This is a genomic window from Polynucleobacter sp. MG-28-Ekke-A2, assembly GCF_035012985.1.
Lineage (GTDB): Bacteria > Pseudomonadota > Gammaproteobacteria > Burkholderiales > Burkholderiaceae > Polynucleobacter.
Genome location: NZ_JAYGQU010000007.1, coordinates 57151 through 114821, shown reverse-complemented (window position 1 = coordinate 114821; position 57671 = coordinate 57151). Strand labels below are relative to the sequence as shown.

At 46.5% G+C, this 57671-nt stretch carries 48 protein-coding genes (2 of these 48 only partly in view); 29 read left to right on the top strand and 19 right to left on the bottom strand.

Features of this window, described 5'->3' with window-relative positions; all coding sequences use genetic code 11:
* On the top strand, positions 1 to 1500 hold the 3' portion of the coding sequence (locus tag VC188_RS06340) for an ATP-binding cassette domain-containing protein (protein WP_323483399.1). It extends 441 nt beyond the left edge of the window; 1500 of the gene's 1941 nt are visible here — the last part of the coding sequence; the start codon falls outside the window, past its left edge; the stop codon is at positions 1498 to 1500.
* Positions 1501 to 1509: 9 nt separating this feature from the next.
* Here VC188_RS06340 and VC188_RS06335 read toward each other — a convergent pair whose 3' ends face one another.
* The 4 genes from VC188_RS06335 to VC188_RS06320 all read right to left on the bottom strand — a co-directional run bounded on the left by VC188_RS06335 (position 1510) and on the right by VC188_RS06320 (position 5402).
* Positions 1510 to 1818 (bottom strand): chaperone modulator CbpM, encoded by a 309-nt coding sequence (locus tag VC188_RS06335; protein WP_072583879.1) that lies wholly within the window; start codon positions 1816 to 1818, stop codon positions 1510 to 1512.
* A gap of 5 nt (positions 1819 to 1823) precedes the next feature.
* Entirely contained in the window at positions 1824 to 2804 is a 981-nt protein-coding gene (locus tag VC188_RS06330) for a DnaJ C-terminal domain-containing protein (RefSeq protein WP_323483398.1), read from the bottom strand.
* Positions 2805 to 2865: 61 nt separating this feature from the next.
* Positions 2866 to 4413 carry an altronate dehydratase family protein gene (locus tag VC188_RS06325; RefSeq protein ID WP_323483397.1) on the bottom strand — a complete coding sequence of 516 codons (1548 nt, stop codon included), beginning with the start codon at positions 4411 to 4413 and terminating at the stop codon, positions 2866 to 2868.
* 26 nt (positions 4414 to 4439) lie between these two features.
* Positions 4440 to 5402 (bottom strand): tripartite tricarboxylate transporter substrate binding protein, encoded by a 963-nt coding sequence (locus VC188_RS06320; RefSeq protein WP_323483396.1) that lies wholly within the window; start codon positions 5400 to 5402, stop codon positions 4440 to 4442.
* 54 nt (positions 5403 to 5456) lie between these two features.
* On the opposite strand from VC188_RS06320, the gene VC188_RS06315 reads away from it, so the two are divergent.
* On the top strand, positions 5457 to 6602 hold the full coding sequence (locus tag VC188_RS06315) for a mandelate racemase/muconate lactonizing enzyme family protein (RefSeq protein ID WP_323483395.1): 1146 nt from the start codon (positions 5457 to 5459) through the stop codon (positions 6600 to 6602).
* Here the strand turns inward: VC188_RS06315 and VC188_RS06310 are convergent.
* Positions 6589 to 7524: a 3-hydroxyacyl-CoA dehydrogenase family protein gene (locus VC188_RS06310; RefSeq protein WP_323483394.1), complete on the bottom strand. Its 936-nt coding sequence runs from the start codon at positions 7522 to 7524 to the stop codon at positions 6589 to 6591. The genes VC188_RS06315 and VC188_RS06310 overlap by 14 nt on opposite strands.
* A gap of 143 nt (positions 7525 to 7667) precedes the next feature.
* Here VC188_RS06310 and VC188_RS06305 point away from each other — a divergent pair, with 143 nt between their 5' ends.
* Genes VC188_RS06305 through VC188_RS06290 form a run of 4 tightly spaced genes read left to right on the top strand, consistent with a single transcriptional unit; the run spans position 7668 to position 11404 of the window.
* Positions 7668 to 8600, top strand: coding sequence for an SMP-30/gluconolactonase/LRE family protein (locus VC188_RS06305; RefSeq protein ID WP_072583457.1), 933 nt, complete (start codon positions 7668 to 7670; stop codon positions 8598 to 8600).
* A gap of 1 nt (position 8601) precedes the next feature.
* On the top strand, positions 8602 to 9336 hold the full coding sequence (locus tag VC188_RS06300; protein WP_215320167.1) for a GntR family transcriptional regulator: 735 nt from the start codon (positions 8602 to 8604) through the stop codon (positions 9334 to 9336).
* Positions 9337 to 9342: 6 nt separating this feature from the next.
* Positions 9343 to 10392 carry an Ldh family oxidoreductase gene (locus tag VC188_RS06295; RefSeq protein WP_323483393.1) on the top strand — a complete coding sequence of 350 codons (1050 nt, stop codon included), beginning with the start codon at positions 9343 to 9345 and terminating at the stop codon, positions 10390 to 10392.
* 28 nt (positions 10393 to 10420) lie between these two features.
* Positions 10421 to 11404, top strand: coding sequence for a tripartite tricarboxylate transporter substrate binding protein (locus tag VC188_RS06290; RefSeq protein WP_323483392.1), 984 nt, complete (start codon positions 10421 to 10423; stop codon positions 11402 to 11404).
* Between the two features lie 21 nt (positions 11405 to 11425).
* Here VC188_RS06290 and VC188_RS06285 read toward each other — a convergent pair whose 3' ends face one another.
* The gene (locus VC188_RS06285; protein WP_323483391.1) at positions 11426 to 12127 is read right to left on the bottom strand and encodes a pirin family protein; all 702 of its coding nucleotides are present in this window, start codon (positions 12125 to 12127) and stop codon (positions 11426 to 11428) included.
* Between the two features lie 86 nt (positions 12128 to 12213).
* Here VC188_RS06285 and VC188_RS06280 point away from each other — a divergent pair, with 86 nt between their 5' ends.
* Positions 12214 to 13623: a TAXI family TRAP transporter solute-binding subunit gene (locus tag VC188_RS06280; RefSeq protein ID WP_323483390.1), complete on the top strand. Its 1410-nt coding sequence runs from the start codon at positions 12214 to 12216 to the stop codon at positions 13621 to 13623.
* Between the two features lie 4 nt (positions 13624 to 13627).
* Here VC188_RS06280 and VC188_RS06275 read toward each other — a convergent pair whose 3' ends face one another.
* The 3 genes from VC188_RS06275 to VC188_RS06265 all read right to left on the bottom strand — a co-directional run bounded on the left by VC188_RS06275 (position 13628) and on the right by VC188_RS06265 (position 15816).
* Entirely contained in the window at positions 13628 to 14086 is a 459-nt protein-coding gene (locus VC188_RS06275) for a phosphate-starvation-inducible protein PsiE (RefSeq protein WP_323483389.1), read from the bottom strand.
* Between the two features lie 108 nt (positions 14087 to 14194).
* The gene (locus tag VC188_RS06270; protein ID WP_323483388.1) at positions 14195 to 15469 is read right to left on the bottom strand and encodes an NAD(P)/FAD-dependent oxidoreductase; all 1275 of its coding nucleotides are present in this window, start codon (positions 15467 to 15469) and stop codon (positions 14195 to 14197) included.
* 14 nt (positions 15470 to 15483) lie between these two features.
* Positions 15484 to 15816 (bottom strand): c-type cytochrome, encoded by a 333-nt coding sequence (locus tag VC188_RS06265; RefSeq protein ID WP_251368445.1) that lies wholly within the window; start codon positions 15814 to 15816, stop codon positions 15484 to 15486.
* Between the two features lie 180 nt (positions 15817 to 15996).
* Between VC188_RS06265 and VC188_RS06260 the strand changes: the two genes are divergently transcribed.
* The 5 genes from VC188_RS06260 to VC188_RS06240 all read left to right on the top strand — a co-directional run bounded on the left by VC188_RS06260 (position 15997) and on the right by VC188_RS06240 (position 21241).
* On the top strand, positions 15997 to 17718 hold the full coding sequence (locus tag VC188_RS06260) for a glycosyl transferase (RefSeq protein ID WP_323483387.1): 1722 nt from the start codon (positions 15997 to 15999) through the stop codon (positions 17716 to 17718).
* Entirely contained in the window at positions 17715 to 18953 is a 1239-nt protein-coding gene (locus VC188_RS06255; protein ID WP_323483386.1) for a sialidase family protein, read from the top strand. The genes VC188_RS06260 and VC188_RS06255 overlap by 4 nt, the downstream gene beginning before the upstream one ends.
* A gap of 8 nt (positions 18954 to 18961) precedes the next feature.
* Complete coding sequence (locus tag VC188_RS06250; RefSeq protein ID WP_323483385.1) at positions 18962 to 19564, top strand: hypothetical protein; 603 nt, start codon at positions 18962 to 18964, stop codon at positions 19562 to 19564.
* Between the two features lie 75 nt (positions 19565 to 19639).
* Positions 19640 to 20851, top strand: coding sequence for a DUF3300 domain-containing protein (locus VC188_RS06245; RefSeq protein WP_323483384.1), 1212 nt, complete (start codon positions 19640 to 19642; stop codon positions 20849 to 20851).
* A gap of 21 nt (positions 20852 to 20872) precedes the next feature.
* Complete coding sequence (locus tag VC188_RS06240) at positions 20873 to 21241, top strand: Rap1a/Tai family immunity protein (RefSeq protein WP_216191884.1); 369 nt, start codon at positions 20873 to 20875, stop codon at positions 21239 to 21241.
* A gap of 60 nt (positions 21242 to 21301) precedes the next feature.
* On the opposite strand, the gene VC188_RS06235 is transcribed toward VC188_RS06240, so the two are convergent.
* The 6 genes from VC188_RS06235 to fabI form a co-directional block, all read right to left on the bottom strand.
* A complete protein-coding gene (locus VC188_RS06235) occupies positions 21302 to 22291 on the bottom strand; it encodes a tripartite tricarboxylate transporter substrate binding protein BugD (RefSeq protein WP_215320145.1) in 990 nt (329 codons plus the stop codon).
* A gap of 94 nt (positions 22292 to 22385) precedes the next feature.
* Entirely contained in the window at positions 22386 to 23231 is an 846-nt protein-coding gene (locus tag VC188_RS06230; protein ID WP_215320143.1) for an HpcH/HpaI aldolase/citrate lyase family protein, read from the bottom strand.
* Positions 23232 to 23270: 39 nt separating this feature from the next.
* The gene (locus VC188_RS06225; protein WP_323483383.1) at positions 23271 to 24647 is read right to left on the bottom strand and encodes an MmgE/PrpD family protein; all 1377 of its coding nucleotides are present in this window, start codon (positions 24645 to 24647) and stop codon (positions 23271 to 23273) included.
* Positions 24648 to 24665: 18 nt separating this feature from the next.
* Positions 24666 to 25550 (bottom strand): FAS1-like dehydratase domain-containing protein, encoded by an 885-nt coding sequence (locus VC188_RS06220; RefSeq protein WP_323483382.1) that lies wholly within the window; start codon positions 25548 to 25550, stop codon positions 24666 to 24668.
* Between the two features lie 22 nt (positions 25551 to 25572).
* Positions 25573 to 26901 (bottom strand): chromate efflux transporter, encoded by a 1329-nt coding sequence (gene chrA / locus VC188_RS06215; RefSeq protein ID WP_323483381.1) that lies wholly within the window; start codon positions 26899 to 26901, stop codon positions 25573 to 25575.
* Positions 26898 to 27683 carry an enoyl-ACP reductase FabI gene (fabI, locus tag VC188_RS06210; protein ID WP_072583474.1) on the bottom strand — a complete coding sequence of 262 codons (786 nt, stop codon included), beginning with the start codon at positions 27681 to 27683 and terminating at the stop codon, positions 26898 to 26900. The genes chrA and fabI overlap by 4 nt, the downstream gene beginning before the upstream one ends.
* A 50-nt stretch (positions 27684 to 27733) precedes the next feature.
* Between fabI and VC188_RS06205 the strand changes: the two genes are divergently transcribed.
* From VC188_RS06205 to VC188_RS06185, 5 genes are all read left to right on the top strand, one after another.
* Positions 27734 to 29602 (top strand): extracellular solute-binding protein, encoded by a 1869-nt coding sequence (locus tag VC188_RS06205; RefSeq protein ID WP_216154925.1) that lies wholly within the window; start codon positions 27734 to 27736, stop codon positions 29600 to 29602.
* 11 nt (positions 29603 to 29613) lie between these two features.
* Positions 29614 to 30678 (top strand): microcin C ABC transporter permease YejB, encoded by a 1065-nt coding sequence (locus VC188_RS06200; RefSeq protein WP_215322324.1) that lies wholly within the window; start codon positions 29614 to 29616, stop codon positions 30676 to 30678.
* Positions 30675 to 31700 carry an ABC transporter permease gene (locus VC188_RS06195; RefSeq protein WP_215320132.1) on the top strand — a complete coding sequence of 342 codons (1026 nt, stop codon included), beginning with the start codon at positions 30675 to 30677 and terminating at the stop codon, positions 31698 to 31700. Before VC188_RS06200 ends, VC188_RS06195 begins: the two co-directional genes overlap by 4 nt.
* Positions 31697 to 33334, top strand: coding sequence for a dipeptide ABC transporter ATP-binding protein (locus VC188_RS06190; protein WP_323483380.1), 1638 nt, complete (start codon positions 31697 to 31699; stop codon positions 33332 to 33334). The genes VC188_RS06195 and VC188_RS06190 overlap by 4 nt, the downstream gene beginning before the upstream one ends.
* Before the next feature lie 137 nt (positions 33335 to 33471).
* Positions 33472 to 34119, top strand: a complete 648-nt coding sequence (locus VC188_RS06185; RefSeq protein WP_215320128.1) for a C40 family peptidase — start codon at positions 33472 to 33474, stop codon at positions 34117 to 34119.
* 26 nt (positions 34120 to 34145) lie between these two features.
* Here VC188_RS06185 and VC188_RS06180 read toward each other — a convergent pair whose 3' ends face one another.
* Positions 34146 to 35069: a patatin-like phospholipase family protein gene (locus tag VC188_RS06180; RefSeq protein WP_215320126.1), complete on the bottom strand. Its 924-nt coding sequence runs from the start codon at positions 35067 to 35069 to the stop codon at positions 34146 to 34148.
* A 186-nt stretch (positions 35070 to 35255) separates the two neighbouring features.
* On the opposite strand from VC188_RS06180, the gene scpB reads away from it, so the two are divergent.
* From scpB to VC188_RS06130, 10 genes are all read left to right on the top strand, one after another.
* Positions 35256 to 35984 (top strand): SMC-Scp complex subunit ScpB, encoded by a 729-nt coding sequence (scpB, locus tag VC188_RS06175; RefSeq protein WP_216191901.1) that lies wholly within the window; start codon positions 35256 to 35258, stop codon positions 35982 to 35984.
* 6 nt (positions 35985 to 35990) lie between these two features.
* A complete protein-coding gene (locus VC188_RS06170; protein ID WP_215320122.1) occupies positions 35991 to 37787 on the top strand; it encodes a pseudouridine synthase in 1797 nt (598 codons plus the stop codon).
* 173 nt (positions 37788 to 37960) lie between these two features.
* Positions 37961 to 38452 carry a ribosome maturation factor RimP gene (rimP, locus tag VC188_RS06165; protein ID WP_215320120.1) on the top strand — a complete coding sequence of 164 codons (492 nt, stop codon included), beginning with the start codon at positions 37961 to 37963 and terminating at the stop codon, positions 38450 to 38452.
* On the top strand, positions 38449 to 39930 hold the full coding sequence (gene nusA / locus VC188_RS06160) for a transcription termination factor NusA (protein WP_215320118.1): 1482 nt from the start codon (positions 38449 to 38451) through the stop codon (positions 39928 to 39930). The genes rimP and nusA overlap by 4 nt, the downstream gene beginning before the upstream one ends.
* Positions 39931 to 39943: 13 nt before the next feature.
* Positions 39944 to 42703, top strand: a complete 2760-nt coding sequence (infB, locus tag VC188_RS06155; RefSeq protein ID WP_323483379.1) for a translation initiation factor IF-2 — start codon at positions 39944 to 39946, stop codon at positions 42701 to 42703.
* A gap of 5 nt (positions 42704 to 42708) precedes the next feature.
* A complete protein-coding gene (rbfA, locus tag VC188_RS06150; protein WP_072583486.1) occupies positions 42709 to 43089 on the top strand; it encodes a 30S ribosome-binding factor RbfA in 381 nt (126 codons plus the stop codon).
* Positions 43090 to 43092: 3 nt separating this feature from the next.
* Complete coding sequence (gene truB, locus VC188_RS06145) at positions 43093 to 44004, top strand: tRNA pseudouridine(55) synthase TruB (protein WP_323483378.1); 912 nt, start codon at positions 43093 to 43095, stop codon at positions 44002 to 44004.
* A 51-nt stretch (positions 44005 to 44055) separates the two neighbouring features.
* Positions 44056 to 45873 carry a translational GTPase TypA gene (gene typA / locus VC188_RS06140; RefSeq protein WP_072583488.1) on the top strand — a complete coding sequence of 606 codons (1818 nt, stop codon included), beginning with the start codon at positions 44056 to 44058 and terminating at the stop codon, positions 45871 to 45873.
* Positions 45874 to 45983: 110 nt separating this feature from the next.
* Positions 45984 to 48335 carry a Tex family protein gene (locus tag VC188_RS06135; RefSeq protein WP_323483377.1) on the top strand — a complete coding sequence of 784 codons (2352 nt, stop codon included), beginning with the start codon at positions 45984 to 45986 and terminating at the stop codon, positions 48333 to 48335.
* A gap of 94 nt (positions 48336 to 48429) precedes the next feature.
* The gene (locus VC188_RS06130) at positions 48430 to 49416 is read left to right on the top strand and encodes a tripartite tricarboxylate transporter substrate-binding protein (protein WP_215320106.1); all 987 of its coding nucleotides are present in this window, start codon (positions 48430 to 48432) and stop codon (positions 49414 to 49416) included.
* Between the two features lie 75 nt (positions 49417 to 49491).
* Here the strand turns inward: VC188_RS06130 and VC188_RS06125 are convergent, their stop codons facing one another.
* The 3 genes from VC188_RS06125 to VC188_RS06115 are packed head-to-tail and all read right to left on the bottom strand — an operon-like array spanning position 49492 to position 56442.
* Positions 49492 to 50445, bottom strand: coding sequence for a transglutaminase family protein (locus VC188_RS06125; RefSeq protein ID WP_251368444.1), 954 nt, complete (start codon positions 50443 to 50445; stop codon positions 49492 to 49494).
* Positions 50423 to 53035 (bottom strand): circularly permuted type 2 ATP-grasp protein, encoded by a 2613-nt coding sequence (locus tag VC188_RS06120; RefSeq protein WP_323483376.1) that lies wholly within the window; start codon positions 53033 to 53035, stop codon positions 50423 to 50425. Before VC188_RS06120 ends, VC188_RS06125 begins: the two co-directional genes overlap by 23 nt.
* Before the next feature lie 11 nt (positions 53036 to 53046).
* A complete protein-coding gene (locus VC188_RS06115) occupies positions 53047 to 56442 on the bottom strand; it encodes a transglutaminase family protein (RefSeq protein ID WP_323483375.1) in 3396 nt (1131 codons plus the stop codon).
* A gap of 173 nt (positions 56443 to 56615) precedes the next feature.
* On the opposite strand from VC188_RS06115, the gene VC188_RS06110 reads away from it, so the two are divergent.
* On the top strand, positions 56616 to 57275 hold the full coding sequence (locus VC188_RS06110) for a glutathione S-transferase family protein (RefSeq protein WP_323483374.1): 660 nt from the start codon (positions 56616 to 56618) through the stop codon (positions 57273 to 57275).
* A 2-nt stretch (positions 57276 to 57277) separates the two neighbouring features.
* On the top strand, positions 57278 to 57671 hold the 5' portion of the coding sequence (locus VC188_RS06105; protein WP_323483373.1) for a cupin domain-containing protein. 44 nt of this gene lie beyond the right edge of the window; 394 of the gene's 438 nt are visible here — the first part of the coding sequence; it begins with the start codon at positions 57278 to 57280; its stop codon lies off the right edge, out of view.

Sequence of the window (57671 nt, the reverse complement as noted above, 5' to 3'; positions counted from 1 at the left end):
GATCTCAAAATCAATACACTTTCTGGCGGTACTAAGAAACGGGTTGCCTTAGCGCGTGCTTTAGTTGAGATGCCTGACGTGCTACTACTTGATGAGCCAACCAACCATTTGGATTTGGATTCGATTGCGTGGTTGGAAGAACTTCTTAAGGAGTATCAGGGTTCAGTAATTTTGATTACCCATGATCGCGCCTTCTTGGATAACGTCTGCACCCAGATTGTTGAGCTCGATCGCGGCATTCTGCGCAGTTACCCAGGTAACTTTACTCAATATGAAGTATTAAAAGAGCAAGAGCTCAACTCTGAATCCTTAGCTAATGCTCGTGCCGATAAATTATTGGCGCAAGAAGAGGTCTGGATTCGTAAAGGGGTTGAGGCTCGCCGTACTCGAAGCGTTGCCCGAATTGCCCGTTTAGAAAAATTACGGAGTAGCCGTGCCGAACGCAGAGATGCGATGGGGCAGGTGAAGTTGGCTGTTTCTGCAGGAGATCGAAGCGGCAAGATTGTGGCTGATCTTCAAAACGTCAGCAAAACCTACGACCGTCCAATCGTGAAAGATTTCACGGCAACGATTTTGCGCGGCGATAAGGTTGGTTTACTGGGTCCTAATGGCGCAGGTAAAACAACTTTGCTGAAATTAATTTTGGGAACTATTGTGCCAGACTCCGGCACTGCAACTATGGGTACACGTATTGAGGTGGCTTACTTCGACCAAATGCGCGAAGGTTTAGATCTGAATGCTTCGCTGGAAGATTACATTAGCCCAGGGAGTGAGTGGATTGAAATCAATGGAAATAAAAAGCACGTTAAGAGTTACCTGAGCGATTTCTTATTTGCTCCAGAGAGAACCAATTCCCCGGTAAGTACTTTGTCGGGCGGTGAGCGTAATCGTTTATTGCTAGCACGTCTATTTGCGCGGCCTGCAAACGTCTTGGTCTTGGATGAACCAACAAATGACTTGGATATTGATACTTTGGATTTGCTTGAGCAACTCCTGCAAGACTATAAGGGCACGGTCTTCTTGGTCAGTCATGACCGTTACTTCCTAGATAACGTCGTCACCAGCATTATTGCCAACGAAGGTGATGGCTTCTGGCGTGAGTACGAGGGGGGTTATGAGGATTGGAAAATCCAGAAAGCGCGCTCAGACAAAATTCGTGCAGCGAATGGAAATGCCAATGCCAACTCGAAAGCTGTAGAAAAAGTTGAAGCCAAAGCAGAGGCAAAGGTAGAAGTTAAGGCGGAAGTTAAGCCTATAGCTAAAAGTGGGGTTCAGAAACTCAATGGTAAAGAGCGCCAAGAACTGGAAGTTTTGCCATTACAGATTGAGACATTGGAAACTGAGCAGACCGATATTGGTATTGCTATGAGCAATCCCGATCTCTATAAAAATGAACCTGAGTTGGCAGCGAGCATGCAAGCGCGCTTGAGTGAAATCACTGCTGACTTAGATCAAAAGCTGCAACGCTGGGAGCAGCTATTGAGTCTTTCAGAGTCTTAGTGCTATAGCCTAGTCGCGCGGTAAACGAGCGCGCAACTGGGCGATTTCATCAAGCAGGTCTAGCGCCAAGGCAACCCCAGGCACATTTAATTCAAGATCATGGGTAAGGTGTGCTGCGGTTTTTGCTCTTCGCAAAGAGTCGCCACTGAAGCGCCAATCCTGAGGTGAAGAGCCAGCTGGACTTAAAACACCTTCGGACACCCAAGTCATGATGAGATCTTCTGGTGTGCGGGATGCATGGGAGAGCTCCACAATGGTCATGTGCACCTCATTCTCTACAACAGCGCCTTCAATCCAAGTGATATTAGTTTGTGTCATATCAATCATCCCTTCAGGTGTGTTCTAGGATTGAAATCAAAAGCCTTCTCAAAGGCTTGATAAGCTTCTTTTTGTGATTCAGTATCAGCAGGAGGTAAGGCGATAGAAGGTACCGCATATAAATCACCTGGCTCTGAACTTGGTATGCCTTTACCTTTAAGGCGCATCTTTCGACCAGCAACAGTTCCTGCGGGGATCTTCAATTCTAAAGTGCTGCCTGCAGGAGTGGGGACGTTGACGGTAGTACCGAGTGCCGCTTCCCACGGTGCCAAAGGAATATCGATGAAGACATCTTTGCCTTCTACGCGATAAATAGCGTTAGGATGAAATTCAATTTCGAGATAGAGGTCACCAGCAGGGCCCTCGCCAACACCAGGACCACCTTGTCCGGAGAGTCGCAAATTTTGTCCGGCCTTAATGCCTTTAGGAATACTGACATCTAACTTGCGTTCTTGGGTGCTGACGTGGCCACTCGCATCTTGCACGGGCATATGCAATGCAATAGTGCGCTTAGCTCCGTTATATGCATCAGCGAGATCAATCAAAATTTTGGCGTGATGATCTTGGCCTTTGAAATTCATACCCTGGCGAGGATTGCCACCACGACCACCTTGGCGATGTTTGCCGCGACCAAACAGAGATTCAAAGAACTCACTTTGATCACCTTCAAAGCCACCACCATAACCTGGATGACCACCACCAAAACTGTCATCAGAATAGTCAAAGCCTTCATTCCAATTTGGGGGAGGGGTAAAGTCTTGACCGTTTTTCCAGTTCTCACCAAAGCGATCGTAGGCTGCACGTTTCTCAGTGTCCTTTAATACGGCATAAGCTTCGCCGATTTGCTTGAATTGTTCTTCAGCACCAGGCTCTTTATTAACATCCGGATGGAACTTGCGCGCCATCTTGCGATAGGCTGATTTAATCTCAGCTTCAGTGGCGCCACGAGCTACGCCAAGAGTTTCGTAGTAATCCCTAAATTTCATAAGCCTGTTTCAGTTCGGTTTCTGCCTGGGTTAAGCTAATAGGATTGATTCTACAGTTCTCTTAGCTCATTACACCAATTTGCCATGGAACAAATTCATAGTCTCCCAGGCCAAGAAGTTCGCTTTTGGAGGCCTCCCCGGAGGCGGTACGCAGAAATAACTCAAATATCCGTTGTCCCATTTCCTGGACGGATACCGTGCCGTCCAAAATCTCACCGCAATTGATATCCATGTCTTCAGTGAGGCGCTGATACATTGGGGTATTGGTGGCTAGTTTGATACAGGGCGCAGGCTTAGAGCCAAACATAGACCCGCGGCCGGTAGTAAAGGCAATCAGGTTGGCGCCTCCAGCAATCTGGCCGGTGGCCGATACAGGATCAAACCCCGGAGTATCCATAAATACGAAGCCTTTGGTGCTCACTGGCTCTGCATACTTATAGACTTCCATTAGAGGACCAGTGCCGCCTTTCATGGAGGATCCTAGAGATTTCTCAAAAATATTAGCGAGACCACCAATTTGATTGCCAGGGCTTACTTGTCCGTTAATTTGCACATCTCTACCAACAGAGTATTCATCTTTCCACCAGCGAATTCGTTTAATGAGCTTTTCACCCACTTCTTTGCTAACAGCGCGGCGGGTAAGGGTATGTTCCACGCCATAGATCTCTGGTGTTTCTGAAAGAATTCCAGTGCCACCATGGCGGGACAAAATATCAATCGCGGCACCTAGTGCGGGATTGGCTGTAATTGAAGAGAAGCCATCGGAACCGCCACACTGTAAGCCAACCGTCAGGTGACTTGCCGACACTGTTTGCCGTTTTGCTTGATTGGCTGCAGGCAAAAGTGCTTTGACAGCTTCGATACCTGCCTCAATGGTTTTGCGCGTGCCGCCCGATTCTTGCATGATAAAGGTATGCAGAGTATTTCCTTCGGCCAGGTCTTCTTGCTCCATCAAGCCTTTTAGTTGATTACGCTCACAACCGAGACCCACAATTAGAGCGGCTGCTAGGTTGGGGTGACGAGCATACCCAGCCATAGTACGGCGAAGCAATTGCATTGGCTCACCACTCATTTCCATGCCGCAGCCTATGTCATGACTAAACGCCACAACGCCGTCTACATTGGGAAAATCTTTCAATCTTTCGGGGGTAAACCAATCTGCAATTTTGTTCACAACGGTTGCTGAACAGTTTACTGTCGATAGGATGCCGATGAAATTACGTGTTCCTACTTTTCCATTGGGCCTGACATAACCCTGAAAAGTAGCGCGTTGATCTTCAGGCAGTAATTGGGTCGGCTTATATTCGCTTGCGTAAGCATAGTCACGATCAAACTCGCGAAACTCGGTATTGTGACTATGTACCATCGTGCCGGGTTCAATGTCAGTATTCGCAAAACCTACCATGACGTTGTATTTCAGAATGGGCTCGCCTTTGAGGATCTTTTTGGTGGCAATCTTGTAGCCAGCAGGCACTTGGCTGCGACTTGTAAAATTCTCGCTAGGAACTTCAGCACCAATTCCAACATCAACCCTTGCGACCACAATATTGTCATTAGGATGCAGGCGAATAATAGGGCCAGCCAGTTTTTTTTCAGAGATTTCAATCATAGGTTTCTTTCGATTCAATAGTTTATTTATTCAGCAGTTGCGCCAGATTTCTTAACAATAGGGGCCCACTTAGCCACTTCGGACTTAATGTAGTCACCCAAATAGTTTGGGGTGCTGGTGACCACTTCAAAGCCCTTGCCATTGATTTGCGCTTTGATTTCTGGATTGTTAAGCACGCTGATTAATTGTGCATTCAGTTTGTCGACAATCACTTTTGGTGTCTTTGCTGGTGCGACGATTGCGTATACAAGCTCAACTTCAAATTTAGGGATGTACTCTGAGATCGCCGGAATTTCAGGGGCGCTTGGAGAGCGTTTAAGACTGGTAATGCCTAGTGGGATCAATTTACCAGAACGCACATAGGGTAAAGCTGCTGGCGTTCCGACGAGCGCAGTTTCAATTTGACCACCAAGTACATCAGTTAATGCTGGTGCGGCCCCCTTATAAGGCACATGCAGAATATCAGTTCCCGCTTGCGTATTAAACAGTTCACCACCTAGGTGAAGTGGGGTCCCAGCACCTGATGAGGCAAAACTCACTTTATTAGGGTTAGCTTTTGCGTAGGCAATGAGTTCTGGAATTGTTTTGAAAGGTGCCGATGGGTTAGCCACAAATAATAGCGATGAAGATGCTACCAAGCTGACAGGAGCAAAATCTTTAACGAGGTTGTAATTCAGTTTTTTGTAAAGCGTTTCGTTAATGGCTTGGGTGCCTACCATCATTAGAAAAAGGGTGTAGCCATCTGGTTTGGAATTGGCTACATACTCAGCAGCAAGATTAGCGCCTGCACCCGGCTTGTTTTCAATAATGATTGGTTGACCAAGGTTTTCGCCAAGCTTGGGAGTAAAACCTCTCGCCAAAACATCAGAAGGCCCACCCGCAGCAAACGGAACGATTAGCTTGATGGGTTGAGTGGGATAGCTCTGCGCCTGTATGCTATTGGTAAAGCCAATGCTAACTAGCGATAATGCTATAAAGATTTTTCTCATGTAATGTTCTCCGTATTCTTATTGTTTATTCTTATTTAAATGTTGTGTAAAAAAATGAAAATCACTCAGGCAACCATCTTCCCGCTTTCAATTCCACTCATTGAGCCAATCAAGATGGCTAAAGAAGTGATTGTGGATGCCAAAACTGTATTGCTTTGCCTCACCGATGAAGAGGGTCGCCAAGGTTGGGGTGAGGCATCTGTTGCACCCCTCATGACTGGTGAGACTCTCGAGAGCCTATTAGCGAGCGTAAAGTATTTGGTAGAAAAAGCACGTGCAATTGAGTGGGGTGATCCTAAGGATTTTTCTAAACTGTTTGATGCAATTTTGTATGGCAATCCATCAGCTAAATCTTGTTTGGAGATGGCATTACTTGATCTGTATACACAGAAAAATTCGATCGCGTTATGGAAATATTTGCGCTCATTTGCCGTAGGCGTTGCTTCACCGGAAGTGGCCGGGATTCCCTTGCTGCGCATGCTTGGCGGTTCATTAGAAAAAGAAATCACTGACGCTAAATCATTTCGTGAAGCAGGATTTAAACATTGGAAAATAAAGATTGGTTCTTTATCGGTTGAAGAGGATTTACGTCGAGTCAAGGCGCTCTCAGATCTGCTAGAGGGTGACGTCATTTCAGTGGATGCTAACGGCGCAATGTCATTAGAAGGGGCTATCCAGTTTTGCACCTCAAAGCAGGCGTGCAAACTGTCATTTGCTGAGCAGCTGATTAACGCAGATTCTGCAATGGCTGATTTCGTCTTGCTCAAGCAGCAATCCCCAATTCCAATTGGCTTGGATGAATCTATCCATGGCACAGATGAGATAGAGGAATTTGTGAAAGCTAAGGCCCTTGATGGCGCCAGTTTAAAACCCATTAAAACGGGTGGAGTACTGGCGGCCTGCAAAAGCGCACAAACCTTGCGAGCAAATAATCTAAAGCTCAACTTAGCTTGCAAAGTAGCAGAAACATCTCTAGCGGGGGCTGCAACAGCAGCCATCGGTTTTGCAATAGGGGATGTGCCTTGGGGATTTAGCATGTCAAATCAATATCTACGCTTTGATATCTGCGATCGTCCATTAACGGCAACGCGTGGCCATCTTGATATCGCTCAATTGAGCTCTATTGGTATCGGGATTACTCCCAACCTCGATCGTGTGAAAGATGCTGTAGCTCAAGGTTACTCAATCATTCAATATTGAGAACGTCAAAAGCCGCCTTCAGCCTACGAGAGTAGGAGTCGGAAACAGTTTTGATTTCTTCTGGGGTCCACTTTCTAAATCCTTCCCCAGCTTTCATACCTGTTTTCCCATCGGCCATAAGTTGAACTACTTTTGGAGGCAGGGCAGTGATATTGGAGAGTGAAGGATAAATTTCCTTAGCGGCATTCGCCATTCCATCCCAGCCTGAAATTTCTTTTTGTGTCATTGGGCCTACAGCCGCGTAACGGAAGCCAAAGCTATATCTCACGGCATCATCAATATCGGCTGGCGTAGCAATTCCTTCTTGCACGAGCGAGAGTGCCTCCCTCATCAAGGCATGTTGAATACGGTTCGCTAAAAATCCAGGAATATCCTTCTTCACCAGGACAGGCTTCTTGTCGATAGCCCGATACAGTTCGCAAGCTTGCTCCGCATATTTAAGTTCTGTTTTTTGTCCCATGACAATTTCAACGAGAGGAACAACTTCTGCAGGCATGAAATAGTGCGCACCCATCATACGGTTTGCAGTTTTGAGGCCTTCTGCAATTTTGCTAATGGGGAAGCCTGAGCTATTACTGCCAATAGGAGTATCTAGTGGCACCACTTGATCAAGGTGTTGGAAAATTTTTTGCTTTAGTTCCAAGTTCTCGGCAACAGTCTCAATCACCCAGGAGAATTGATTCCAGTCCTGCCAATCCTCTAGGACGCCAATGAATTGCTGCTTCTTAATGTCAGCGTCATCTTTAGTGACGTTGTCTCCTACCATGCCTATTTTTTTGGCAAGGCTGATGGCTTTATCCAAGCAGGCGTCAGCCTTGTCTTTTGATCTACCCAGAATGACTACGGGTATGTTTTGGGCGATAAAGCCGGCTGCAATGCCAGCACCCATGATTCCAGTTCCAATAACAGCTACAGATTTCATATTTTTTAAACCTATACGGTTAAGTAATAAATAGAGCAAGATCATTGCTGATCAATAATTACCGTAGGTTATCATTATTTATGGTTTAATTGTTTAATAATAAAACGTACTTATCCGTATAACTTACCCTAGGAGATCTCCCCATGACGATGCATAACCCTTTCCAGCCCGTTGAGAAAATTAAAACGGAAGTGTTTTCAACCATGCCAGAGAAGTTTCGCAAAAAATCCCGTACCGGATGGTCCGATCCTAATCGACAAGGTGCAGAGGTTGAGTGCTTTTTAGAGGGGCCTTCATTCGATCGTGAAGGTAATTTATGGTTTGTTGACATTCCCTTTGGTCGCATTTTTCGCATTGACACCAAGGGCGAGTGGGAGCTAATTACTCAATATGATGGTTGGCCAAACGGCATGAAGTTTCATAAAGATGGGCGCGCTTTCATTTGTGATTACAAAGCAGGTTTGTTAGCGCTAGATCCAAAAACTGGAAAAATTGAAACTATCTTAGGATCAATGTATAGCGAAAACTTTAAAGGCTTGAACGATCTACACTTTGCCTCGAATGGCGATTTGTATTTCACAGATCAAGGTCAGACCGGCATTGCTGACCCAACTGGTCGCGTGTTTAGATTGCGTGCCAATGGGCAGCTGGATCGTTTGGCGCTTAATGTGCCAAGCCCAAACGGCATTACTTTGAATACTCAAGAAAAGCATGTATTCGTAGCGGCCACTAGATCTCAGCAAATTTGGAGATTGCCTTTGATGGCTGACGGCTCTGTTTCCAAGACGGGTGTAGCGATACAGTTAACGGGTGGCGTTGCAGGTCCAGATGGTATTGAAATGGACTCAGAAAATGGTTTGTTGGTGTGCCACCTTGGTATTGGAATCTGGAGATTTGATAACAATATGCTGCCAACCCACTTGATCTACTCTGAGAACCCACATCACCATCATTTGGCTAATATGTGTTTTGGTGGGGCGGATGGAAAAGATCTCTACATTACCGAGTCTTTATCTGGCGATATTCTGAAAGCACGTTTGCCAGTTGCTGGTAAAAAAATGTTTGGACTTTCTTAAATTGAGTGAACGATCACCGTTATATAAGTCTTTAGCCAAAACGCTAGAGCAGCGTATTTATAACGGTGATTGGCCAGTGGGATCCGTCTTGCCTGCCGAGGCGGATCTTTGTAGGGATTTTCAGTCTAGTCGGCATACATTGCGGCATGCACTACAAATTCTGGAATCTAATGGCCTGATTTATCGCCATCAAGGCGCGCCTACAAAGGTGGTGTCTAGACAGCGCTTACGCCGTTTCACCCAAAGCTATAACTCTCCAATTGATATTCTGAGTTATTCACGTGATACCTATCGTCAGAACATAGTCGAAGAATTTATTGAGCTAGATAAGTCCCTAAGCCAGATTGTTGGTGCACCGGTTGGATCATCTTGGTACCACATTGGCGGAATTCGAAAGCGTCAGCAGGCGGAGGAGGTCATAGCCTGGACGGATATTTATATATTGCCCCAGTTTGCTTCGTTGACAAAAGATCCAGAACACACCCAGGTAATGGTGTATGAGCAGATTGAGGAAAAATATGGCGCTCGTATCGAGAGGGCGGAGGTAGATGTATATGCTTCTCAAGTGTCGCCAGAAATTGCGGAAAAACTTCACATCAAGCCTGACACTGCATGTCTGGTCATTATTCGCCGCTATTTTGATGATCAGGATAAATTATTTGAAGTGACAGTAACGCATCATCCGGAGAATAAATATGTTTACAGCATGGAATTTAAAGCGAGCTCAGAGGCTTAAATCAGAATGAACTATTTATCTATAACTGATACAGAGCGTTTTATCTCGAGCGCACTGCAAGCAGAGAAAGTTCCTGCAAGTGATGCAGACATCATTGCCAATCTGATGGTGCAGTCTGATCTCGTAGGCGCTGATGGTCATGGCATTTTCCGTTTGCCCTCCTATTTAAAAAGAATTCGTGCTGGCGGTGTTAATTTGCATCCCAATATTCATATTGAGCACGAGCAGGGTGCAACTGCGTTGATTAATGGTGACAATGCCTTAGGGCACTTAGTCATGAATAGAGCCGTAGACCTCGCTATCGAAAAAGTGAAGCAGCACAGCGTATGTTGGATTGGTAGTCACTACGGCAATCATTCAGGCGCCGCTTCGGTATATGTTCGTAAGCTAGCAGAGCAGGGTTATATCGGTATTTATATGGCTGTTGGTAACGCAAATCATATGGCGCCATGGGGTGGCATTGACTTATTGTTGTCAACCAATCCAATTGCAATTGCAGTTCCAGCAGGCGATGGGCCAACAGTGCTTTTGGATATTGCAACTACTGTAGCGGCCTACGGCAAAGTAAAAGTAGCTGCGCAAAAGGGGGAGTCCATTCCAGATGATTGGATGATTGATCGCCAGGGCAAGCCAATAACGGATCCTAAAAAATCTGCCGAAGGATCTTTATTGCCCATTGGTGGATATAAGGGTTATGGCTTAGCAGTCATGATTGGCTTGCTTGCAGGCGCACTTAATAATGCAGCAGTTGGCAAAGGAACAATTGATTTCAATGCTCACCACGACTTGGTTACAAACACGGGGCAAACGATTATTGCAGTCGATCCAAGTGCGTTTGGTAACACGGAAGAGTTTATAAACAGAGTAATTGTTTTAGTGAATGATTTGAAAAATTCATCAACATTGCCTGGCGTTAAAGAGATTCGTGTGCCAGGTGAGGGCGCAGCAAAAACAATGGCTGAGAGAAGTGAAAGGGGTATCCCTGTTTCGCCCGAGCTACTAGAGGCATTGAATGCTTGCGCTCAGGAATGCGGCATCCCCGCTTTAAGGTTTTAAAAAAATACTAAATTACTGGAGGAGACATATGTTTAAAAAACTAATAAAAAACATAGTAATAAGTGCGGTAGTTGTTCCGGCGGTTGTTCCAGTATTTGTGGGGGCAGCATTGGCTGCCTACCCTGATAAACCCATCAAGATGATGATTGGTTATGCGCCGGGAAGCTCTACTGATATTGTCGGCAGGATGATTGCCAATGATCTCAGTCTTGCTTTAAAGCAGCCCATTATTGTTGAGAATCGTGGCGGCGCAGCAGGAAGCCTAGCAGCAGATGCGGTGGCAAAAAGCGCCCCCGATGGCTACACCATCTTGTTCGCACAAAATGGCCTGGCTATTAATGTGGCAGCCAATCCAAAACTGCCGTTCAATGGCCAAAAAGATTTATTGCCGGTCGTTGGGGTCGCGGCAACTCCTCATATTCTGATTGTCAATAACAACTCACCAGCCAAGAGTGTTGCAGATTTAATAGCAATGCTTAAGGCCGAGCCAGGTAAATTGAGTTTTGGCTCTTCAGGAATTGGTAACTCCGATCATATGGCTGGCGAATTATTTTTAGCCACTACTGGATTACAAGCGATTCATATTCCCTATAAGGGTGGCTCACCCGCTGCTACAGACTTAATGGGCGGGCAGATCGACTTTTATTTCGCAGGCATGCCAGTAGGCCTCCCTTTGTATAAAGGCGACAAGGTAAGGGCATTGGCTGTCACCAGTAAAAATCGTTTTAGTGGCGCCCCAGAATTAGTAACGATTCAAGAGGCGGGCGTTAAGGGTTACGAGATGGCTTTGTGGCAGGGAGTATTTGTTCCTGCCAAAACGCCTCAAGGAATCATCAAGGAGTTAAATAACTCTATTTTGAAGATCCTAGAAACCCCTGAGATGAAGGACCGCTTTCAAAAGGCTGGAGTACAAATTGCCCCGATGAATACTCAGCAATTCTCGGACCTGTATTTTTCAGACATTGCTCGCTGGAAAACGGTGATTGAAAAGGCCAAAATTAAGTTAGATTAACTCTGGCGCTTCAGAAATACGCTAAGCGCTGAGGTCGAATACCAAGACTTCGGCGCTTTTTCCATCAGAGAGTGCTAGTTGGTTTTCCTCCTGCATTAGGAGGGCATCACCGCCATTTAAAACGTGGCCATTCACATCAAGTGAACCACGAATAAGGTGAACGTAGAACTTTCTATTGGGGTCTAATGCTAGCTCGAATGATTGACCCTGATCAAAGAGCCCAGCATATACCTTGGCATCTGCATTAATTTTCACAGCACCATCAGTTCCGGTAGGGGAGGCAATGATGCGCAACTTGCCATCTTTTTCTATTTCTGGAATGGATTTTTGTTCATAGCTCGGCTCAATTTCTAATACATTGGGCTCTATCCAGATCTGTAAAAAATGAGCAGTTTGATCTCTGGCGTGATTGAACTCGCTATGAGTAACTCCACTACCGGCGCTCATGCGTTGGACATCCCCCGGTGGGATTCCTTTGATATTGCCCATACTATCTTCGTGCGCCAACTCTCCAGATAGTACGTAACTGATGATTTCCATATTGCGATGGCTATGCTTGCCAAAACCCATTCCTGCAGCTACGCGATCTTCATTAATGACGCGCAGATTCCCCCAGCCCATAAAGCGGGGGTCATGGTAGCCCGCAAATGAGAAGGAGTGAAAGCTTTTAAGCCAGCCATGGTCGGCATAGCCACGATCCTGGGATTTTCTAAGATTTATCATGTTTTTAGGGTATTAAAAGGCCAATTGAAAGAATCAGAATAAGCCTATTATCATTATCTTTAATGATATTTGTCGATCGGTAGCACATGGGAAGCTTTAAACAAGACATTCAAGAAACGTATCTAGGGCTTTCTGAGAGCGCTCGGGAGAAGTGGGATGACTTTACTCAGTTCCTACAGGAGGCTTGGCCGCTCCTCATTCTCTTGCTAGCAATACTGATGGGGATCTGGTGGTATGCAGATCCGCCCCCTCCCAGACACGTCCTCATGGCCACCGGTTCATCAGGCAGTTCATACGAAGCCCTAGGGAAAAAGTATGTAGAGTTTTTCAGGGCAAAGGGAATTACTCTCGAGCTCGTAGCAACTACGGGAGCACAAGAAAACATTGATCGCTTATCGGATCGGAATGACCCCGTGCAAGTAGCCTTTGTTCAAGCTGGGGTTGATCATGCCAAAGAGGTGACTGGTATTCAGTCTCTGGGCGCAATCGCCTATGACCCGATTTGGTTTTTTTATCGAGGTTCGGAGCTAAAGTCTACCGAGTCAGATTCAGTTGGCGTCGTACTTCAACATTTTGCTAATAAAAAGATTTCTGTGGGAATTGAGGGCAGTGGTACCTATGCTCAGTCAACCAAAATACTGAAGGCCGCCGGCTATGAAAAAGGGGTGCAAGTTTTTAATCTTGCTGGGCATGATGCGGTGAAAGCACTGAAGGCAGGCGAGATAGATGGAACCTTTATTGTGGATTCCTATGATGCCCCCAATGTGCAAGCCTTGTTAAACGATAAGTCTTTGCATTTAGTCACTTTTAAACGTGCAGCAGCCTATGTCAAATTAATGCCTTATCTCAATATTTTGGATGTCCCCCAAGGGGCTTTTAATTTGCCACGTAACTTTCCATCAACTGATATGAAGCTGTTGGCAACCACAACAAATCTATTGATTGATGATCGCATGAATCCGGCGATTCAATTTCTATTTTTAGAAGCTGCCAGACAGATTAATGGCAAAGAATCTTTCTTTGCTGAGCGCGGAGAGTTTCCATCCTTTAAAGATTCCATGTTGCCTGAAAGTCCCGTCGCAATTCATTATGAGAAAAATAATTACCCCTTATTGGTAGCCTATTTCCCGTTCTGGATGGCCGAGCTTATTAATCGCCTCATTTTTGTATTGCTGCCTTTCTGTGTATTGGGCTATCCGCTTTTACAGGCTCTGCCAGGATATCGCGCTAAGCGCATGCAAAATAAGATCAATCGCTTATATGGTTCTTTAAAATCCTTGGAGCAAGAATTACTCAATGGGTTTGACGATCAACAGCGGGATGAGTATCTAAAGAGGCTCAATTTACTTGAGTATCAGGCTTTAAATATTAAAGTTTCTAAGCGCCTGTCTGGCGACTACTATGCCTTACGAGCTAGCATTGATTACGTGCGAAATTGCTTAAATAGGGGCGTACACCCCTATCAATTTGATGAAGGCATTGATCCTGACTTATAGGGCTTTATTCGCTATCACCATTTCTGCTGGGGAATTTAAATGAAGCGTATCGAACGACTGCATTAGCCAGAGCCAAGATGAGAATAGTAAGCCCCATAAAGAGGATCGCCATATCAGCCTCGTGCTTGGTATTAACCAAGTCAATGATCAGGCGAGTAACGGCAGTGATCGCTACATAGATCAAAAAGCGAACTGGCATATGGTTGGTCTTAAAATATATGCCGACCATGGCGCCAATTTCAAGATAGATAAAGAGCAACAGCAGGTCTTCGATTGAAGCCGATCCTTTATTAACCATACCCAGGAATGCAACAGCTGCTGACCAAACGGTTGCAGCACCGATTCCAAATAATGCAATCCGATGGAATAAAGAGACGAACAGATTACCAATAGGGACGGTCCATCTTTCAATGGCATCTTCTATTTTGGATGCATCTTTTGGTGAGGTAGGGGTCATATTCATTAAGCCTCCGAGTTTTTTAATCTGTTTTGTTTAGTATAGGTATCTATGCAGCCAAGTAAACAAAAAAAGAGGCGCCAAGCCCCTTTTTTTTGGAAGTATTGACTTGGATCAACCCAGGCTGTCCGCCCAAATATTGTGAGCCCAGCCCCAGGCATATACCCCTTCAAGTGTTGAGGGTGCTGGAGATAGACCGCCTGCACCATGAACAGGCTCAAAAGTTTTCTTAGCAGCACTGTATTGATGAACGCTAGCCACGTGAATCACTTCTCGTTCGTTCACAAAGCTGTAGCAAGTATTGTTCACTACTGGCGCTGGATTAACTTCCCAATTACTGAGTTCAGCCACAATCGCCGCAGCCGCCACTTTGGCATGTTGATTGGCCATGTGCCCTGACTTAGGCATTGCTGGCGCTACTTGAATCGAGTCACCCAGGACATGAATGTCTTTTTGTGCGGTAGATTCAAAGTTGAGGTAATTCACATTAACCCAGCGGCCATTGGAGTTTGCTAACCCAGTTTTGACGGCAATCTCACCGGCGCTCATCGCCGGTAGAAGATTTAAAACATCAGCCTTAATATCTTCTTGCACTTCAAATTTCAAAGTTTTTGTTTTTGCATCCACGGCGGTGACATTGTATTTGGGCAAATACTCAATCAATCCTGGGTACTGTTCTGCCCACACCTTCTTAAAGAGCGCACCTTTTGAGGTGACATCTTGGTTAGCATCCAAAATGAGAACTTTAGACTTAGGCTTGTGGTGCTTAAGATAGTTTGCTACCTGGCAGGCTCGCTCGTAAGGTCCTGGAGGGCAGCGATAGGGGGCTTCTGGAATACTGATAGCGAAGGTGCCACCATCGCGCATTGCTGCCAGTTGATTGTGTAGGGCTACTGTTTCGGGGCCTGCTTTCCAGGCCTGGAGGGTAACGCCTGCTTTATTGGCTTGAGCCAGTCCTTCAATACTATTCATCATTAAAGCAACACCGGGTGAAACGATCGCTTTGTCATAGCGTAAGGTTTTCCCAGAGGCAAGCTTAACTGTTTTTTTATCGGGGTCGATGCTGGAGACGCTGTCTTGAATGATCTTCACGCCATGACGCTTGCTCAGATTGTCATAAGGGGTCGTGATTTCAGATATTGTGCGTGAGCCACCTACAACTAAATTAGATAGTGGGCAGGAAACAAAGGCAACATTAGGCTCAATCAACGTCACCTTGGCGGTGTTGTTGGAAAACAGGCGTAAATATTTAGCAGCAGTAGCGCCACCATACCCTCCGCCAATGACGATGATTTCTGCCTTTTGTAAATTTGCGTGGGCTTGACCAGAAAAGCCTGCCATCAAACCAAGTGCGGCGGTGCTCTGACCAATAAAGTGTCGACGATCCATGATGGGCTTCCTTATTAGTTCTTGCCAAGTTGATTGGCAATGGTATTGAGCTGTTCTTCGGTATAGCCCTTGGTCAGCTGCGGCATGATAGTGCCTTCTAATGAGCCAGATTTATAAGCCATCAATTTTTCTAATATTTGTGTGTGAGTGAGATTGTTGATGAGTGGGATGTTGCTATCAATAACACCGTTTCCTTCAGTGCCATGACAATTGGCGCAGGTTGCTGCAAGGCTGCGTTTATATAAATTGCTTGCATCTGGATTTTGCGCTAAAGAAAGACTGCTCCATAGACACAATCCAATGTATGTCGATACTACGATTGCGGGTCTTGAAAACAGTGCTCGCATGCGGTTTTTCTCCATTCAAATTATTTTTTTGACTCATAGGTTTATTGCTTTATGAGTATCTTAATCAAGAAATCCTTAAAAAGTAGCGCTTACCTCAGATTCATTTTTCATAAGCTCATTCGAAAATACGGGCCTGATGTGTTTTGTTGGAATTTTCTATAAGCCCTATAAACTACGGGTATGAGAATTTCATTTTCTTACCGTTCCGCCTTATTGATACTCCTTTTAGGTGTATTTACCTACCTTTATGGTTTGGATAGCCGATTTGCACCAAAAAACGGTGATGAGTACCCCTATATGCATATTGTGCGTATGACGGCGGAGTCGAGCCAATGGCTGCCGTTGCGGTCTGAAATGGATGGCATCAAAAATACCAAGCCACCACTGATATTTTGGCAAGGTATTGCTAGTACGAATTGGGCAAGTGAATGGAGTTTGGCAAATTTGCGTTGGCCCAGTGTTCTATATACCGGACTCACAGCATTTTTCTTATTTTTAGCAGTCCAACGTTTCAGTGGAAAAACGCAAACTGGAATATTGGCAGCATTAGTTTGGCTCTCCTTTTTTGCAACCTATCGCTATGGTCGACCATTCTTAGCAGACCCTCCGGAAGTATTTTGGATATCGCTACCATTTATGGCGATTTTGTATTGGGGTAAAAGTGCATTTGAATCTAAATTCTTTTTCCCATTGATGGCGGGGGTTTGTTTTGGCTTTGCACTATTTGCAAAATCTTTTGCCTACATCTTTCCTGCTACTTTTGCTTTGGGGCTGTATTACTGGCGCTGGCGGCAGTGGAGTATTCCTCAGGTACTTATCCGCGACCTATATAAGTTAATCCTGATCGCTGTACTTGCCCTGGGCGTATTTGCCTTGTGGTTTGCCATGGACCCTTATCCAGAAGCTGTTTGGAAAGAGTTTGTACTGGGCGAGAATGCCGGTAAGTTTGCTGCACGCCGGTCTAGTTATTTCATGGATTTGCTGCGCGGTGGCGACAGTATTTGGCTTTTAATTTTGACGACGATTACTAATGCTGGCTTATTTAGCTTTGTGTTGATATCGAGCTTGATGCAATGCTGGCGTGCACGTCGCTTTCTGAATTTAGAAGAGGTTCTATTGCTGCTGTTGATAGCAGCGTTCTCCATTGTGTTCAGCTTACCTAGTCAGCGTTCAGGTCGTTACCTTTTGCCAGTGATGCCAGCGTTTGCGGCGCTAATTGCCTTATATTGGGATAAGTTGCCTTTATGGGGCTTCCGCATTGCCTTGCTTTTGCAATTACTGGTGTTATCGCTCTTGCTATGGATTGGTATCAATCTTCAGTTCTCACAATTTATGGGTGATGCTGGCGCATGGACTTACTCCTATTGTCATTGGATTCTCATGGCGGCAGGAATATTGCTGGTCTTGCTTGGCTTACTGAATCGGCGTTTTACTAAAACCATTTCTTTGGCAGCCTGCTTTTTGGTTTATTGCGGGTTGACTAGTAGTCTTGCTCCATTAGAAGGGCGCTTAGGGCGCTACTCGGCAGAAACGATTGCTCAGTTGCAAGGCGGGGATGTTTGGATTCCTTGTGACTATCGAGCCAAGGATGAGGAGTATCGATTGTTGCTGCCAGGTGCAAAACTGCATGGTTATTTAGCAAAAGATGCTAGTGATGTCGCAACTCTGACATCCGCCTACCCTTTAGTTGCGGTGCATACTTCTTTGGGTGCTCAGCCTGCACTCTGTGATTCTTGTCAGATTGTTGGACAAAGAATGGAGATGAGAGCCCGTCACTCTAATGAAGAAATTCAGGAAATGTTGATGGGGCAGATTGGTAAACATTTATTTGTTAATGAATACCTCATCTCTACACCGGTAGCGAACCCAGATTTATCGAACTTAAAGGATGTTTGTAGATGAGTCGTGTCATTGCTCTTTGTTTTTTGTTGCTTGCTGCAGTGATTGGCTTTCTGCATATTGATAGACGTCCAGTGTGGGCGCCATTTGCTACTCCTTCTTTCCAGGTAGATGAAGTTCTGGATGAGCCCGCAGTAACAAAGACAAAAGATCCCATCAAGATCAATATTCCCGCGCCTCAATCACATTGGCTTCCTTATACTGGCGCTGCCTCAGTCCATGCAGCTTCAATGATTGCCCTCAAGGATGGTGCAGTGAGAGCATTTTGGTTTGCCGGTAGTCGCGAAGGTGCTGCTGATGTATCGATCTACAGCTCCGTATATGACTCGAGGACTTCTGGCTGGAGTGCGCCCATTGTTGTGATGGATCGCATTAGTGCAGAGAAGGGGCTTTCACGTTATATCGCTAAGTTAGGCAATCCTGTACCGGCCAGATTGGCTGATGGTCGTCTGCAATTGTTCTTTGTTACCGTCTCTATTGGTGGTTGGGCGGGTAGCTCAATTTCTGCAATAACTTCGGATGATGAAGGTTTGACATGGAGTAAGCCGCAACGCCTTATTAGCTCCCCGTTACTGAATTTAAGTACCCTCGTGAAATCCCCTAATGTAATGTTCGCTGATGGCCTACTAGGCTTGCCTGCCTATCATGAATGGATAGGGCGTTTTGGCGAGTTTCTAAGAATAGAGGCAGGTCAAGTAATCGATAAACGTCGTATGAGTTCTGGACGCGGAGCGATTCAGCCACTCGTATTTGTCAATGACGCGCAAGATGCCAGTGCTTATTTTCGACAAACACGAAGCTCTGGCTTACCAAAGCAAATCCCGGTTAGTCATACCCAAAATGCGGGTCAAACATGGCATCAGTCAGAAGATTTGGCCATTGCCAATCCCAATTCTGCAGTTGCTGGACTTGTTCTTAAAAGTAGCGCTCGCATTTTGGTTTTAAACAATATTGAAAATGGGCGTTATCGTTTGGTCTTACTGATGAGCGATGTCAAATCTGGACAGTGGCAAACCATTGAGGTATTGGAGGACGATGAAGCGATACCTGAAGCTCAACGTAAAGAATTCTCATACCCTTACTTAATCACCGTAGACGGTGACGATGCGCATTTGGTTTACACCTGGGATCGTAAGAAAATTCGGCATCGTTATTTTTCTGGTGCTTGGCTAAGACAGGCCCATCAACAAATAAACAGCGCTGAAGCAGATCCAGCTCATCAGGAGGTGCAGCAATGAATCAGCTCATGCAAATCATAGCTTTGATTGAATTGTCTATTTCTTGTGCGGTAGTGGGTATTTGGATCTTGCAAAAGTTTTCTTCAAATCCTTTTCCATTTGCTATAAAAGTATTTTTAGTCCTTCTGATGGGAAATATTCTGTTTTGGCCATTTGGTATGAATTTACCCTTGGTGGCTTATGTACGCGGCTTGACTGGTGATCTGAGCATCGTGCTGACTTTATTGTTGTGGAGCTCATTGCTACCAGCCAATAAGCCTACGCCAATTGCTTTCAAATTTTCCGTGGCAATCATCTCCCTATGTTTTTATCCATTTGCCTTGGGCTTGGGAATGATCGACCCTTATGCATGGGGCTATGGATCCATAGCATTCTTAATTGGGGTCCTATTTTTTGCCCTAGTGTGTGGCTTGGCAGGCTGGACGAAGGGTATATGGATTATTGCTATCGCCATTCTGGCTTGGACAGTCCACTGGCATGAGTCTGCCAATCTTTGGGATTACTTGCTGGATCCATTCTTGGCTATTTGGGCTCTGTTTGCTCTTATAGGGGCCATCTATAGAAGGCGTAGAGATAAAGCTCGCTCTGGATACTTATTTAGACCGGGCTAATGCCCAAAGCATTGCAAAGTAGTAGAGTGGGTTAAATCTAGTGAGCTATTTATTTAGAACAATATTGAGGCGGATATGAAGCGGACAAGTCAAAAAACTATTCCTGCGCAGAATGCAAAAGTTGGATTGCTAACGCTGGCATCGATCGCTTTAGGATCTCTTCTGAATGGATGCGTTATGAATCCTGGACCGTATCAATCAAGTGGCTACTATTATCCTCAGGGTTATATGCAAAGTGGCGGATCTGGTAGTCCTGGCTATACCCAGGATTCAAGCTATAACGCAGGCCCACAAACTATTTCTTCAGAGCAATTGCAGTCCTTAGTTTCGCCAATAGCGCTATATCCCGACTCCTTGCTCTCGCTGATGCTTCTAGCCTCAACGTACCCCTTAGAAGTTGCTGAGGCCTATAACTGGCGCACTAGCAATGCTTCATTGAAGGGCGACGATCTACAAAATGCGCTCAAGGCACAAAGTTGGAACGACAGCGTGAAATCCTTAATATCGTTCCCAGAAGCATTCAATATGATGGGCAGCAAATTACAGTGGACCCAGAATCTTGGCAATGCTTATAAGCTCCAGGCTGCTGACACAATGCAAGCGGTTCAAATCCTTAGAAAAATGGCTATCAAAGCTGGTAACCTTAAGTCTAATAGGCAAATTACTGTCACTACCGATGCGGGTGGTAACGTCTTGATTAGCCCGGCTAATACAAAAGTGGTTTACGTTCCAAGTTATAGTCCAACAGTTGTTTATGGATCATGGCCCTATCCAGAGTACCCACCATATCCTGTCTATGACCCTGCTTGGGGTCTGATGACTTTTGGCCTAGGCTTTGCGATCGGAGATGCTTTCTGGTCATCCCCCAATTGGAACAATGGCACGATTAATTCCACAACAATTAATGCCTCAGGGCGTGTACCTTCTCGGGCAATTATCGGACCAGCAAACATTGCTAACCAACAGCGCTTACTAAACGATTGGAAAAATAACGCCACTCCAGGCGAGAGGCAGGCGGCCAGAATGGATGGTCAACGCGCTAACAATGCTTTTCAGAAAGATGCAACTCCTGAAGAAAGAAATCAAGCAGCACGTTTAAATCAAGAAGCACGCAATGATGCCCAGATGGATAGATCTAATCCCAATATCTATCGCGAGGCCGCTCAAGAAAACGCTTTGCGAGATCAAGCCCGCTTTGATGGCAATCAAGATCGCTCACGTAGCTTTGATAACGGTGGGCGAGATGGTGGATTTGGCGGTGGCCACATGAGCGGTTTTAGGCGTTAACCTTTATTGAGAGAAAGAATCATGAAAACATTCATAGCAACATTCGTAGTTATTGCATCCATCCTGTCCTTTGCCCCAACTGCATTTGCGCAGAAGGATCTCCCAGCAGATGATGCTAGTACTGCTGCATTTGTTGAGCTCTGTAAAAATCCTGATGATGAGCAAGGCCGCAGTTTTTGTTTTGGCTTTGGCGAAGGAGTGTATCAGGGATACTTAGCGAATCGTCGTCCAGACGCCAAGCCAGCCATTTGCTTTGCAAATAAGAGCGAGACTCGTAATGAGGTCTTGCAAAAGTTCCTGGCGTGGTCCAAGACAAACCCTCAGTTTAATAAAGAGAAAGCAGCTAAAACTTTAGTGCGTTTCTTTACTGATAATTACCCCTGTAAATAAGAACTCAGCACAATAAAAAAGCCAGCGAGATGCTGGCTTTTTTATTTCTAAGGTAAGCCCTTAATCCGCATAGGCTCCAGCCTTGCGAATTACAGGACCCCATTTATTAATCTCAGCCTCAAGATGTTCTTGCAAGCCTTTTGGAGTTCTCTTGGCTGGTGAAACAATTTCAATATTGGACTCTGCTAAACGAGCCTTTACTTCAGGGTCATTCAAAGCAACGTTAAGCGCCTTATTGATTTTAGCGACGACTGCAGGAGGCGTGCCTTTAGAGACATACATACCATGCCAAACTTTGACATCAAAGCCTTTAAGGCCTTGCTCATCCAAGGTAGGGATATTTGGTAAGGCTGGCAGGCGTTTTGGTGTGGTAACACCATAGGCTTTTACTAAACCATCTTTAATATAGGGAACAGTCTGTGTGGTCTGATCGCAGAGTAGGTCAACCTGGCCGCCAAGCAAATCGGTTAATGCAGGGCCAGTTCCTTTGTAGGGAACGGTTGTTAATTCCACGCCTTCGCGCGACATAAATAAAAGGCCACATAACTGAGATACCGCACCAGGACCAGCGTTTGCCAGCGTCACTTTATCCTTATTGGCCTTGATGTAAGCCTCTAATTCTTTAAAGTTGTTTGGTGGGAAGTTCTTGCGACCCAAAAGTACCATTGGTACATCCACGACTTGGCCGATGTATTCAAAGTCCTTCATTGGATCAAAGTTCAATTTTTTATACAAAGCCGGTGCGGTAGCCATACCCATGTGATGAATGAAAATCATATAACCATCTGGAGCGGAGCGCGCAACACGGGTGGCTGCAATGGTGCCACCAGCACCAACAGTGTTTTCAACAATAACGGTTTGGCCCAATTCTTTACCCATCGGCACGGCAATCAGACGAGCAACAGCGTCTGTAGGTCCGCCAGCAGCAAACGGCACAACCAATGTGACGGGCTTATTTGGATAGGGATCTGCAGCTAACGCATTACCTGCAATAAATCCTAGGGTAGCGATTGCACAGAAACCGGCAAATAGTGATTTACGTAATTTCATTTTTGTCTCTAGTAGTAGTTATAAAAATTATATGAGTGCAAAACAACTCAGAGTTATTTTGCCAGTTTTGCAACTCTTTAGACAGAGGAAACTCTTAGTGTTTACCAGCAATAGCCAGGGTTCTTTTAGCCAGCAACACAACTGGGCGATCTATCATGCGGCCATCGAGCTTTACTGCACTGCCCTTGGAGGTCATATCTGCCTCAATAACCCGTTGGGCCCAGGCCAGATCTTCTTCAGTTGGGATAAATGCCTTGATGACGATAGCCACTTGTTTTGGGTGAATACAGAGTTTTCCACCAAAACCCATACGTTTTGCACGCTCTGCGTCATCGGTAATGCGCTCAATGTCGTCAGTGGATGGTGTAACTCCATCAATAGGAGGGGCAATCTGTGCAAGTCGTGATGCTAAAACGATCTGGAAACGTGCTGTTTGCAATTCCGTTTCTTGAAGATCACAGACCATGCCTAGATCCGCTTGTAGATCTAAATTACCCAAAGCAAGGCGAATCACCTGATTGGAGTTTGCAATTTCTTTTAGTTTATCCAGCCCAATTGCCGTTTCAATCATGGGAATAATTGCGGTATTAGGAAGTATGAGGGCGGCGCCATTAATTTGGTCGAGCGATTCACTCTTGGGAATTAATAGGCAGGCAACTTCAAGTTGTTGCGCAAGAATTAGGTCAGCCGAATAAAATTTACTACCAGGTGAATTTGTGCGAATGACTAGACGCTTCTTTTGCTCAGGGCTAAAGCTAGGCCATGCTGTACGAATGGCGTCACGTGCATTCTCTTTATCTTCCTCTGCAACGGCATCTTCTAGATCCAAGACAACGCCGCTAGCGCCACTATCGAGGGCTTTCATAAAACGTTCAGGACAAGTGCCCGGTACAAATAGAAAGTTAGTGCTAAAGCCTAGCGGTGTATCAAGTGGGTTCATATCAACCTAAAAAAATAAGGGGGCGAATAGTAGATTTGCTTATGTGGACGGCAGTAGAAAGCTTATCTTGGCTTGTTTGCGGATATTCCACAAGAGATCAATTGCTTTGCTCATCTCTGTTGGGCTAGCACCCCCGCTAAATGCTGCTAAGCGCATTGCTTTATCGGTAATCTCTGCGCGAGATAGGGTATTACCAGGGTCGCCTTTAGGTTCATCCACCCGACCCTCCAGAATTTGCCCATTGTTCAAGTGAACTTTGACTTTGCCAATCCAACGTTGCGGATAGGCGCCATCTACCTCAGGATCTAGCGTCATCGAGACGCGCTCACGGAAGGCGCAGATTGCATCATCATGAAAGTGCTGATCAAATTCTTGTAAGCCAGCAAATTGGTAGTGTGCAACTAAAGCGAGCACCGTTCCCATAGAGAACTTGGACTGATGAATGGTAGTAGGGTCAGTTACTGGGCCTAATACATCAATAGCGCCTTGGTGAACCAAGGTTTCTACTTTCGCAATATCGCTAGGAGATAGTTTGTTTGCCAGCATGACTTGCAGTAGAGCGTCAGCAGCAGGGTGAGTGTGACGGCAGGAGGCGTAATACTTAAAGCTGGTTTCTGCTAAAGCCCAGCGGGTACCTAAACGATCAACCAATTTACTGGGGCGACTATCGCTTGACATGCCTGCCGCTAATCCCTGCTTGCCTTCCAGGATATGTTCAGCGCCTGTAAAGCCAGCTTGTGCAATATAGGCGGACATTAAGCCAGTGGAGGCCGCATGGGCCGTATGCAATTGTTTGGAATCTGCGGCATCACGCAGAAACTCCCAGAGGCCGGCTGACTGCGTGCCCGCTGAACCAAAGGCATGGAGCATTTGTTCTGAATTGAGTTTCAGTAGGCGACCAACTGCCGCAGCTGCAGCTAATGTGCCGGCCGTTCCAGTGGTATGAAACACTTTGTAATGAGAGCGACCTAAAAATTCACCAACCCGAATGCCTACCTCGTAGCCTGCTACTACAGCAACTAATAAATCTTCACCAGATGCACCAATGGCTTGCGCACAAGCAAGTGCAGGTGGAAATACTACGGTGGCCGGATGAAAGACTGAGCCATTGTGGACGTCGTCTTGTTCTGCAACATGTGATGCTGCAGCATTAGCCATAGCCGCTAAAAAGGGGCTAGAAGTTTTGCGAGAAATTAAAACTTCAGAGGGGCCAGCGTGTGTTGCATTAAACCCACCCATATTTTGTGCAAACTGAGTAATGAGCTCCACTGGGCGCGAGCCTCTGCCAGCAATAGCGGAACCAAACCAATCGACTAATAGGTCTTCAGCACGGTTCATGACATTACTTGGAATGTCTGCAGCTTGTAAATTGGCCGCAAAGCTAGCTAGCTCACGAGAAAGGTGTTGAGTGGTCATCAGTAAACCTTCTTGTGATTAGGCTAGAACAGCAGTGGCTTGCATAGTGAGCCAACCTTCATGATCCTCTGCCCAAATGGAAATAGTTTTTCCACTCGGATCATTTTCTAGATCCGGCTTGGCATTGATTTTAAAGATATTGATATCAAAAGTAGGGCGTATCGCGCGGAACTCAAAACTCTTAAGCTTGCATCCTGGAATACTTTGACGCACTAGATCAACTAATAGAGTCGCAATCAAGGGGCCGTGAACAATGAGGCCTGGATAGCCCTCAACTTCAGTAACATATTTGCGATCATAGTGAATTCGATGGCCATTAAAAGTTAATGCTGAATAACGAAATAGAAGTACGTCATCGGGCGTAATTGCTTTACTCCATTTGGCATCCGTCGGTGCGGCAGTAGGGGCAACAGGTTTATCGTCTGGCCCTGACGCATCGCGATACACAATGTCATGCTCTTCAATAATCGCTAGACCGTTCTGGTTAGAGATTTTGTGATTGACCAATACGAAAATTAAGTCGCCTGTGCGACCTGCTTTATGGCTTACGGACTCAATCGTGGAAACGCGTTCAATCTCGTCGCCAACAGCAAGTGGTTTTAGCCATTCAATGCGGCTACCTGCCCACATACGACGAGGTAGTGGCACCGGCGGAAGAAAGCCACCACGTTTTGGATGACCATCAGGTCCGATTTCGGATTCGCGGGCGTGGGGCAGAAAATACAGCCAGTGCCACAGCTCAGGTAAAAAAGTTCCCTTACTTGGTGCAGCATCATCGCGATCCAAGGTTGCGGATAGTGCGCGCACGGGGGCTGCTGTGACGGTGTCTTGCAGAGACTCGGTTTTACCAAGCCATTCTTGCAGGTGGGTGATAGTTTGAGGTTCGATTCGCATAAGTTCCATTATGCCAATCTTGTAAAAAAACTCACCCTATCAAAATAGAGATGTAGTAGAAGAGTAATCCAGCAATGGCTGACCCGCCCAATACCGAAAGAACACCCTTTTGATACTTAAATAAAGCTAAACCAGCTAGAGCGCAGATCAAAATCGAGATCCAAGAGATCGAGCCGCCAAAGCCTCTTGGTAAAAAGACGTGATAAGCAAAGAAGAGGCCTAGATTAGCAATGACGCCAACGACTGCTGCTGTGATTGCTGTTAGCGGTGCTGTAAAGCCTAGCTTGCCATGCGTTGATTCAATTAACGGACCGCCTACTAAGATAAAAAAGAAGGAGGGTAAAAAAGTAAACCAAGTAGCAACACAAGCACCCAACACCCCAAACCAAAATGGATTGGTATTGCCAATGAGGTGTTGGATATGTCCTGCAAGATAACCAACAAAAGCCACTACCATGATGAGTGGGCCTGGCGTAGCCTCGCCTAGCGCTAAACCATCAATCATTTGGTTGGCGCTGAGCCAATGAAAGTGTTCGACTGCTCCTTGGTATACGTAGGGTAGAACTGCGTACGCACCACCAAAAGTCATCAAGGCGGCTTTGGTAAAGAACCATGCGATATTTGGGTACAAGGTCTTCCAGTCAAAGATGGCTATCAATGCGCCAATAGGAAGTAGCCAGCAAGTAAATGCTACAAGGCTATGACGGACCGCTTTTGAATAAGTAAATTTGGCGTGCTCGGGAGTAGGAGTGTCGTCATCAATGATGGCGCTACCAAATTGTTTTGCTTCTTTCATGCTATGCCCACCAGCTTGTTGGAAATATTCTGGATAGCGTTTGCCTCCCCAGTAACCGATTGCTGCCGCAATGAGCACGATGATGGGAAAGGCGAGATTCAGAATAAAGATGGCTAAAAAAGATCCAAGGGCGATCCATTGGAGTGCTTGGTTATGAATTGTGCGTTTACCAATTCGCACTGCAGCGTGCAATACGATCGCAGTCACTGCAGGCTTGATACCAAAAAAGATGGCTGCAATCCAAGGAACTTGTCCGAAGGTGAGGTATACCCATGACAAGCCAATCAAAATGAATAAGGAGGGCAACACAAAGAGCGTACCCGCTAGGATGCCGCCCCAGCTGCGGTGCATGAGCCAACCAATATAGGTTACTAGCTGTTGGGCCTCGGGCCCTGGTAATAGCATGCAGTAGTTCAGAGCATGTAAAAAGCGCCGCTCAGAAATCCAGCGACGCTTTTCAACTAACTCTTGGTGAAGAACGGCAATCTGTCCTGCGGGCCCACCAAAACTGATAAAGCCTAGCTTAGCCCAAAACTTCAGGGCCTCGCGCAGCGAAATACTCAAACTTCATCCATTCCGCCAACTACTTGACTAAAGCCGTTGTCAACGTAAATGATTTCAGCGGTGATGCCATTGGCTAAGTCAGACAATAAGAATGCAGCAGTATTGCCCACATCATCAATGGTCACATTACGACGCAGTGGGGCAGTTTCCTCAACCGCTTGCAAAATCTTGCCAAAACCTTTAATGCCAGAAGCCGCTAGAGTTTTAATTGGGCCAGCAGAGATGCCGTTAGCGCGAATGCCTTTAGGGCCAACTGAGCCAGCGAGGTAGCGAACGGATGCTTCAAGCGATGCTTTTGCTAAACCCATAGTGTTGTAGTTAGGAACATTCTTCATGGATCCTAAATAAGTTAATGTGAGCAATGAAGATTTATCACGCAACATTGGGAGTGCTTCTTTTGCCATTGCTGGGAAGCTGTATGCAGAAATATCATGAGCAATCTTGAAGCCTTCACGAGAAAGACCTTCCAAAAAATCGCCAGCAATTGCTTCGCGTGGGGCAAAGCCAATCGCGTGTACAAAACCATCAAATTGGGGCCAGGATTTAGCTAAATCCTTAAAAAGGGCGCTGATTTGTTCGTCGCTGCCCACATCGCAGTCAAAAATCAGTTCGGTATTGAATTCTTTTGCAAAATCAACGATACGGTCCTTAAAGCGCTCACCTACATAGGTAAAGGCTAGTTCGGCACCTTCGCGGTGGCAGGCCTTGGCTATGCCATAGGCAATAGAGCGATTAGAGAGGAGGCCGGTAATGAGGATTTTTTTGCCGGTGAGAAAGCCCATGTTGTGTCCTTTACTTCAAATATGATTAGCTATCTACAATTGTTGCATATATGTCCACTTTAAAGCCCATTCGACAAATTGCCTATTTATTGCTGCTAGCCCTGCTAGCGGCGCTAGGGGCCAATATCGCTCTGGCAGGACAGGGGATTGCGCAATACGGCAAGCCTAAATATCCTGATGGATTTGCCCATTTTGATTACGTTAATCCCAATGCTCCCCGGGGTGGAACCCTGGTCTTGCCAAACCCGGGGCAAAGAACGAGCTTTGATAAATTTAATCCATTTACCCTGAGAGGTATCACTGCTCCCGGTATTGAATTGATGTTTGAGTCCTTGGCCGAAGGAAGTGCGGATGAGGTCTCTAGTATTTACGGTTTATTGGCAGACGATATTCAGGTGGCCAAAGATCACAAGTCGGTTACCTTCCATCTTCGATCAGAGGCAAAATTTTCAGATGGCAGTCCAGTCTTGGCTGCTGACGTTAAATATAGTTTTGATACCTTGATGAGTGGTAAAGCGCATCCGCGTTATAAAACTACTTTTGCGGATATTAAAGAAGCGGTTGTTTTGTCTGAACGATCCATCCGCTTCGACTTTAAGAATGACAATACTGAACTACCTATTTTGGCGGGGACATTTCCAGTGTTCTCAAGGAACTGGGGTAAGCAAGCTGATGGAACGGTGATTCCATTTGAGAAGCTTGCCTTTGAAATGCCAGTCGGTAGTGGGCCTTACTTGATTGAATCTTTTAAAGCAGGTAAATCGATTGTTTATAAAAAGAACCCAAACTATTGGGCTGATCAACTCGGTAAACCATTAAATGTCCGCGTTGGCTTTTATAACTTTGATCGTGTTCTATATAAGCTCTATAGCGATGATGCTGTTAGGTTAGAAGCCTTTAAAGCAGGGGAGTTTGATGCTCTGGTTGAGTATCGCGCCAAGATATGGGCTAAAGGGTATGTTGGCTCTAAGTTTGATCAAGGTGTTCTCTTAAAGAAAGCATTCCTAAATCACAATGGCGCTGGCATGCAAGGTTTTGCCATGAATGTGCGACGTCCTATTTTTAAAGATGCGCGTGTGCGCGAAGCCTTAGGTTATGCGCTTGACTTTGAATGGCTTAATCGCCAAATATTTTTTGATCAGTACAGCCGTATCAATAGTTATTTCACCAACAGTGATTTGAGTGCCAACTTTGACGGCCCTCGCAAACCTACAGAGTTAGAGCTAAAGCTACTTAAGCCCTTAAAAGCAAAATACCCACAGTGGGTTCCGGATGCCGTCTTTGAGCCAATGCCTGCGGCGCCATCAACTAAGCCGCCCGGCAGCCTACGCCAGAACTTAAAGAAAGCCCGTGAGCTCCTTCTTCATGCCGGCTGGCAATATCGTGACGGTGCATTACGCAATGAAAAGGGTGAGCCATTTCGTTTTGAGATTGTGGAAGATGGCGGGTTCTTCTTGAGAGTGATTTCTGCTTATGTACGCAACTTAGAGAAGCTGGGAGTGGAGGTAGATATTAGGACTAGCGACTTTGCTTTGCATCAAAAGCGTATGAATGAATACGACTTTGATATGACCACCGTCAGATTTCAGGACTCCCAAAATCCAGGCAATGAACTCTGGGATCGCTTTGGCAGTCAGGCTGCTAAAGAAAAAGGCTCTGATAATGTGATTGGTGTGCAGTCTCCTGTGGTGGATGCTTTGATTGATGAAATTACCAGAGCACAAAATCGGGAACAGTTAAGAACCGCAACGAGAGCCCTAGACAGAGTTCTGTGGAATAGTTATTACGTTGTGCCACAGTGGTACAACCCAACGCATCGTGTTGCCTTCCGCCACGAGATGCGTTATCCAGAACCTCCTTTGTATTACTCGGCCGAGACATGGATCATGCAAAATTGGTGGAAAGAAGAGGTCAAATAATGCAAGGTCAAATGCGCGCTTATATTTTTAAACGTTTGCTCTTGATGATTCCTACCATCTTGGGAGTATTAACGCTTACCTTCGCAGTAGTGCAATTTGTTCCTGGTGGTCCAGTAGAGCAAATGGTATTGGAACTAAAAGGGAAGGGTGGCGCTGCAACAGGCGGCTCCGAGTCCTCTGGGTCCGGATCAACCTATCGCGGCCGTCAAGGTGTGGATGCACAGCGCCTAGAGGAGGTGAAAGCGTTATATGGTTTCGATAAGCCACCACTTGAACGCTATTTCATGATGTTAGGCCGCTTTGCCAGATTCGACTTGGGTCAAAGCTATTACCAGCACGAAAGCGTTTGGACTTTAGTGGTCTCTAAGTTGCCGGTCTCGATCAGCATTGGACTATGGACCTTCTTCATCACGTATTTAGTTTCCATACCCTTGGGAATAGCTAAAGCAGTGCGCGATGGTTCACGTTTTGATGCCGTAACCAGCAGCATGATCTTGGTGGGTTATGCGATTCCTGGTTTTGTATTGGGTGTCTTATTGCTGGTGCTTTTTGGCGGAGGCAGTTTCTTGCAGTTATTCCCGCTACGAGGCCTCACTTCAGATAATTGGAGTGATCTGAGTTTGGTTGGCAAAGTCATGGATTACTTGTGGCATTTAGTGTTGCCGATTACCGCCTCTGTTTTGGGTAGTTTCGCCGTAGTCACGATGTTGACTAAGAACTCTTTTTTGGAAGAGATTCGTAAGCAGTATGTTTTGACTGCGCGCGCAAAGGGCCTTACTGAAAAGCAAGTGCTATGGAAGCATGTATTCCGTAACGCACTCTTGCCCTTAGTAACGGGTTTTCCGGCCGCATTTATCGGCGCATTCTTTACTGGCTCACTATTGATCGAAACACTATTCTCATTAGACGGACTCGGTTTGCTTTCGTACGAGTCTGTAATGCGTCGTGACTACCCAGTAGTTTTCGGCACTCTGTATTTATTCACTCTGATTGGCCTATTCACCAAGTTAATCTCTGATCTTTGCTATGTTTATGTAGACCCACGCATTCAGTTTGGTGCAGGAGGCGGCTCATGAGTCGTTGGCAGCGCTTCAAAAATAGTCGTATAGGGTATGTAAGCTTATGGATCTTCATGATCCTCTTTGGCTTATCGATGTGCGCTGAATTGATTGCGAATGATAAGCCTTTGGTGGTGCGCTATGAAGGCCATTTCTATTTTCCGATTGTGAAGAGTCAGCCAGAAACTGTTTTTGGTGGTGACTTTGCGACTCCAACTGATTTCTTAGATCCCGATATTCGTCAGAACATTACTAGTAATGGAAACTGGGCAATCTACCCGCCGATTCACTATAGCTATGAGACGCTCAATTATTTTTCACAAGTGCCTAATCCAGCACCACCATCATGGGAGAACTGGTTAGGGACCGATGATCGTGGGCGCGATGTTTTGGCTCGCCTGATCTATGGTTTTCGCTTATCTATTCTTTTTGGTCTTGCACTAACGATCGTTGGCGTGAGTGTGGGCATCATCACTGGATCCTTAATGGGCTTCTTTGGAGGAAAGTTTGACCTAGTCTCGCAGCGCCTGATAGAAATCTGGTCAGCTATGCCAGAGCTGTACTTGCTCATCATTTTTGCCTCAATCTTTAATCCCAGTGTTTCCCTGCTGATTATTTTGTTAGCCGCTTTTGGTTGGATGGGCCTATCAGATTACGTCCGTGCAGAATTTTTCCGCAATCGCGCCCTGGAATATGTGCGTGCAGCAAGAGCATTGGGTTTAACCAATTTGCAAATCATGTGGCGTCACATTCTGCCTAATAGCTTGACACCAGTGATTACCTTTTTGCCATTTCGCATGAGTGCCGCCATTTTGTCGTTAACCAGCTTGGACTTTTTAGGCTTGGGTGTACCCCCAGGTACTCCAAGCTTGGGTGAACTACTCTCTCAAGGCAAAAGCAATCTTGATGCCTGGTGGATCTCTCTATCAACCTTTGTTGTCTTGGTCGCAACTCTGTTGCTATTAACTTTTATGGGTGAAGCATTGCGTAATGCTTTTGATTCTCGCAAGGCTGGCGTAATGAGCGGAGGTCGTTCATGAGTTTGCTTCGTTATGAAGATCTGTGTATTTCATTTGGAACGGGTCGTCGTGAAAAGTTTGCAGTCAATCATCTGGATTTAGAAATTGGCATTGGCGAGCGTGTGGCATTAGTTGGGGAATCTGGCTCAGGTAAGACGCTGACTGCATTGGCGCCATTACGTTTAGAGCCCGAGGGCGCCAAAGTCTCTGGAAAGATTTTGTGGAATAAAAAAGATGGGAAGGGTACGGTGGACTTGCTCTCGATGTCTATCCAAGATATTCGGGAGATTCGTGGTCGTGAGATTGCGATGGTGTTTCAGGAGCCGATGACGGCTCTGAACCCACTCTTTACTGTTGGTAATCAAATCATCGAGGCAGTACAAATCTATCAACCTTTGATTTCTAAGGCGGATTCGATTGATGCTGCAATTGATCTACTCAGAAAGACGGGCATTCCAGAGCCTGAACGCCGCTTTCATTCATATCCACATCAACTTTCGGGTGGCCAAAGGCAGCGCGCCATGATTGCGATGGCTTTGGCATGTAAGCCACGGCTACTGATTGCCGATGAGCCTACGACAGCTTTAGACGTGAGCTTGCGTTTGCAAATCTTGGATTTACTCAAAGAGCTCCAAGAAGAATCCAAAGATCATGGTGGCATGGGCATTCTGTTGATTACCCACGATCTCAATTTGGTAAAGCATTTTGCACAACGTGTAGCTGTCCTAAATCAAGGTAACTTGATGGAGGCTGGGCCAACCAAACAAGTGTTTGAGCGCCCAGAGGATCCTTATACGCGAGCCTTGGTCAATAGTGAGCCGGTACGCGATCTGGCACCTCTGATGCCATTAGCTCCGGTATTGTTGAAAACAGAGGACCTCTCGGTTGCTTACCCGAGCGAAGAATCAGTCTCCTGGTTTAAAAAAGCGCCATCACATAAAGTATTGAAAAAAGTGAGCTTTGAACTAAAGCAAGGTCAGACCATTGGTGTGATTGGAGAGTCTGGCTCTGGCAAAACCACCCTAGGTATGGCTGTACTCGGCTTGCTAGGTGATTCAATGGCAGAAGTGAATGGCAATGTTGATGTGCTTGGTAGCGATTGGCAAAAACTCAAGCCTATTGAGCGACGTGCGATACGTTCTAGCTTGCAGGTGATCTTTCAGGATCCCTTTGGCTCGCTGTCACCGCGCATGAACGTATTGCAGATTATTTCTGAGGGATTGGATGTGCATTTTCCGAAACTGTCTACTGCAGAACGTGAGACACGTGTAGTGGATATGCTCAAAGAGGTGGGCTTAGATCGTTCTGCGCTTCTGCGCTACCCACATGAATTTTCTGGAGGGCAGCGCCAGAGAATTGCGATTGCGCGTGCCTTAATTTTGCGCCCACAAATTTTGGTATTAGATGAGCCCACCTCGGCATTGGATGTCTCTATTCAAAAACAGGTACTTGCCTTGTTAACCGAGCTGCAAAAAAAGTACAACTTGGCGTATCTCATGATTAGTCACGATCTAGCAGTTATTAGAGCAATGTCTCACGAGGTGATGGTTCTCAAAGGGGGCAAGGTGGTGGAATTTGGTGATACCGAAACCCTGATTAAGTACCCTCGTCAGACCTATACGAAAGAGCTATTTGCTGCTGCAGAGCTGACTTAGATAGCAGATCAAAACCCCCCTGAATGGGCTAATTTGGTGCATTTGCCCCGATATAAAGCAAATTTATCATTATAAACAAAGACTTAAGCATAGAGTGAAGACTTGGTTAATTGAGGGTTCTTTGTTAAACTGATCCGATGTCATTGAAAAAAGCACTTCTTTTGAAACTACTGGGCCTAGGTTTAGGCGCCATCATCTCTGTATCTGCCTATGCGGTTGATACGGCGGTAGAGGCATCTGCGGATGCTGTAGTTCCCAAAGAAAGTATGTTCCAAGCAGGGCGCTCCTACATTGCCCGAGTATCAGACCGCTTGGCCGATACCGTGACTGGCAAGTCAGACGAATTAATTAACCGCGCTATGGAAGTTATTGGCGTGCGCTATCGCTGGGACACAGAATTACCGCAGTCTGGATTGGATGGCAGTAGCTTCGTTGGCTATGTCTTCAAAGATAAGTTGGGATTCTTATTGCCGCGTAAGTCAACGCAAATGAGCCGTGTTGGTAAACCGATTACCCGTGAAGAATTGCAACCAGGCGATCTCGTATTTTTTAATACGATGCGCCTTACTTTTTCTCATGTTGGAATTTATGTGGGTGATAACAAATTCATTCACTCACCTTCCAGAGGTACCAATGTTCGAGTGGATGATCTCGGCAGCCTCTATTGGGATAAACGTTTTGACGGAGCACGTCGTTTAGATGGTAGCGACAATCTCGATGACTCTGAGCGTCAAGAGCTTCTCAACGAAGTCAAAAATCTTAAGCGTAATTCACGCAGCCTTTAAGTAAGAGACCCTCAGCCTGATTGCTATTAGCCTTTCAGCTTCTCTTTAATCAAACCCATTTGCTCTTGTGCTGCAGCTTCACCAGCGAGTATGGCGGCATTTCTGGATTTGAAATCACCACTACCCATTTGTTTTAACTGCGGCTGAATCACGATGTCAGCGCTTTTGAGTTCGTACTGATTAATACTTCTCTGCATGATGGAGATGGTTTGCTGCAAGACACCTAAGGTTCCACTGGCATCTTGATGAACTGGCTCAGAAGAAATATTTACTGCAATGACTAGGGTTGCCCCCATCTGTCTTGCATAGCTGACTGGCACTGGTGCTACTAAACCACCGTCCACATATTCTTTGCCGCTGATTACTGCCGGCTGAAATACTCCGGGTACGCTGCAAGATGCGCGAACGGCTAGACCGGTATTACCTGTCCTAAATAAAACCCCTTTGCCGGACTGCAATTCAGTGGCAACAATACCTAAGGGGATGCGCATTTGCTCAATCGATTTATTTTGCACTTCTCGGTTAACCATATTTTGTAGTGCATCACCTTTAATGAGCCCGCCAAAACGGCCGGCAAACGGGAGACCCCAGTCAGCAATCGTGGCCTCATCCAGATTGAGGGCCAAGCGATTCAGATCATTCCCGGTGGCGCCTGATGCGAGGAGGGAGGCAATGACACTGCCAGCGCTACTGCCGACAACAATATCGGGTCTAATGCCCTGGGCTTCCAATACCTTAATGACGCCTATGTGGGCAAAACCTCGAGCTGCTCCAGCACCCAGAACTAGGCCAACGACAGGTTTTTTACTCCCCACCAGGCTACAAGAGCTCAAACCTGCGCCTCCAAGTAGGGTCCCCATACCAATTCCGAGGCCCAGGAGTCGACGGCGCTCTATGGAATAGATCGCCTTAGGCATAAATAAAGGGGGTTTGGTGGAATTCTTGTGCATGTGGCTATTGTATTGAGCCTACCTTATAATAAGAGCATGGTGAACGAAAAGTACTTCGTTTCAGCGCGGGCATATCCCAAGAAGAATTGATGAGATGGATTGTCCGTAGTAGCTTGAGAACACCAAAACCCATTACTAAATACCTTTTAAAGCCTAGCCAGGATTACTCCTGGTAGCCCGAATTTTATGGACGATCACAATAAGCGCGTCATTGAAACAGCCCTCCTGTGCGCACAGGAACCACTCACCGTTGCTGATTTGTCTCGCTTATTTGTAGAGGACATCACTACGGCAGATATCGATGAAGCATTAGTCGAGCTGCAACGTGTTTGGGATGACAAGGGTATGGAGTTGGTACATATCGCAACTGGCTGGCGTTTTCAAAGCCGTATCTCAATGCGCGAGTACCTTGATCGCTTGACTCCAGAAAAGCCACCAAAATATTCACGTGCCGTGATGGAAACTTTGGCCATCATTGCTTACCGTCAACCTGTCACCCGTGGTGAGATCGAAGAAATTCGCGGTGTTGCTGTGAGTAGTAATGTAATGAAGCAGTTAGAAGATCGTGGTTGGGTTGAGGTGATTGGGCATAAAGAAACCGTTGGACGCCCAGGCTTGTATGCCACTACTAAGCAATTTTTAGACGATCTCAGTTTGACCAATTTACAAAGCTTGCCGATGCTGGAAGATGCGGCGCCAATGGCTGCTGCAGCGCAATTAGGTCAAGCGGTAATGGAGTTTGATCCATCTGCTACGGTAGAGACAGTAGTAATTGATACTGATGCTCAAGAGGTGATCGAAATAGAAGAAGAGACAACTGAAATCACTGCAGAGGAAATCATCATTGATATTTCTGAGCTAGATTCTGAGGAAGTTACCCCTGAGTCTGAAGACAATCCAGACGAAACAAAATAATAATTAATGACAAGCTCTAACGAAAACGATTCATCCCCGGTAGTAAATCCATCGGCAACCCCTTCTAATGCAGACGTTGCGCCATCGAACTCAGATGGCCAAAAGTCTGAAGGTGGAGAGCGCGGTGAACGCCGCCCACGTCGCCAGGGTGCTGGAGGCGGTAAACACCCGTTTAATAAGAAACGCCCATTTAACAAAGATCGGCCACGCCGCGAAGGTGGCGATGCCAATGGTCCGCGCGAAGGCGGTAACAATCAAGGTAATAACCAATCTTCTAAATTAGCTCCCAATCTAGCTGAGAGTGAGGCTTTGTTTGCTTCAGTTGTCTCTGGTGAGTTTGACGCCGCTTTAGATGCTCCTGAAGTTGAGGAATTAAAAAATCCCGATGGTGTGAATGAGAACGAGGTATCTCATCAAACTGGTGCAGAGCGTCGCGCACAACGTGCACAACGTTCACGCGAGGATGAAGATTCAGATGCGCCAACGGATGAGGAAATGAGTAGTCTGCAGTTTGCCAACGTTGATGATCTCCCACTCAGTTTGCGTGATGAAGTTTGGTCTGACCTCGATGGTTTGGATGATGATGCTGATGATGAAGATACCGTTAAGTTGCACAAGGTATTAGCTGATGTTGGTATGGGATCCCGTCGCGATATGGAAGACTTGATTATTCAAGGGCGCGTATCGGTGAATGGATTACCAGCACATATTGGTCAGCGCATTGGACCAACCGATCAAGTGCGCATCAATGGCAAGCCAGTACATCGCAAGATTCAGACTAAGCCACCGCGCGTGATCATGTACCACAAGCCTGCAGGTGAGATCGTTAGCCAGTCAGATCCAGAGGGTCGTCCAACCGTATTTGATCGTTTGCCAAAGCCGCGTCAAGGACGCTGGATCGCGGTAGGTCGATTAGACTTTAATACCGAAGGTCTTTTATTGTTTACCACTTCTGGTGAGTTAGCAAATCGCTTAATGCATCCCCGTTATGGTGTTGAGCGTGAATACGCCGTGCGCATCTTAGGTGACTTGAGCCAAGAAAATACTTCACTATTAAAGAGTGGCATTACGCTCGATGATGGCCAAGCTAAATTCTTACGTCTAGCAATGGGCGGTGGTGAAGGCGCTAATCGTTGGTATCACGTTGCATTAAGTGAGGGTCGTAATCGCGAAGTGCGTCGTATGTTTGAGGCGGTTGGTCATGTAGTATCTCGCTTGATCCGAACTCGTTACGGTATTTTCTTATTGCCTCCACGTTTAAGACGTGGCAAATGGGAAGAGATTGAGGCGGGCGGTATTTATAACTTGATGAAGTCTGCTGGCTTAAAAATGCCACAGCCACAAGACAAGGGCCGCAACCCGAATCCCAATAATCGTGATCGTCGCCCGATGGGTGAAGATTTCCAACCGGATCCAATGCAAACCTCGGTTTCTTATTGGGGTTCCCGTGATGCTTTAACCCTTGCTAGTGGCCATAACGGCCTAACGCATCAAGGTAGGGGTGGCAAACCGGCTGGCGGCGGCGGTTCTAGCGAGGGGCGCGGGCCATTCCGTGGGCGCACTCAAGGCGGCAGACCTGGTCAGGGCGGTCAAGGTGGTCGCAGTGGACAAGGCGGACAGGGTGGTCAAGGCGGTCAGGGCCAAAACCGCAGTAAAGGCAGCAAAGTTCACCACGGGCAGTCCGCTTTTGTGACAGGCAATCCTCAGAGTCCTGGAAATGGACCTAAGCGTAGCGCACCAAAAGGGCGCAAACCCTTCAATAAAGGACCTAGAAAACCCCGTAATCCGGGCGAAAGCTTCTGATTTGTATCAGTTTTCTGCCAAATAGGCTATAATTTTGGTCTTACAGCAGTATTCTGCTGTTTTTAGTGGTTACCGACTGATGTTGCGATCAACGTAAGTCGGCCTGTTCTGAATTTCGAGAATATGGGCTTTGAAGCCCATTTTTTTTTGCCATTTTGGTATGAAGGGGCGTCGTGAAAGATCAGCAGGTTATTTCTGCAGAGCTGGAAAACTTGGGTTACACGCTAGTTGAGATAGAGCGTGAAGCCGGTGGATTGCTGCGCGTCACGATTGAAAACCCAGATTACGAACGCTTGATTTCTGTTTTGGATTGCGAAAAGGTGAGCCATCAGTTGAGTTACACCTTGCCAGTTGAAAACATTCCTTATGAGCGTTTAGAGATTTCATCTCCAGGACTGGATCGTCCAGTGAAAAGTGCCGCTGATTATGAGCGCTTTGCTGGAATGCAAGTGGATTTGAAATTGCGCGTTGCAGCTGGCGGTCGCAAGAATTTTCGTGGTGAGTTGCAAGGTTTGCTGAGTGGTGAATTGAATTCACCAGATGCAAAGTTTGGTTTGGTATTTGAGGGTGCTGATGGTCAGCCCTCTCAATTGGAGTTCTCTTTAGCCGAGGTCGATAAGACTCGGTTGGTCCCTGTTATTGATTTCAAAGGAAGAAAGTCATGAGCCGAGAAGTTCTCATGTTGGCAGACGCGTTAGCGCGTGAAAAGAACGTTGATCAAGCGATCGTATTCGAAGCGTTGGAGATGGCTTTAGCCTCTGCGACTAAGAAGCGCTACGCTACAGAAGATGTGGATATCCGTGTTGCGATTGATCGTGAAACTGGTGAATACGAAACCTTCCGTCGCTGGTTGGTTGTGCCCAATGAAGCTGGTTTGCAAGAGCCGGACAAAGAGATTCTGCAATTTGAAGCCCAAGAGCAACTCGCCGACATGGAAGTTGGTGACTACATCGAAGAGCAAATCGAATCTTTAGCCTTCGGTCGTATCGGCGCACAAGCTGCTAAGCAAGTGATCTTGCAGCGCATTCGTGATGCTGAGCGTGAACAGATTTTGAACGACTACCTTGAGCGTGGCGAAAAAGTCATGACTGGTACCGTGAAGCGTGCTGACAAGAATGGCCTGATTATTGAATCTGGTCGTGTTGAAGCATTGCTCCGCCGCGATCAAATGATTCCAAAAGAGAACTTACGTTCTGGCGACCGTGTGCGGGCATACATCCTTAAGGTGGATCGTGAAGCACGTGGCCCACAAATCGAACTCTCCCGTACTTGCCCAGACTTCTTAATTAAGTTGTTTGAGAACGAAGTTCCTGAGATGGAGCAGGGTTTATTAGAGATCAAAGGCGCTGCCCGTGATCCTGGTATCCGCGCAAAAATTGCGGTTATTACTTATGACAAGCGCATCGATCCAATTGGCACTTGCGTTGGCGTACGTGGCACCCGTGTGACTGCGGTTCGTAATGAAGTTGCTGGCGAAGCAGTGGATATCGTATTGTGGTCTGAAGATCCAGCCCAATTTGTAATTGGTGCTTTGGCTCCAGCTCAAGTTTCATCAATCGTGGTTGATGAAGAGCGTCATGCGATGGATGTAGTGGTTGATGAAGAGAATTTGGCAATCGCTATTGGCCGCAGTGGACAAAACGTTCGTTTGGCAAGTGATTTGACTGGTTGGCAGATCAACATCATGACCCCTGAAGAGTCTGCTGAGAAAACTGAAAAAGAAGCTTCTTCTGTACGTCAATTGTTTATGGACAAGTTGGACGTCGACCAAGAAGTGGCTGATATTTTGATTGAAGAAGGTTTCAATACATTAGAAGAGGTGGCCTACGTACCATTGTCTGAAATGTTAGAGATTGATTCATTCGATGAAGATACTGTGAATGAGTTGCGTACCCGCGCCCGTGATTCTTTGTTAACTATGGAGTTGGCAAAAGAAGAGCGTATCGGCGAAGTGTCACAAGACTTGCGTTCCCTGGAAGGAATGACCACAGAACTGATTGCTAAGCTTGCTGACAATCAGGTACATACCCGTGACGACCTTGCTGAATTAGCTGTTGATGAGCTGGTTGAGGCGACACAAATTGACGAAGAAACTGCGAAAACGCTCATCATGAAAGCGCGCGAACATTGGTTTACTTCATGAGAGGAAGTAGTGCATGGCAACAACAGTAAAAGTACTCGCTAAAGAATTAAAACGTACCGCGCCAGACCTCTTGGAGCAGTTGAAGGCGGCTGGTATCGAAAAAGGTTCTGAGGACGATAGCATTACCGAAAAGGACAAAACTGTCCTGCTTGAGCATTTGCAAAAAGAGCACGGCAGTGCAGACACTGGCGCGCGTAAAAAGATTACTTTAATCAAGCGTGAGAGCTCAGAAATTCGTCAAGCAGACTCTGCTGGACGTACTCGCACTGTGCAGGTTGAAGTTCGTAAAAAGCGTGTGCTCGTTAAGGCCGGTGATAAGGCGCCTGAAGAGATTCCAGTTCCAGCGGCTAAAGAAGTTGCTCCAGCAGCACCAGCTAAACCCGTTATTTCCGAAGAGGAGTTGGAAAAACGCGCGGCAGAGGCAACACGCCAAGCTGAGTTGTTGGCTCGCCAAGAAGCGGAAATGAAAGCTGCCGAAGAAGCACGTCAAAAAGAAGTTGCAGCTCCAGTAATTGCTAAAGAAGAGGCGCCTGTAGATACAGCGCCGGATGCTGCCGCAGCGGCAGCAGAGAAAAAGGCGGCAGCAGATAAAGCAGCTAAAGATTTGGCTGCTAGCAAAGAAAAAGAATTGGCAGATATTCGCGTTCGTCGTGCTGCGGCTGAAGCTGAGGCTTTAGCAATCCGCGACATGATGAGCGCTCCTGCACGTGTTCTCAAAGCACCTAGTGAAATTGCTGCTGAAGAAGCGAAAAAAGGCACTTTGCATAAACCTGCAAAAGTTGAAGGTGCTGATGATAAGAAGAAGGCTGTTGCCAAAGTTGGTGGCAAGACTATTAAATCTTCTGAGACATCATCCACTTGGCAAGAAGAGGGCGCTAAGAAACCTGGCGGCCTAAAGACTCGCGGCGATTCTTCTGGTGGTGTTGGTGGTTGGCGTTCAGGCGGTGGTCGTAAGAAGCAACGTCAAATTGCTGAGGCGAACGTAGATACCAACTTCCAAGTACCAACAGAAGCCATAGTGCGTGATGTTCACGTACCAGAAACCATTACTGTTGCTGAGTTAGCTCATGCAATGGCAGTGAAGAGTGCGGAAGTGATTAAGTTGCTGATGGGTATGGGTCAAATGGTCACCATTAATCAAGTGCTTGATCAAGATACCGCAATGATTCTTGTTGAAGAAATGGGCCATAAGGCTTTTGCTGCGAAATTAGATGATCCAGATTTAGATCTTGGTACCGATGGTCACGATGCAGAGTTGTTGCCACGTCCACCAGTAGTTACAGTGATGGGTCACGTTGATCACGGTAAAACTTCTTTGCTCGATAAGATTCGTGCGGCCAAAGTGGCTACCGGTGAGGCTGGCGGCATTACTCAGCACATTGGTGCATACCATGTGGAAACTCCACGCGGCATGATTACCTTCTTAGATACTCCGGGTCACGAAGCCTTTACGGCAATGCGCGCTCGCGGCGCCAAGGCAACGGACATTGTGATCTTGGTTGTTGCGGCAGATGACGGCGTGATGCCGCAAACAAAAGAAGCAATTCACCATGCGCTTGCAGGTGGTGTGCCTATTGTTGTGGCTATTAATAAGATTGACAAGCCAGAAGCCAATTCTGAGCGCGTTAAAACTGAATTAGTGGCAGAACAAGTGGTTCCTGAAGAGTACGGTGGCGATGTGCCATTTATTCCAGTATCCGCAAAAACAGGTGAGGGTATTGATGCTCTCCTTGAAAACGTTTTGTTACAAGCAGAAATCCTCGAGCTCAAGGCCCCTAAAGATGCGCCAGCACAAGGATTGGTAATTGAAGCGCGTTTGGATAAAGGTAAGGGTCCTGTTGCAACCATATTGGTTCAGTCGGGTACTTTAAAACGTGGCGATATGTTGTTAGCGGGTTCAACTTACGGTCGCGTACGCGCCATGTTGGATGAAAACGGTAAGCCATGTAATGAAGCGGGCCCATCTATCCCAGTTGAGATTCAAGGTTTAGGAGATGTTCCTGCAGCTGGTGAGTCAGTACAAGTGGTTCCTGATGAGCGTAAGGCTCGTGAGATTGCACTTTTCCGTCAAGGTAAGTTCCGTGATGTGAAGTTGGCTAAACAGCAGGCATTTAAGCTTGAAACCATGATGGAAAACATGGAAGAAGGTGCGGTTGAAGCTAAGTTGTTACCGTTGATTATTAAGGCTGACGTACAAGGTTCTCAAGAAGCTTTGGCACAGTCATTGATGAAGCTTTCTACACCAGAGGTGAAGGTACAAATTGTTCACGCAGGTGTTGGTGGCATTACTGAAACTGACGTGAACTTGGCAGTTGCTTCTAAAGCGGTTATTTTTGGATTCAATTCCCGCGCTGATGCAGCGGCTCGTAAGCTGGCTGAAAACAATGGTGTGGATATTCGTTATCACAACATTATTTATGACGCAGTGGATGAAGTGAAGTTGGCCCTGAGCGGCATGCTGACTCCAGATAAGAAAGAAGAAATCACTGGTCTCGTTGAGATTCGTCAAGTCTTCTTGGTATCTAAGGTTGGCGCTATCGCGGGTTGCTTGGTGGTTGATGGAATTATCAAGCGCACATCTAGTGTTCGTCTCTTGCGTGACAACGTCGTTGTTTGGACTGGTGAACTGGACTCTCTCAAGCGCTTCAAAGATGATGCTAAAGAAGTTCGTGCCGGTGTTGAGTGCGGCCTGTCATTAAAAGGCTATAACGACATTAAAGAAGGTGACCAGCTTGAGGTATTTGAAGTTACTGAAGTTGCACGTTCACTCTAAGCAAAATGCATAAAACTAGTCCGCATCGTAACCAGCGTCTCGCCGATCAAATTCAGCGAGACCTGGCCGAACTTATTCCTCGTGAATTGCGTAGTCCGAGTTTGGGCTTGATTACTTTACAAAGTATTGAGCTCACACCGGATCTGGCCCATGCCAAAGTGTTCTTTACGGTTTTGGGCGCTGAGCCTGAGCATGCTTTAAAAGCGCTTCAAGAAAAAGCCGGGTATTTGCACTCACTCTTGTTTAAGCGTTTGCATATTCATACCGTACCCACCTTGCATTTTCACTATGACAGCTCAGTAGAGCATGGCATAGAAATGTCTCGATTGATCGATCAAGCCGTTGATAGTGATCGCAGCAGCGACCACAAAGACGAGACTAAATAGTTCATGTCAATACGGATCGACGGCGTAGTGCTGCTAGACAAACCTGCTGGAATGAGTTCACAGGGTGCCGTTACTGCAGTCAAGCGCGCCTTTAATGCTGACAAGGCTGGTCATACTGGTACTTTGGATCCAATGGCGACTGGCTTATTGCCTATCTGCTTAGGCGAAGCAACCAAGTATTCACAAGATTTGCTTGAAGCAGATAAGTCTTATATCGCTCGAGTAAAGTTCGGCTCACGCACTGATACTGGCGATGCTGAAGGTCTCATCATTGAAGAGTTGCCATTGCCTGTATTTGCAAGTGCAGGTGAAATCAAATCTGCATTAGATGCTTTACTTCCAAAATTTACGGGGCCAATATCTCAAGTGCCGCCAATGTATTCCGCACTCAAGCGTGATGGCAAGCCTTTATATGAATACGCTCGCGCAGGTGTTGAGTTAGAGCGCACTCCACGAGATATCACCATTCACGCCATTCGCTGGACTGACATTGCTTGGCCAGAAGCCACTTTAGAAGTTAGCTGCAGCAAAGGAACCTATATTCGTGTTCTGGCAGAAGATATTGGTAATGCCCTAGGTTGTGGCGCCCATTTGGTGGGATTACGCCGAACCGAAGTGGGGCATCTCAATCTTGAGCAGTCCTTTACGATTGAAGCGATACAAAGCGGCCTGCAAAATAGTGCTGACTACATATTGCCTGTTGATGCCTTGCTACAGACATTGCCACACTTAACAGTGGATGAGCAACAGGCTAAACGTCTTGAAATGGGACAGCGTGTTCCTCTGAACTTACCTTCCATTGAAGCATTGGTACGCATTTATCGCGCGACTGCTGCTCCTCATAACTTTATTGGTACTGCTGATTGGCGTTCTGGTGTTTTGCATCCAAAGCGCTTAATTTCGCAGGCCCATTAATTAATTAATATTTATAACCCTTTTACTTATCTTTAACTCAAGAAGCTTCACATGACCAAACGCGCACTTCGTAACATCGCCATCATCGCCCACGTTGACCACGGAAAAACTACCTTGGTTGACCAACTCTTGCGCCAATCTGGCACATTCCGCTCAAATGAAAAAATGACCGAACGCGTCATGGACTCAAACGACTTGGAAAAAGAGCGTGGCATTACTATTTTGTCCAAGAACTGTGCAGTGGAATATGACGGTACACATATTAATATCGTTGATACTCCAGGACACGCGGACTTCGGTGGTGAAGTAGAGCGCGTTCTCTCGATGGTTGACGGTGTATTGCTCTTGGTTGATGCGGTTGAAGGTCCAATGCCGCAGACCCGCTTCGTTACCAAGAAAGCCTTGGCATTAGGTTTGAAGCCAATCGTTGTGATTAATAAGGTTGACCGTCCAGGCGCACGTTGCGACTACGTGATCAACGCAACTTTTGAATTGTTTGACAAACTTGGCGCAACTGAAGAGCAGTTAGATTTCCCAGTGATCTATGCATCAGGCTTGAATGGTTATGCAGGAGAGTCAGAAGATGTGCGTGAAGGTACTATGCGCCCCTTGTTTGATGCTGTTCTGAAGCACGTTCCTGTGCGTGATGACGATGCAGAAGGCCCATTGCAATTCCAGATTTCTTCAATTGACTACAACAGCTATGTTGGCAAGATCGGTGTTGGTCGTATTAGCCGGGGCCGCGTGAAGTCAGGCATGGAAGTGGTCTGCATGAATGGTCCCGATGGCACGCCATTCAAAGGCCGTATTAACCAAGTATTGAAATTTAAAGGTCTCGAGCGAGAAATCGTTGACGAGGCAGTTGCTGGTGATATCGCCCTCATCAATGGTATTGAAGATTTGGCCATTGGCACAACAGTATGTGCGGTTGATAAGCCAGATCCATTACCAATGCTCAAGATTGATGAGCCAACCTTGACCATGAACTTTATGGTGAACACTAGTCCATTAGCTGGTCGTGAAGGTAAGTTTGTAACTAGCCGTCAAATTCGTGAGCGTTTAGACCGCGAATTAAAGGCCAATATGGCTCTGCGCGTAAAAGAAACTGATGACGACACCGTATTTGAAGTATCAGGTCGTGGCGAGTTGCATCTCACCATCTTGGTGGAGACTATGCGTCGTGAAGGTTATGAGATGGCAGTTTCCCGTCCACGCGTTGTCTTTCATGAAGAGAATGGCGTCAAAATGGAGCCGTATGAGAATTTAACGGTTGACGTAGAAGATGCCACTCAAGGTTCTGTGATGGAAGACTTGGGTAAGCGTAAGGGTGAGTTGCAAGATATGGTGAGTGATGGCAAAGGCCGCACCCGTCTTGAGTACCGCATTCCTGCACGTGGTCTGATTGGCTTCCAAGGTGACTTCATGACCATGACTCGCGGTAATGGTTTGATGAGTCACACATTTGATTCTTATGCTCCAGCGAAAGATGGCATCTTGGGTGAACGTCATAATGGCGTATTGATTAGTCAAGATGATGGCGAAGCAGTTGCCTACGCTATTTGGAAGTTACAAGATCGTGGTCGTATGTTTGTTAGCCATGGTGATCCTGTATACGAGGGAATGGTTATTGGTATCCATAGTCGTGACAATGACTTGGTTGTTAACCCAATTAAGGGTAAGCAATTAACCAACGTTCGCTCTTCAGGTACTGACGAAGCAGTTCGCTTGGTAACACCAATTGATTTGACCTTGGAGTATGCGGTTGAATTCATTAGTGATGATGAGTTGGTTGAAGTAACGCCGAAAAGCGTACGTATCCGTAAACGTCACCTGAAAGAGCATGATCGTAAGAAAGCATCTCGCGAGTAAGCTCTTTCCAGCTACACAACAAAAGTCACCTCCGGGTGGCTTTTGTTCTTCATTGAAATCAAAACTATAAATTAACCATTTGTAAGTTAAATAAATAAAACTAGATATACATGCTGCCATCGATTGAACAACGTCTTGCCCAAGAACTAGCTGCTAAACCCGCTCAAGTAGCTGCTGCTATAGCCTTGATGGATGAGGGCGCTACAGTGCCATTTATCGCTCGTTATCGTAAAGAAGCTACCGGTGGCTTGGATGATACGCAGTTACGTTTATTAGAGGAACGTCTTAGCTATCTTCGTGAGCTAGAGGATCGCCGCAAGACAATCGTTGCCTCCATTGAGGAGCAGGGCAAGATGACGCCAGAGTTGCTGAAGGCCATCATGTTGGCAGAGGATAAGACTCGCTTGGAGGATCTCTACCTGCCATATAAACCTAAGAGAAGGACTAAGGCGCAAATTGCCTTAGAGGCCGGCTTAGAGCCATTGGCAAATGATCTGCTCAATAACCCCAAGCTTGATCCTGAAACAGAGGCTGCAAGGTATCTGAAGGATGCGTTTCAGGTCGACGGGACAGATAATCCTGGTGTTGCAGATACCAAGGCTGCGCTTGAAGGTGCGCGTCAAATTTTCATGGAGCGCTTTGCAGAAGATGCAGCATTGGTGCAATCTCTCAGAGAATACTTACAAGATCACGGTGTAGTCGAATCCAAAGTGATTGCTGGTAAAGAGCAAGAGGGAGAGAAGTTCGCTGATTACTTTGATTACTCTGAGCCGATTAAAGCCATTCCATCTCATCGTGCCTTAGCTTTATTCAGGGGTCGTCGGGAACAGATGTTAATGGTCAACCTGCGCCTAGATACTGAAGAAGAAAAGCCAAAATGGGATTCTCCCCACAATCCTTGTGAAAACCGGATCGCCAATCACTTCAAGATCAAAAACGAGGGGCGACCTGCCGATGCTTGGTTAGCCGATACTGTTCGCTGGACTTGGCGCATTAAGTGTTCACTCCATTTGGAGTCTGAGCTGATGACAGCGTTACGTGAGCGCTCAGAAACTGAAGCAATTAATGTATTTGCTCGCAACCTTAAAGCCCTCTTGCTGGCAGCGCCTGCTGGCCCAAGGGTAACTATCGGTCTCGACCCCGGCATGCGCACTGGTGTGAAAGTGGCCGTAGTGGATGCCACTGGAAAAGTAGTGGACACCGAAGTAATTTACCCGCATCAACCAAAAAATGATTGGGCTGGTTCATTGTTTGCCTTGGCTAAATTAGCTGAGAAGCACAATGCCACCTTAATCTCGATTGGTAACGGTACTGCATCTCGCGAGACTGATAAATTAGCCCAAGAACTGATTAAGGCTAAGCCAGAACTCAAACTCACCAAGATTGTTGTTTCTGAAGCGGGTGCCTCTGTTTACTCTGCGTCTGAATACGCCTCAAAAGAATTACCGGGTATGGATGTTTCATTGCGCGGTGCCGTTTCAATTGCCCGAAGATTACAAGATCCATTAGCCGAACTGGTCAAGATTGATCCTAAATCGATTGGCGTAGGCCAGTATCAGCATGATGTGATGCAAACCCAGTTGGCTAAATCATTAGTTGCGGTTGTAGAGGATTGCGTAAATGCTGTCGGTGTTGATGTGAACACGGCTTCAGCCCCCTTGCTAGCAAGAGTTTCTGGTTTAAGCTCTACAGTGGCTGAAGGGATAGTGGCCTATCGCGATAGCAAGGGTGCATTTAAATCGAGAGCCGATCTCAAGAGCGTTCCGCGACTCGGCGATAAAACCTATGAGCAAGCTGCTGGATTCTTGCGCATCATGAATGGTGATGATCCATTAGATGCTTCTGCAGTTCATCCTGAATCTTATCCTTTGGTAGAAAAGATTCTGAAGGATATTAAGAAAGGCGTAAAAGAAGTGATTGGCGATGCCAGCTTGCTGAAGTCACTTTCACCAGAAAAGTATGCTGATGGTCAATTTGGTCTACCTACTGTTACTGACATCATTAAAGAATTAGAAAAGCCTGGTCGAGATCCGCGCCCCGAATTCACTACTGCAACTTTTAAAGATGGTGTCGAGAAAATTGGCGACCTCAAGACGGATATGATTTTAGAAGGCGTAGTGACTAACGTTGCCGCCTTTGGGGCCTTTGTCGATATTGGTGTACATCAAGATGGCTTGGTGCATATCTCTGCTTTATCTAATACCTTCGTAAAAGATCCCCATAGCGTGGTTAAGGCTGGACAGGTAGTGAAGGTTAAAGTGCTGGAAGTGGATGAAAAGCGTAAGCGCATCGCGCTAACAATGCGTTTGACAGATGAAGCTCCAAGAGAGGGCTCCAAGCCTGATCAAAGGGCTCTTAATCGTCCTAGAGAGCCTGAAAACAGAAAGCCGCATGAAGATAGAAGGCAAGCGCCCCCAATGAATAATGCAATGGCAGCCGCCTTTGGCAAGCTGAAGAAATAATCATTTTTTAGAGAATTTTCCCCTGCTGGGGTGGCAAATTCTCTAAACTATTGCTTTGTATGTTTAACCAAGAATGACAAGGATTACCGTGAAAATGTCCCAATCAATTTTCCGCATTGCAGCGATTTCGCTGTGTGCATTAGGCGTCAGTATTTCTGCTGCAAAGGCGGCTGATTTCCCTGGCGATCGCCCTATTACTTTAGTGGTGCCATTCTCGGCTGGCGGTCCAACCGATAAAGTAGCTCGTGAGCTGGCTTTAGCAATGGGTAAGCAGCTCAAAGGCCAAGTCATTGTGGATAACAGTCCTGGTGCTGGTGGCACGATTGCGGCTAAACGTGTCATTAATTCTAAGAATGATGGTTACACATTACTGATTCACCATATTGGCATGTCTACAGCCCCAGCTTTGTATAAGAACTTGGGCTTTGATCCAATGACCGATTACGAATACGTTGGCCAGGTTGCCGATGTACCAATGATTTTGGTTGGTAATAAAGATTTGCCTCCTAAGAACTATCAAGAACTTCTACCTTATATGAAGGCAAACATAGGTAAGATTGCGTACGCTAATGCGGGCGTAGGTTCCGCTAGCCACTTGTGCGGCTTGCTCTTTATGAGCCGTATTCAGCTGGATTTGACGACTGTTCCATACAAAGGCACTGCGCCTGCCTTGACCGATTTGATCGGTGGTCAGGTGCAATTGATGTGTGATCAAACAACCAATCTTTCAGGTCAGTTGGCAACTAATGCGGTGAAGCCTTATGGCACAACCACCATGCAGCGCATTAAAGCCTTTGAAAAGATTCCCACTCTCAATGAGCAGGGCTTAAAAAACTTTGAAGTGAAAGTGTGGCATGGTGTTTATGCTCCTAAGGGCACACCAAAAGCAGAGATGGATAAGTTGGCCAAGGCACTGCAAGGGGCTATTCAGGATCCACTTTACAAACAACACATGGCGGAGTTGGGTGTTGAGATTCCATCTCAAGCAAGCGCTACTCCAGAAGGCTTGAAAAAGCATCTGAAGGCGCAGATTGATTTATGGACACCAATCATTAAGGCTGCAGGTATTTACGCAGACTAAGTCGAAAGTAATGCACGCTTCAAATAATAAAACCGCCTTCGGGCGGTTTTATTATTGGGGAGAAAGAAGGGTGCCTTAAGAGTTAATGGGCATCACCGTTACCGCTACCTCTAGCGTATGATCTGCTCCGCCATGGATCACCCCGCGAATAGGGGAGACATCTGAGTAATCTCTTCCTTGAGCCAAGTGAACATAATCTTCCCCAGGAGTTCCGTAGCCCCAGCGATTATTGGTTGGATCTAGATCACACCAAATGCCCTTACCTAAAATACTGCTTTCATCCATGCTAGGAACATAAACCGATACCCAAGCATGCGAAGCATCTCCGCCAATCAGTCTTGCTTGACCGGGTGCAGGATTAGTCAGAATATAGCCGCTCATATATTTTGCGGGGATGCCGATACTGCGGAGCGCTGAAATCAAAATATGTGCAAAGTCCTGACATACCCCCTCTCGCTTATTCAGCGCCTCTAGTGCAGGGGTGTTGATATCGGTACTTTTGCTAACGTAATGAAATTCACTATAGATGCGTTTCATTAAATCAATTGCAGCATCTAATATAGGTCTACCAGCTGTGAAATTGGCCCTCGCAAATTCTGCGAATTCTGGTCTTAAAGTAATGAATGGAGATGTAAATAAAAATTCTGAGGCGGCATCCCATTGGGTATTGGAGTGATAGCGGAAGTATTCACGTACCAGCTCCCAGGGTGCAGTTTCCTGGGGCTTAGGGCCATATTCAGTAGCTGTAGTCTCGATCAGTGATTTGGCTGTAATGAGTAATTCGCTGTGCCTATTCTGCAAAGAAAAGAAGGTGCAAACATTTCCATGACTATCTCGATTTTCTTCGCTCCAAGAAGGCCTCGGGCTCACCTGAACTTCGGACTTTAATACTCGTTGTGTTTCTAGATCTGCTGGTTTGAGGTGAGCAAAATGCTGCGCAATCTCTACATCAGGATCGTAAGAGTAATGGGTATCGTGGGTAATTTCTAGCAACATAAATGGCGCATTACATTTGGATACTGTATTCATTAGAGTGAATCAGATTGAAATAGCGTGCGCTAATTGCATCTGAAACATTCCAGGCGGATTGCGAGCAATTACTCAAACAATTTCTTAGGTTAGGGAGATTGCCAAACCCATCGGCAGTCGATAGGATATATAAGTCGTAATCTAGTAGATTAATGACGCTACGAGTTAACTCATCCGGGTTATTTCGCTCGGTGCCCGCAAGTTTAGAGAGTCTGGCGCGGAGCGCTTTGCTAACCCAGGCCAGGGAACGTGGGTTTTCATCATCCATCACCAGTAAGCTAATTAAAGGAGCTATCTCGCGACTTTGTTGATGCTGCGCATGAAAGGTGATCGTGCTATCAAATAAATTGAGTAGGGCGGTATAACCTGAGCTATCTGTATTTGGATTGTTAAGTAAGCCAGAAACGATAGCTGAGTCTAATGCGTTTGTTAGAAAGGCGAGCCTCTCGATATGCCTTCCAATTGAAAGTAGTTGCCAGCCGTCATCACGTGTCATACGGTCAGTTTGGGCGCCGGTTATCGCCGCCAAGCAGCTACTCGCGCCATTTAAAGCATCGATAGCGAGCGAAGCGGAAAAATCATTAAAGGTATTGGCTTTATGGCAATCAGACTGAAATTGCTCAATGCAATGATTGATAGTGCTCCATTGTTCCGGGGAGAGTCGTTCTCTCACATTAGAGGCAGTGCGTTTCATGGCGTTCAGGTTGTAGCCCACGCTGGTGACGCTGTCGCTGGCATTGAGAGAGTTAATTAAAGTACGCTCAAAAATTCGGTGACGCATATCACTCTGGTCAAAATTACTTGGTACACCTTCAGGCACAAGCCCGTAGTGGTGACATAGGTTTTCTAACCAAGACCATAATGACCGGGAAGGGGTGTATTCACTATTAATATTTTCAAGATAAAGCTTGGCTAAGCGCAGAATATTTTCACTGCGCTCGGTATAGCGCCCAAACCAATAGAGATTCTCAGCTGCGCGGCTGGTAACCAAGCGCTTGCGCATCACTTTTTCAGGGGCTTGAATCGGGTGCTGAGTTTGTTGTCCTTGCTCTTGGGAGGGCTGCGGGCTTTGAACCCATACATCCGCACTACTACCGCCCCGTTGCATCGAGGCAATACCTGAATCAGTGCTTGCGATACGGGCAAGTCCACCAGGTAATACTTGCCAGCCATTAGGACCATCACTCAAGGCAAAGACTCGCAACATATAAGAGTGGGGCTCAATCAAAGACGCATCATTGAGGTTAAAAGCATTTAACCAGGTTGGCATTTGTGCCAACGGGATGTAGGTTTGTACTGTGTGTTCATCTGGCTGGCGCGTAATGCGACCCACCCATTCATCTAATTGGGCCTGATTCAGATCGCAACCTAGGGCGGATTCATAATTTTGATGACCCGTGCCATTAGGGTAGGTTGGCTTAATAGCACTATGCCCTAAATTTGGAATAGCAGCCTCTAATGCAGCGCGTTCACCACACCACCAGGTATCCATTGCTGGAAGCTGAACTTTTTCATTGAGAAGTCGTTCGCTAATCGCCGGTAAGAATCCCAGTAGAGCGGGGGATTCTAGGAAAGCTGAGCCAGGAGCATTTGCCAGTACAACATTACCAGCGCGTATCACTTGCAATAGACCGGGGACGCCTAGAGTGGAATCAGAGCGCAGTTCTAATGGATCTAAAAACTCATCATCCAAACGCTTAAGCAAAATATGTACAGGCTCTAAACCGCGTACCGTTTTCAAAAACAAATGTTGGTCGCGTACGGTTAAGTCACCACCCTCAACCAAAGTTAGGCCGAGATAACGAGCGAGATAGGCGTGCTCAAAGTAGGTCTCGTTATAAGGTCCTGGAGTAAGAAGGGCAATATGGGCATTAGCACCTGCTGGACTTTCAAGCTTCAATGCATCGATTAAGTCCCTATAGGCATTGGCTAGCGGGGCAATCTGCATGAGCTCATATGCTTTGGGAAATTGCCTTGTAATCAGATTGCGATTTTCCAAAAGATAGCCAAGACCAGAAGGTGCTTGGGTGCGTTGAGACAGTACTGACCATGATCCATCAGGCGCTCTGGCTAAATCAAAAGCCATGATGTGAAGATATTTTCTGTTTTTCAGCTCGACGCCATGCATGGAGCGCAAGTAACCAGGGTGTCCATGAATTAATGCTGGTGGAATCCATCCTTCCTTCAACAAATTTTGCGGCCCATACACATCCGCCATAATCGCTTCGAGTAAGCGCGCTCGCTGCAAAACTCCAGACTGAATTTTTTGCCAAGAATCAGGGCTAATGAGGAGCGGGAATAAATCTACTGACCAAGGGCGCTGCGGCCCAAACTCGTCGGCATAGACGTTATATGTAATGCCGTTATCCCGAATCTGCCTGTTGAGTTCTTGGGTGCGTTGATCAAGATCGCTTAACCCAGAGGGGCCAAGAGATTCAAAAAAAGTTTGCCATTCGGGCAGTAGCGCCGCCGATTTCCCTCGTAACTCATCAAAGTGTCCCTCTTTGGGTGTGGGTGATAGGCGGTTGATATCCTCCAACAGCGAAGGGTTGCTGGCGTCTTTCAAAGAATGGGTCTGAGCGTTATCCACAAACTATTGTCTCACCGCCGCATATCCAGCGTAAATGGAAATTCCTTACTAGCCGGGAGGTCAATATTCGCCAGAGCCCCTTCAATAGTTCCTGGGGTATGACCCATCCTAAAGAAGCGGGAAAGACGGCGACTCTCTGCCTCATAGGCATTGATAGGGAGGTTGTCGTAGTTTCGGCCCCCAGGGTGGGCAACGTGATATTGGCAACCTCCCACAGAGCGTTTATTCCAGGTATCGATCACATCAAAAATCAATGGAACATGGATACCAATACTCGGATGCAGACTAGATGGAGGATTCCAGGCCTTATAACGAACGCCTGCTACATACTCTCCCGCAACTCCTGTTGGTTGAAGTGGCAAAGGCTCGCCATTGCAGGTGATGGTGTAGCGGCTTTGATTTAAGCCGGTAACGCGTAATTCAATTCTCTCTAGTGAGGAGTCAACATAACGTGCAGTACCGCCCGCCGCATTTTCCTCACCCATAACGTGCCATGGTTCAAGTGCATTGCGTAAGGTAATTTCTGTGCCCATAGTTTGCAATTGTCCAATGAGCGGGAAGCGGAACTCAAGGTGAGGTGCAAACCACTCCGGCTGAAAGTCGTAACCGTGCTTTTGCATCTCTTGAATGACATCATCAAAGTCCATTTTGATAAATGTTGGCAAGAGACAGCGGTCATGGAGTTCAGTTCCCCAGCGCGTCATTGGTGCCTCATAAGGCTTATCCCAGAAACGAGCTATCAAGGCGCGAATGAGTAATTGCTGAACAATACTCATATGCGCATGTGGAGGCATCTCAAAAGCACGCAATTCTAGTAAGCCTAAGCGACCCGTTTGACTATCTGGTGAATACATCTTATCAATACAGAACTCGCTGCGATGCGTATTGCCGGTGACGTCAATCAGGATATTGCGTAGAGTTCTATCGACCAGCCACGGCGGCATGCTTTGGCCAAACTTCTTGCGATTCTCGTGAATTTCTTTCAATGCGATTTCTAATTCGTAGATTTGGTCATTACGTGCTTCATCCACTCGAGGCGCCTGACTGGTTGGTCCAATAAACATGCCGCTAAAGAGATAGCTCAAGCTCGGGTGGTTGTGCCAATACAAAATCAGGCTGGCCAAGAGCTCAGGTTTACGTAAGAACGGGCTATCAATCGGTGTTGCACCACCCATTACAAAGTGATTGCCACCACCTGTGCCGGTATGGCGGCCATCTGCCATAAATTTCTCAGCAGAAAGGCGAGATTGAAAAGCAGCTTGATATAAGAATTCCGTATGCTCAACTAGCTCCCCCCAGTTATGGGCTGGATGAATATTGACTTCAATAACGCCTGGATCTGGTGTCACCTGTAACAACTTCAAGCGTGGGTCGCGTGGTGGGGTATATCCCTCCAGCACAATTTGAAACTGAAGCTCTTCAGCAGTAGCTTCTACCGCCTCCAGTAAATTGAGATAGTCTTCAAGACGAGCGAGTGGGGGCATAAAGACATACAGCACGCCTGACTTACCGCCATGCTCATTCTCAGCCTTAGGTCCATTGGAGCGCATTGGATCACGTGCTTCTACGCACATCGCTGTTCTGGTAACCCATGCAGCTGATTCTTGACGTTTTGGATGTCTTACTTCTTGCGACTGACTCCAAATCGTTTTGCCAGACGCTGGAAATTCTTTACGAGCGGGTTGTTGTTGATGAACAATTGACGCTTGACTATTTAAAGGCGGCCTGGGAGCAAATGGATCTTGCTCAATGAGATAAGGGTAGTCGGCTTTACTAACCCAGGGTAGGGACTCCAGGGGGAGTCGATAGCCCATGGGGGAGTCACCTGGTAGCAGATAGAGACGATCATCACGATATTCCCAGGGACCCGTTTTCCAAGCGGTGTCTAGATAGTTCTTTCCTTCATTCGCTTCGATAGGGAGGACGTAGCCCACCACGGAATCTAATTTCTGCGTGAAGACCCGCTTTAAGCGAGTGCGCTCCATCTCATCGTCTAGGTTTGATTTGAAGGGGTCAACGTTGACAGGTAACTTGGATTCCCGCCAGAGGTAATAGAAAACATCCTCATAAGCGGGTTCGATAAATTTATCCGCTAAACCTAATTTTTTGGAAAGTGTGTAGACAAATTTCTCAGCATCTTTGCTGGTGTAGTTCGTAGGGTGGCGTTCATCGGCAAATAGTTTTGGGTTTTTCCAGATAGGCTGTCCATCAGCCCTCCAGTAGATTGACAAAGCCCAACGAGGGAGTTGCTCTCCTGGATACCATTTGCCTTGACCAAAATGAAGGAAGCCACCATCGCCATATTCTTTGCGCAGTTTTTCTACTAAATCGGTTGCGTAACCCCGCTTTGTTGGTCCTAATGCATCTACATTCCATTCACGTTCATCGCGCCCATTAACGGATACAAAAGTAGGCTCACCACCCATGGTCAAGCGAACGTCGCCCGCAACCAATTGCTTATCAACTTGATGACCCAGATCGACAATCGCTTGCCACTGTTCTTCGGTGTACGGTTTGGTTACTCGGGGCGCTTCATAAATGCGAGTGACTTCCATGGAGTGAGCAAATTGCACTTCACATTCGTCAACACCACCTTCAATCGGGGCTGCACCTGAAGGTTCAGGTGTGCAGGCAACAGGAATATGGCCTTCGCCAGCAAATAGGCCCGAAGTCGGGTCTAAACCAATCCATCCTGCACCTGGCAAATACACCTCACACCAGGCGTGCAAGTCGGTGAAATCTACCTCTGTTCCACTCGGCCCATCCAGCGCTTTCACATCTGGCTTGAGCTGAATGAGATAGCCTGAAACAAAGCGCGACGCGAGTCCGCAAAGACGCAAGAGATTCACCATTAACCAAGCAGAATCGCGACAAGAACCACTGCGAAGTTTTAATGTCTCTTCTGGGGTCTGAACTCCAGGCTCCATTCGAATGGTGTAGCTAATATCCTTGTGAACTTTTTGATTGAGCGCAACTAAAAAATCGATCGTGCGCATCTTGCTGCGATCAACCGTTTTGAAGTATTTGTTGATGCCATCATTTCGCTTTTTACCTAGGTAAGGGCGCAACTCTTTCTTCAGATCTTGGCTGTAGGTAAAGGGGTAGTCTTCAGCATCCGGCTCTAAAAAGAAATCAAATGGGTTGTATACGGCCATTTCCGTAACAAGATCGACCGTTACTTTAAAGCGTGTTGTTGGTTCAGGAAAAACCAAACGCGCTTGATAGTTTGAAAATGGATCCTGTTGCCAGTTAATGAAATGACCTTCAGGCTCAATCTTGAGAGAGTAAGAAAGAATATGGCTGCGGCAGTGAGGTGCCGGTCGCAGACGAATTACCTGCGGTCCCAGTTTGACTGGGCGGTCATATATATATTCGGTGACGTGGTGTAGGGCGGCGTGTATAGACATGACTCAAAGTCTATAAGTTCACCACAAGGGTGCATTATTGCGGCGCACAAGATGGGTGCGTAAAAGCCAAGCATGCCCGGATTTGGGTACAACCCGTCAAAAACAGGGCATTTAGCAAGCCATCTCTATTTCAGGGGGAATAAGTTGTAGTTGTACCTCATTTGAAAGCTCTTATGTCTAAGCAGACTACCTTGACGATTAGTAGCAAAAATTACTCTTCATGGTCATTGCGCGGTTGGCTGATGCTCAAGCTTTCTGGCCTCCCTTTCCAGGAAGTGCAGGTGCATCCGGATGATGTGGATAACCGGGCTGAACTCTTACTCTTGTCACCATCCATTCTGGTTCCTCGTTTAGATCATGACGGCTGCAAAGTATGGGACACCATGGCCATCGGCGAGTATCTTAATGAATTAAACCCTAAAGCCCATTTGTTACCCAAGGATCCGGTAGCAAGAGCGCATTGTCGGTCTATCTGTGGCGAGATGCATTCCGGTTTCTCTGCCTTGCGCGCTTCTTTGCCTATGAATGTCAAAGCAAAGTTTGAGTCATTCAAGGTTTGGTCAAAAGCGCAAATTGATATTAATCGCGTCCTAGTCATCTGGCAGGACTGCTTAACAACATACGGTGGACCTTTCTTATTTGGCAAGGAGCCCACATTAGCTGACGCCATGTTTGCGCCAGTGGTCACAAGATTCTTGACTTATCACGTAGAGCTGGACAAGGCGAGCAAGGATTACTGCACGCACATCATGGCGATGCCTGAGATGAAGGAATGGGTGATGGGCGCCCTCGAAGAACCCGATGACATTGAAGAACTTGAAGTGGAGTTTTAAAAATGAACGCACCCGTAAGATTTAAAAGTGATACCGAGTTTTCTCATGTAAAACCTGCCGATACTCAGTTTTTACCAGGCGGCCTTAGGGATTTTTTTCTCTATAAAGATTTGGGTGTCGCTAAAGCAACCAAAGGTAAGGTCATTGCCCATCTCGTGAAGGCCAATAAACCCCCAGAGAATGGTACCGGCTGGCACTATCACGTAGCAGAGTTCCAAATTGTCGTTATGACTAAAGGTTGGGCCAAGTTTATGTATGAAGATAGGGTCACCTTGGTTGAGGCGGGCGATGTTGTTCATCAAATGCCGGGCATTACCCACTTCCTCTTCGACTATTCGCCAGATATGGAGTATCTCGAGATAGTGGGCCCTGCGGACTTTGAAACTATCCCGGTTT

Bases quoted from the DNA above. Each gene is read 5' to 3' on its own strand.
- rbfA (WP_072583486.1), top strand. From the start codon at position 42,709: ATGCATAAAACTAGTCCGCATCGTAACCAGCGTCTCGCCGATCAAATT.
- VC188_RS06170 (WP_215320122.1), top strand. From the start codon at position 35,991: ATGACAAGCTCTAACGAAAACGATTCATCCCCGGTAGTAAATCCATCG.
- infB (WP_323483379.1), top strand. From the start codon at position 39,944: ATGGCAACAACAGTAAAAGTACTCGCTAAAGAATTAAAACGTACCGCG.
- VC188_RS06275 (WP_323483389.1), bottom strand. From the start codon at position 14,086: ATGAATATGACCCCTACCTCACCAAAAGATGCATCCAAAATAGAAGAT.
- VC188_RS06330 (WP_323483398.1), bottom strand. From the start codon at position 2,804: ATGAAATTTAGGGATTACTACGAAACTCTTGGCGTAGCTCGTGGCGCC.
- VC188_RS06315 (WP_323483395.1), top strand. From the start codon at position 5,457: ATGAAAATCACTCAGGCAACCATCTTCCCGCTTTCAATTCCACTCATT.
- VC188_RS06260 (WP_323483387.1), top strand. From the start codon at position 15,997: ATGAGAATTTCATTTTCTTACCGTTCCGCCTTATTGATACTCCTTTTA.
- VC188_RS06285 (WP_323483391.1), bottom strand. From the start codon at position 12,127: ATGATAAATCTTAGAAAATCCCAGGATCGTGGCTATGCCGACCATGGC.
- VC188_RS06295 (WP_323483393.1), top strand. From the start codon at position 9,343: ATGAACTATTTATCTATAACTGATACAGAGCGTTTTATCTCGAGCGCA.
- VC188_RS06130 (WP_215320106.1), top strand. From the start codon at position 48,430: ATGTCCCAATCAATTTTCCGCATTGCAGCGATTTCGCTGTGTGCATTA.
- VC188_RS06225 (WP_323483383.1), bottom strand. From the start codon at position 24,647: ATGACCACTCAACACCTTTCTCGTGAGCTAGCTAGCTTTGCGGCCAAT.
- VC188_RS06235 (WP_215320145.1), bottom strand. From the start codon at position 22,291: ATGAAATTACGTAAATCACTATTTGCCGGTTTCTGTGCAATCGCTACC.
- VC188_RS06310 (WP_323483394.1), bottom strand. From the start codon at position 7,524: ATGAAATCTGTAGCTGTTATTGGAACTGGAATCATGGGTGCTGGCATT.
- VC188_RS06290 (WP_323483392.1), top strand. From the start codon at position 10,421: ATGTTTAAAAAACTAATAAAAAACATAGTAATAAGTGCGGTAGTTGTT.
- VC188_RS06220 (WP_323483382.1), bottom strand. From the start codon at position 25,550: ATGGAACTTATGCGAATCGAACCTCAAACTATCACCCACCTGCAAGAA.
- VC188_RS06305 (WP_072583457.1), top strand. From the start codon at position 7,668: ATGACGATGCATAACCCTTTCCAGCCCGTTGAGAAAATTAAAACGGAA.
- typA (WP_072583488.1), top strand. From the start codon at position 44,056: ATGACCAAACGCGCACTTCGTAACATCGCCATCATCGCCCACGTTGAC.
- VC188_RS06255 (WP_323483386.1), top strand. From the start codon at position 17,715: ATGAGTCGTGTCATTGCTCTTTGTTTTTTGTTGCTTGCTGCAGTGATT.
- VC188_RS06115 (WP_323483375.1), bottom strand. From the start codon at position 56,442: ATGTCTATACACGCCGCCCTACACCACGTCACCGAATATATATATGAC.
- VC188_RS06280 (WP_323483390.1), top strand. From the start codon at position 12,214: ATGGGAAGCTTTAAACAAGACATTCAAGAAACGTATCTAGGGCTTTCT.
- VC188_RS06125 (WP_251368444.1), bottom strand. From the start codon at position 50,445: ATGAATACAGTATCCAAATGTAATGCGCCATTTATGTTGCTAGAAATT.
- VC188_RS06135 (WP_323483377.1), top strand. From the start codon at position 45,984: ATGCTGCCATCGATTGAACAACGTCTTGCCCAAGAACTAGCTGCTAAA.
- VC188_RS06250 (WP_323483385.1), top strand. From the start codon at position 18,962: ATGCAAATCATAGCTTTGATTGAATTGTCTATTTCTTGTGCGGTAGTG.
- VC188_RS06265 (WP_251368445.1), bottom strand. From the start codon at position 15,816: ATGCGAGCACTGTTTTCAAGACCCGCAATCGTAGTATCGACATACATT.
- VC188_RS06240 (WP_216191884.1), top strand. From the start codon at position 20,873: ATGAAAACATTCATAGCAACATTCGTAGTTATTGCATCCATCCTGTCC.
- VC188_RS06230 (WP_215320143.1), bottom strand. From the start codon at position 23,231: ATGAACCCACTTGATACACCGCTAGGCTTTAGCACTAACTTTCTATTT.
- VC188_RS06320 (WP_323483396.1), bottom strand. From the start codon at position 5,402: ATGAGAAAAATCTTTATAGCATTATCGCTAGTTAGCATTGGCTTTACC.
- VC188_RS06190 (WP_323483380.1), top strand. From the start codon at position 31,697: ATGAGTTTGCTTCGTTATGAAGATCTGTGTATTTCATTTGGAACGGGT.
- VC188_RS06335 (WP_072583879.1), bottom strand. From the start codon at position 1,818: ATGACACAAACTAATATCACTTGGATTGAAGGCGCTGTTGTAGAGAAT.
- truB (WP_323483378.1), top strand. From the start codon at position 43,093: ATGTCAATACGGATCGACGGCGTAGTGCTGCTAGACAAACCTGCTGGA.
- VC188_RS06185 (WP_215320128.1), top strand. From the start codon at position 33,472: ATGTCATTGAAAAAAGCACTTCTTTTGAAACTACTGGGCCTAGGTTTA.
- VC188_RS06325 (WP_323483397.1), bottom strand. From the start codon at position 4,413: ATGATTGAAATCTCTGAAAAAAAACTGGCTGGCCCTATTATTCGCCTG.
- VC188_RS06180 (WP_215320126.1), bottom strand. From the start codon at position 35,069: ATGCACAAGAATTCCACCAAACCCCCTTTATTTATGCCTAAGGCGATC.
- fabI (WP_072583474.1), bottom strand. From the start codon at position 27,683: ATGGGCTTTCTCACCGGCAAAAAAATCCTCATTACCGGCCTCCTCTCT.
- VC188_RS06110 (WP_323483374.1), top strand. From the start codon at position 56,616: ATGTCTAAGCAGACTACCTTGACGATTAGTAGCAAAAATTACTCTTCA.
- VC188_RS06245 (WP_323483384.1), top strand. From the start codon at position 19,640: ATGAAGCGGACAAGTCAAAAAACTATTCCTGCGCAGAATGCAAAAGTT.
- VC188_RS06270 (WP_323483388.1), bottom strand. From the start codon at position 15,469: ATGGATCGTCGACACTTTATTGGTCAGAGCACCGCCGCACTTGGTTTG.
- scpB (WP_216191901.1), top strand. From the start codon at position 35,256: ATGGACGATCACAATAAGCGCGTCATTGAAACAGCCCTCCTGTGCGCA.
- VC188_RS06200 (WP_215322324.1), top strand. From the start codon at position 29,614: ATGCGCGCTTATATTTTTAAACGTTTGCTCTTGATGATTCCTACCATC.
- VC188_RS06205 (WP_216154925.1), top strand. From the start codon at position 27,734: ATGTCCACTTTAAAGCCCATTCGACAAATTGCCTATTTATTGCTGCTA.
- nusA (WP_215320118.1), top strand. From the start codon at position 38,449: ATGAGCCGAGAAGTTCTCATGTTGGCAGACGCGTTAGCGCGTGAAAAG.
- VC188_RS06195 (WP_215320132.1), top strand. From the start codon at position 30,675: ATGAGTCGTTGGCAGCGCTTCAAAAATAGTCGTATAGGGTATGTAAGC.